Origin of the sequence: Microaerobacter geothermalis (assembly GCF_021608135.1) — a bacterium.
GTDB lineage: Bacteria > Bacillota > Bacilli > DSM-22679 > DSM-22679 > Microaerobacter > Microaerobacter geothermalis.
The window spans coordinates 1-57,671 of record NZ_JAKIHL010000011.1; the positions used below are offsets into that span (position 1 = coordinate 1).

The 57,671-nt window shown below is 41.7% G+C and carries 48 protein-coding genes and 1 other RNA gene (1 of these 49 running past the window's edge); 39 read left to right on the top strand and 10 right to left on the bottom strand.

Annotation, left to right across the window (positions count from 1 at the left end):
* Positions 1 to 342: 342 nt before the first annotated feature.
* On the bottom strand, positions 343 to 1,170 hold the full coding sequence (locus L1765_RS06385; protein ID WP_236405819.1) for a carbohydrate ABC transporter permease: 828 nt from the start codon (positions 1,168 to 1,170) through the stop codon (positions 343 to 345).
* Positions 1,170 to 2,054 carry a carbohydrate ABC transporter permease gene (locus L1765_RS06390; RefSeq protein ID WP_236405820.1) on the bottom strand — a complete coding sequence of 295 codons (885 nt, stop codon included), beginning with the start codon at positions 2,052 to 2,054 and terminating at the stop codon, positions 1,170 to 1,172. Before L1765_RS06390 ends, L1765_RS06385 begins: the two co-directional genes overlap by 1 nt.
* Before the next feature lie 239 nt (positions 2,055 to 2,293).
* Here L1765_RS06390 and L1765_RS06395 point away from each other — a divergent pair, with 239 nt between their 5' ends.
* From L1765_RS06395 to rnr, 9 genes are all read left to right on the top strand, one after another.
* Entirely contained in the window at positions 2,294 to 4,633 is a 2,340-nt protein-coding gene (locus tag L1765_RS06395; protein WP_236405821.1) for a CBM35 domain-containing protein, read from the top strand.
* A gap of 110 nt (positions 4,634 to 4,743) precedes the next feature.
* Positions 4,744 to 7,497 (top strand): glycoside hydrolase family 15 protein, encoded by a 2,754-nt coding sequence (locus L1765_RS06400; RefSeq protein ID WP_236405822.1) that lies wholly within the window; start codon positions 4,744 to 4,746, stop codon positions 7,495 to 7,497.
* A 201-nt stretch (positions 7,498 to 7,698) separates the two neighbouring features.
* Positions 7,699 to 8,880 (top strand): phosphoglycerate kinase, encoded by a 1,182-nt coding sequence (locus tag L1765_RS06405; protein WP_236405823.1) that lies wholly within the window; start codon positions 7,699 to 7,701, stop codon positions 8,878 to 8,880.
* 41 nt (positions 8,881 to 8,921) lie between these two features.
* Positions 8,922 to 9,689 (top strand): triose-phosphate isomerase, encoded by a 768-nt coding sequence (gene tpiA / locus L1765_RS06410; protein WP_236405824.1) that lies wholly within the window; start codon positions 8,922 to 8,924, stop codon positions 9,687 to 9,689.
* Positions 9,690 to 9,707: 18 nt separating this feature from the next.
* Positions 9,708 to 11,249 carry a 2,3-bisphosphoglycerate-independent phosphoglycerate mutase gene (gene gpmI / locus L1765_RS06415; RefSeq protein WP_236405825.1) on the top strand — a complete coding sequence of 514 codons (1,542 nt, stop codon included), beginning with the start codon at positions 9,708 to 9,710 and terminating at the stop codon, positions 11,247 to 11,249.
* A 48-nt stretch (positions 11,250 to 11,297) separates the two neighbouring features.
* Entirely contained in the window at positions 11,298 to 12,587 is a 1,290-nt protein-coding gene (gene eno, locus L1765_RS06420) for a phosphopyruvate hydratase (RefSeq protein WP_236405826.1), read from the top strand.
* 240 nt (positions 12,588 to 12,827) lie between these two features.
* Positions 12,828 to 13,061: a preprotein translocase subunit SecG gene (gene secG, locus L1765_RS06425; protein WP_236405827.1), complete on the top strand. Its 234-nt coding sequence runs from the start codon at positions 12,828 to 12,830 to the stop codon at positions 13,059 to 13,061.
* A 138-nt stretch (positions 13,062 to 13,199) separates the two neighbouring features.
* Positions 13,200 to 13,901, top strand: coding sequence for an alpha/beta hydrolase (locus tag L1765_RS06430; protein ID WP_236405828.1), 702 nt, complete (start codon positions 13,200 to 13,202; stop codon positions 13,899 to 13,901).
* 84 nt (positions 13,902 to 13,985) lie between these two features.
* Positions 13,986 to 16,259 carry a ribonuclease R gene (gene rnr, locus L1765_RS06435; RefSeq protein WP_236405829.1) on the top strand — a complete coding sequence of 758 codons (2,274 nt, stop codon included), beginning with the start codon at positions 13,986 to 13,988 and terminating at the stop codon, positions 16,257 to 16,259.
* Positions 16,260 to 16,371: 112 nt separating this feature from the next.
* On the opposite strand, the gene copZ is transcribed toward rnr, so the two are convergent.
* The 3 genes from copZ to L1765_RS06450 form a co-directional block, all read right to left on the bottom strand.
* A complete protein-coding gene (gene copZ, locus L1765_RS06440) occupies positions 16,372 to 16,602 on the bottom strand; it encodes a copper chaperone CopZ (RefSeq protein ID WP_236405830.1) in 231 nt (76 codons plus the stop codon).
* Positions 16,603 to 16,630: 28 nt separating this feature from the next.
* The gene (locus tag L1765_RS06445; protein ID WP_236405831.1) at positions 16,631 to 19,075 is read right to left on the bottom strand and encodes a heavy metal translocating P-type ATPase; all 2,445 of its coding nucleotides are present in this window, start codon (positions 19,073 to 19,075) and stop codon (positions 16,631 to 16,633) included.
* 252 nt (positions 19,076 to 19,327) lie between these two features.
* Entirely contained in the window at positions 19,328 to 20,437 is a 1,110-nt protein-coding gene (locus tag L1765_RS06450) for a sensor histidine kinase (RefSeq protein WP_236405832.1), read from the bottom strand.
* A 204-nt stretch (positions 20,438 to 20,641) separates the two neighbouring features.
* On the opposite strand from L1765_RS06450, the gene smpB reads away from it, so the two are divergent.
* Both smpB and ssrA read left to right on the top strand, forming a co-directional pair.
* Complete coding sequence (gene smpB / locus L1765_RS06455; protein WP_236405833.1) at positions 20,642 to 21,109, top strand: SsrA-binding protein SmpB; 468 nt, start codon at positions 20,642 to 20,644, stop codon at positions 21,107 to 21,109.
* Between the two features lie 153 nt (positions 21,110 to 21,262).
* Positions 21,263 to 21,621, top strand: a transfer-messenger RNA (tmRNA) gene (gene ssrA, locus L1765_RS06460).
* Positions 21,622 to 21,725: 104 nt separating this feature from the next.
* Here the strand turns inward: ssrA and yfkAB are convergent.
* Complete coding sequence (yfkAB, locus tag L1765_RS06465; protein WP_236405834.1) at positions 21,726 to 22,853, bottom strand: radical SAM/CxCxxxxC motif protein YfkAB; 1,128 nt, start codon at positions 22,851 to 22,853, stop codon at positions 21,726 to 21,728.
* 241 nt (positions 22,854 to 23,094) lie between these two features.
* Between yfkAB and L1765_RS06470 the strand changes: the two genes are divergently transcribed.
* From L1765_RS06470 to L1765_RS06550, 17 genes are all read left to right on the top strand, one after another.
* Entirely contained in the window at positions 23,095 to 24,330 is a 1,236-nt protein-coding gene (locus L1765_RS06470; RefSeq protein WP_236405835.1) for an efflux RND transporter periplasmic adaptor subunit, read from the top strand.
* A gap of 1 nt (position 24,331) precedes the next feature.
* Positions 24,332 to 27,475 carry an efflux RND transporter permease subunit gene (locus L1765_RS06475; protein ID WP_236405836.1) on the top strand — a complete coding sequence of 1,048 codons (3,144 nt, stop codon included), beginning with the start codon at positions 24,332 to 24,334 and terminating at the stop codon, positions 27,473 to 27,475.
* Complete coding sequence (locus tag L1765_RS06480; RefSeq protein WP_236405837.1) at positions 27,475 to 28,050, top strand: TetR/AcrR family transcriptional regulator; 576 nt, start codon at positions 27,475 to 27,477, stop codon at positions 28,048 to 28,050. The genes L1765_RS06475 and L1765_RS06480 overlap by 1 nt, the downstream gene beginning before the upstream one ends.
* A 253-nt stretch (positions 28,051 to 28,303) precedes the next feature.
* Positions 28,304 to 28,969: a uracil-DNA glycosylase gene (locus tag L1765_RS06485; protein ID WP_236405838.1), complete on the top strand. Its 666-nt coding sequence runs from the start codon at positions 28,304 to 28,306 to the stop codon at positions 28,967 to 28,969.
* Positions 28,970 to 29,030: 61 nt separating this feature from the next.
* On the top strand, positions 29,031 to 29,381 hold the full coding sequence (locus L1765_RS06490; RefSeq protein ID WP_236405839.1) for a c-type cytochrome: 351 nt from the start codon (positions 29,031 to 29,033) through the stop codon (positions 29,379 to 29,381).
* Positions 29,382 to 29,523: 142 nt separating this feature from the next.
* Positions 29,524 to 31,044, top strand: a complete 1,521-nt coding sequence (locus L1765_RS06495; protein ID WP_236405840.1) for a carboxypeptidase M32 — start codon at positions 29,524 to 29,526, stop codon at positions 31,042 to 31,044.
* A gap of 44 nt (positions 31,045 to 31,088) precedes the next feature.
* Positions 31,089 to 32,033 (top strand): DMT family transporter, encoded by a 945-nt coding sequence (locus L1765_RS06500; protein ID WP_236405841.1) that lies wholly within the window; start codon positions 31,089 to 31,091, stop codon positions 32,031 to 32,033.
* 285 nt (positions 32,034 to 32,318) lie between these two features.
* On the top strand, positions 32,319 to 33,329 hold the full coding sequence (coxB, locus tag L1765_RS06505; protein ID WP_236405842.1) for a cytochrome c oxidase subunit II: 1,011 nt from the start codon (positions 32,319 to 32,321) through the stop codon (positions 33,327 to 33,329).
* A 41-nt stretch (positions 33,330 to 33,370) separates the two neighbouring features.
* Positions 33,371 to 35,221 (top strand): cytochrome c oxidase subunit I, encoded by a 1,851-nt coding sequence (ctaD, locus tag L1765_RS06510; protein ID WP_236405843.1) that lies wholly within the window; start codon positions 33,371 to 33,373, stop codon positions 35,219 to 35,221.
* Complete coding sequence (locus L1765_RS06515) at positions 35,218 to 35,838, top strand: cytochrome (ubi)quinol oxidase subunit III (RefSeq protein WP_236405844.1); 621 nt, start codon at positions 35,218 to 35,220, stop codon at positions 35,836 to 35,838. The genes ctaD and L1765_RS06515 overlap by 4 nt, the downstream gene beginning before the upstream one ends.
* A gap of 3 nt (positions 35,839 to 35,841) precedes the next feature.
* The gene (locus tag L1765_RS06520) at positions 35,842 to 36,132 is read left to right on the top strand and encodes a cytochrome C oxidase subunit IV family protein (protein ID WP_236405845.1); all 291 of its coding nucleotides are present in this window, start codon (positions 35,842 to 35,844) and stop codon (positions 36,130 to 36,132) included.
* Entirely contained in the window at positions 36,123 to 36,947 is an 825-nt protein-coding gene (locus L1765_RS06525) for a cytochrome c oxidase assembly protein (RefSeq protein WP_236405846.1), read from the top strand. The genes L1765_RS06520 and L1765_RS06525 overlap by 10 nt, the downstream gene beginning before the upstream one ends.
* 30 nt (positions 36,948 to 36,977) lie before the next feature.
* The gene (locus L1765_RS06530; RefSeq protein WP_268928760.1) at positions 36,978 to 37,436 is read left to right on the top strand and encodes a DUF420 domain-containing protein; all 459 of its coding nucleotides are present in this window, start codon (positions 36,978 to 36,980) and stop codon (positions 37,434 to 37,436) included.
* 55 nt (positions 37,437 to 37,491) lie between these two features.
* Positions 37,492 to 38,421 (top strand): COX15/CtaA family protein, encoded by a 930-nt coding sequence (locus L1765_RS06535; RefSeq protein ID WP_236405847.1) that lies wholly within the window; start codon positions 37,492 to 37,494, stop codon positions 38,419 to 38,421.
* 26 nt (positions 38,422 to 38,447) lie between these two features.
* Positions 38,448 to 39,386 (top strand): heme o synthase, encoded by a 939-nt coding sequence (cyoE, locus tag L1765_RS06540; protein ID WP_236405848.1) that lies wholly within the window; start codon positions 38,448 to 38,450, stop codon positions 39,384 to 39,386.
* 166 nt (positions 39,387 to 39,552) lie between these two features.
* Positions 39,553 to 40,086, top strand: a complete 534-nt coding sequence (locus tag L1765_RS06545; RefSeq protein WP_236405849.1) for a peroxiredoxin — start codon at positions 39,553 to 39,555, stop codon at positions 40,084 to 40,086.
* A gap of 17 nt (positions 40,087 to 40,103) precedes the next feature.
* The gene (locus L1765_RS06550; RefSeq protein WP_236405850.1) at positions 40,104 to 40,550 is read left to right on the top strand and encodes a TlpA family protein disulfide reductase; all 447 of its coding nucleotides are present in this window, start codon (positions 40,104 to 40,106) and stop codon (positions 40,548 to 40,550) included.
* 101 nt (positions 40,551 to 40,651) lie between these two features.
* On the opposite strand, the gene proC is transcribed toward L1765_RS06550, so the two are convergent.
* Positions 40,652 to 41,521 (bottom strand): pyrroline-5-carboxylate reductase, encoded by an 870-nt coding sequence (proC, locus tag L1765_RS06555; protein WP_236405851.1) that lies wholly within the window; start codon positions 41,519 to 41,521, stop codon positions 40,652 to 40,654.
* A 494-nt stretch (positions 41,522 to 42,015) separates the two neighbouring features.
* Between proC and L1765_RS06560 the strand changes: the two genes are divergently transcribed.
* From L1765_RS06560 to L1765_RS06585, 6 genes are all read left to right on the top strand, one after another.
* Positions 42,016 to 42,402, top strand: a complete 387-nt coding sequence (locus L1765_RS06560) for a MerR family transcriptional regulator (protein WP_236405852.1) — start codon at positions 42,016 to 42,018, stop codon at positions 42,400 to 42,402.
* 39 nt (positions 42,403 to 42,441) lie between these two features.
* Positions 42,442 to 43,266: an MBL fold metallo-hydrolase gene (locus tag L1765_RS06565; protein ID WP_236405853.1), complete on the top strand. Its 825-nt coding sequence runs from the start codon at positions 42,442 to 42,444 to the stop codon at positions 43,264 to 43,266.
* 151 nt (positions 43,267 to 43,417) lie between these two features.
* A complete protein-coding gene (locus tag L1765_RS06570) occupies positions 43,418 to 44,653 on the top strand; it encodes an acyl-CoA dehydrogenase family protein (protein ID WP_236405854.1) in 1,236 nt (411 codons plus the stop codon).
* Between the two features lie 229 nt (positions 44,654 to 44,882).
* Positions 44,883 to 47,273: a 3-hydroxyacyl-CoA dehydrogenase/enoyl-CoA hydratase family protein gene (locus L1765_RS06575; RefSeq protein ID WP_236405855.1), complete on the top strand. Its 2,391-nt coding sequence runs from the start codon at positions 44,883 to 44,885 to the stop codon at positions 47,271 to 47,273.
* A 15-nt stretch (positions 47,274 to 47,288) separates the two neighbouring features.
* On the top strand, positions 47,289 to 48,470 hold the full coding sequence (locus L1765_RS06580) for an acetyl-CoA C-acetyltransferase (protein WP_236405856.1): 1,182 nt from the start codon (positions 47,289 to 47,291) through the stop codon (positions 48,468 to 48,470).
* A gap of 16 nt (positions 48,471 to 48,486) precedes the next feature.
* A complete protein-coding gene (locus L1765_RS06585) occupies positions 48,487 to 50,274 on the top strand; it encodes an acyl-CoA dehydrogenase family protein (RefSeq protein WP_236405857.1) in 1,788 nt (595 codons plus the stop codon).
* Positions 50,275 to 50,453: 179 nt separating this feature from the next.
* Here L1765_RS06585 and L1765_RS06590 read toward each other — a convergent pair whose 3' ends face one another.
* A complete protein-coding gene (locus L1765_RS06590) occupies positions 50,454 to 51,161 on the bottom strand; it encodes a class I SAM-dependent methyltransferase (RefSeq protein ID WP_236405858.1) in 708 nt (235 codons plus the stop codon).
* 349 nt (positions 51,162 to 51,510) lie between these two features.
* On the opposite strand from L1765_RS06590, the gene thiM reads away from it, so the two are divergent.
* Positions 51,511 to 52,311 carry a hydroxyethylthiazole kinase gene (gene thiM, locus L1765_RS06595; protein ID WP_236405859.1) on the top strand — a complete coding sequence of 267 codons (801 nt, stop codon included), beginning with the start codon at positions 51,511 to 51,513 and terminating at the stop codon, positions 52,309 to 52,311.
* Positions 52,312 to 52,327: 16 nt separating this feature from the next.
* Here the strand turns inward: thiM and L1765_RS06600 are convergent, their stop codons facing one another.
* Both L1765_RS06600 and L1765_RS06605 read right to left on the bottom strand, forming a co-directional pair.
* Positions 52,328 to 52,903, bottom strand: coding sequence for a class I SAM-dependent methyltransferase (locus tag L1765_RS06600; RefSeq protein WP_236405860.1), 576 nt, complete (start codon positions 52,901 to 52,903; stop codon positions 52,328 to 52,330).
* An 85-nt stretch (positions 52,904 to 52,988) separates the two neighbouring features.
* Positions 52,989 to 53,939, bottom strand: a complete 951-nt coding sequence (locus tag L1765_RS06605; RefSeq protein WP_236405861.1) for a TIGR01212 family radical SAM protein — start codon at positions 53,937 to 53,939, stop codon at positions 52,989 to 52,991.
* A 152-nt stretch (positions 53,940 to 54,091) separates the two neighbouring features.
* On the opposite strand from L1765_RS06605, the gene L1765_RS06610 reads away from it, so the two are divergent.
* From L1765_RS06610 to L1765_RS06625, 4 genes are all read left to right on the top strand, one after another.
* A complete protein-coding gene (locus L1765_RS06610; RefSeq protein WP_236405862.1) occupies positions 54,092 to 55,414 on the top strand; it encodes a chloride channel protein in 1,323 nt (440 codons plus the stop codon).
* A gap of 122 nt (positions 55,415 to 55,536) precedes the next feature.
* On the top strand, positions 55,537 to 56,616 hold the full coding sequence (locus L1765_RS06615; protein ID WP_407942214.1) for an ABC transporter substrate-binding protein: 1,080 nt from the start codon (positions 55,537 to 55,539) through the stop codon (positions 56,614 to 56,616).
* Between the two features lie 45 nt (positions 56,617 to 56,661).
* Positions 56,662 to 57,600: an ABC transporter permease gene (locus L1765_RS06620; protein ID WP_236405864.1), complete on the top strand. Its 939-nt coding sequence runs from the start codon at positions 56,662 to 56,664 to the stop codon at positions 57,598 to 57,600.
* On the top strand, positions 57,566 to 57,671 hold the beginning of the coding sequence (locus L1765_RS06625; protein WP_236405865.1) for an ABC transporter ATP-binding protein. It continues 689 nt past the right edge of the window; only the first 106 of its 795 coding nucleotides appear in the window; the start codon lies at positions 57,566 to 57,568; its stop codon lies beyond the right edge, outside the window. The genes L1765_RS06620 and L1765_RS06625 overlap by 35 nt, the downstream gene beginning before the upstream one ends.

A 57,671-nucleotide genomic window follows, 5' to 3' on the forward strand; every position in this document is an offset into this window, starting at 1 on the left:
GATCAGAGACAAACAGTAATTTGATATTCGTGCTCGCAGCAACAGGAATTTGTGCTCAATGATCGATGCTGTCCGTTTAGTTCGCGGGGTCTGATATTGCTACCACCATAAAGATTTACGACTTACCATTCCCCTGTTCAATTTCCATTATGAGAAGATGACGATGATATAGTAACTAGGTAACTACTGGATGGAATTATTTTCATGAGAATTTGTGACCCTTCGGGTCATGTAAGTTTAGTTCCGTCTATATATTCCGATTATATAAAGCAGACAGAATCTCTAACACGCAAGATATTGTTTAAAGAAGTGGAAAATATTGATTCTTCTCTATCAATACCATTATTTAATTGACCCTTCTATGATCCCCTTAATAATATGCCGTTGCAGAAAGAAGAAGAAGATAAGAAGGGGTATAATCCCTAATATTAAGGCTGCTAAAGCCAAGTCCCATTGCTTCGTATATTGGCCAAAAAAGAAAAAAGTGGCTAATGGAATTGTTCTTAAGTTCTGATCTTGGAGAACTAATAAGGGTAATAGAAAATCATTCCAAATCCATAAACTGTTTAATATGATAATCGTCACAGTGATCGGTTTTAATAAAGGGAAAACGATTCGCCAGAATACACCGAAGGAAGAACATCCATCTACAATTGCCGCCTCTTCTATTTCCCGCGGTACAGATTTAATAAAACCGTGATAGAGAAAAATAGAAAACCCAGCTCCAAATCCAAGATACATGATTACAATTCCCGGGATACTATTTAACAACCCCAACTGACTGGTAACCCGAACCAATGGAATCATAATTGACTGAAAAGGGATAACCATTGCCGAAATAAATAAGATAAAGATAATTTTGCTTATCTTATTTGGTGATCTTACTAGACGATACGCAGCCATGGAACAAAAAACGACAATTGCAAGATTGCTAAACACGGTAATTAATAGAGAGTTTAAAAATACCTTTGGGTATTGAAGGCGTCTCCAGGCTTCTACATAGTTATTCCATTGGAATTCTTTAGGCCATGCGGCAGTATTTAAGAGGATCTCTGAAAAACTTTTTAAAGAATTAATAATGATAAAATAAAATGGAATCAAAAAGATTAATCCTAATAGGATAGTTACAATCTCAAGAATAAGAACTCGCTTCGTATATCTTTGTTCCATTAAGCTTCAACCTCCTTCTTTTTTGTATAGAGAACTTGTAAAGTTGTGATTGTAGCAACAACAACAAAGAATAAGAATGCTTTAGCAGCCCCTAATCCATATCGATTGTTCACAAATGCTTCCGTATAGATATTGATTGCCAAGGATTCTGTAGATTTAAATGGTCCTCCGCCTGTTAATGAGAAATTAAGATCAAATATTTTAAATGCCCAAGAAATTGTTAAAAATAAACAAATGGTAATCGCTGGCCTGATTAAAGGCAAGATTATATATTTTAATAAATCCCAACCATTTGCTCCATCAATACGTGCTGCTTCTATCACTTCATCAGGAATATTTAATATTGCCGCAATATAAATAACCATCACATATCCGGCACCCTGCCATACACTTACAATAACAATTCCCCAGAAGGCAGTCGTTGCATCACCCAACCAAGGTAATTGAAACAATGAAAAACCGGTCAATTCTCCTATTGCCGCAAATCCTTTAACAAAAATAAATTGCCATATAAATCCTAATAGGAGGCCGGCAATTAGATTGGGTATAAAAAAAACCGTTCGCAATATATTTTTTGCTTTAAGCTTTTGTGTTAACAGTAAGGCTAAAAGAAATCCAAGCGAGTTCGTAAAAAATACAGAGGCCAATGTAAATTTGATTGTAAATAAAAACGAATCTCTCACTTGCAAATCATTTTTAAAGATTTGAATAAAATTATTTAATCCGTTCCATTCAATTGTACCTGAAACCCCATTCCAGCTCGTCAACGAATAGTACATCCCTAAAACAAACGGAATTAAAACAATCATGCTGAATACAAAAAAAACCGGACCGACAAAAGAAGTATAGATTAGAGCCTGAGTAAATTTTCTTTTGCTAAACATAAATTTCACCTCCTTCCTTATTTTAAAAATTAAAAATTTAAAGAAACACAGATTAAATTGTTCACAAGGGTGGAAAATATTGAACGGTGGAAAATATTGAACGCAAATAATTCCACCCATGTGTTCAATATTATCCATGGTTAATTGAACATTGCGAAAATTATAATGAATTAAACTATGATGAAAACGATCACACTACTGATTTTCTTTTTTTAATTCATTAATTGGGAGGAGATGCAATGTCCATCTGGAAAGCAAAGAAAATCGCGGGTCGAGTAGGGAATGTTTTGTTAGCTTTATCGTTGCTGGCATTAGTAGGAACTGAAACCGTTTTAGCAAGAGATAGTACACCTATACGAAACGGATCCGGTCCAATGTATTGGATTGGCTATGAGTATCCGTTTACTACAGATAGTCCATTAACAGAATCACGTTGGCAAGCAAACATCGATTGGATAGCTGATAACTTCAAATCTTATGGGTACGATATGGTTAGCACGGACGGTTGGATTGAAGATTCTACGAAAACCAATCAAAATGGATATATTCTTAGTTACAATGATTCTTGGACAAATGATTGGCAATATTGGGTAAACTATGTCGAACAAAAAGGTTTGAAAATGGGAGTGTATTATAATCCGCTATGGGTAACTCAAGCCGCTGTGAATGATCCGGCCAAAGTTGTCATAGGAACCAGCACCCCTATTAGTAGTATAGTTACTTCCGGAGACTTCTTTAACGGGAATCCAGATCCGGAAAAGCAGCTTTATTGGGTAGATGTGACAAAGACTGGAGCTAAAGAATATATACAAGGATATGTGAATTATTTTAAAAATATGGGAGTAAAATTTTTACGTATCGATTTCTTGTCTTGGTATGAGTCAGGAACAGCAGCAGGCGCTCCTTCCGGAGCAATCGCTCATGGCTCATCGAACTATGAAACAGCATTAAGTTGGATAGAAGAAGCTGCCGGGACTGACATGACGATTAGTCTTGTAATGCCAAATCTCTATAATCATGCAAATGTAGAGAAAAAATATGGCGATATGATTCGGATTGCTGATGATGTTGCTACAGGTGGATGGGAGCAGCTTAGTCAAGGTAGTTTTGGGGACTTGAGACAAACTTGGCAGGATCATTGGTCTCAATGGGCTAATCCATTCCAAGGGTTTACCGGATTTTCAGACATATCTGGCAGAGGGTCTATGATCCTAGACGGAGATTTTTTGCGAATGAATACATTTACAGGTCCTTATGCAGATTATGAAAGAAAATCTGCTGTATCTTTATATACGATGGCGGGTTCTCCTATTGCTATTGCGGATCAATATGACACCATAGGGAATAACTCGAAATATTATCAAAACAAGGAATTAATTGCATTAAATCAAGATGGATTTGTAGGAAAGCCAATTTACTATAACGGAAATGCATATGAGCCTACAACATCAGGTTCACCTGATACAGGGAGCCGCGATACCGAAAGATGGATAGGGCAGACCTCTGATGGAAATTGGGTAGCCGCATTATTTAACCGATCGGATAACACAAAAGTTCAGTCGATAGATTTTGCTTCCATACTGGGACTTACTAATGGTGCGTCTGTAAGAGACTTATGGTCAAGTACAGATCTTGGATTTAAAACCAACCAAACCGTAACACTTAACCCTCATGATGTGAGTGTTGTAAAAATTATACCGAACAATCCTGACCCAACGATAAACCGATATGAAGCAGAAGTAGCAACTTTCCGAGATGGAGCTAACTTCAACAATAATCATCTAGGGTATTCAGGGGAAGGATTTATTGACAAACTGGAATCAGGGTCCGAGGGTTCAAATGTTGTATTTGCAGTAAAGGCGACTAGTACAGGAAACTATAATTTAAATCTTAGATACGCAAATGCAATGGGTTATACCAGCACTGCTACTTATACTGTTAATGATGAAGTAAACAATATACTTGGAACCGGAAAAATTTCATTGCCAAATCTAAACAATTGGGACACATGGGGAAATGCAAATCTAACCATTCCGCTCTCACAGGGAATAAATCTAATTACCATATCTCGTAATTCAGATGATTTAGGTGCATTTAATTTAGATTATATTGAATTGGATAACCGTACCCCTCAACCGGTCAATCGTGTTGTAAATCCTGGATTTGAAACTGGGGATATTACTGGTTGGATTGAATGGCACCCGACAGGTCAAGTTGCTTCATATGGGGTTGACTCTTACGATGTTCACAGTGGAAACTATAAATTGTATTTCTGGAATACTTCGCCTTATGAACAAAGCGTTCACCAAATATTTAATGACCTTCCAAATGGTAGTTACAATGTAAGTGCATGGGTAAAATTGCAAGCATACTCTGGCGTGGACCCTACTTATTCAAGAATGGAATTAAGCAACTATGGTGGAAGTCAGATTAATGTTAACTTCTCACCAAGTGCAAATTGGCAACAAATTAACACGACGGTAAATATTACAAACGGACAGCTTGATTTAGGCTTCTACCTTAATGCAGACGGGAATACTTCTCTGCAAATTGATGATGTTATCATTTCAAAACAATAAAGAAGAATTAGTTCAGATGGAGTTTTTAACAATCAATTAAAATTAAAGCTTTGGAAAAAAGGGACATATTCTTGATTCATGTCCCTTTTTCCACAAAAGGAGGATAAATGATGTTTCGGAGAAGAATTTTATCCAGTTTTCTCGTCGTCATCATGGTAATGTCTACTTTGTTGTTTTGGGCACCTAACTCCCTTGCCACGTCTCATACTCTGCCAACCGATCAATCCGTGACTAGCTTATACATGTCCAACTGGAAGGATGCCGTCAATATTTGGATGGCAAGCGAGTTGGCGCAAACAGACACCGGAAACTATGGGCCGCGAATCGGAGAAATGAGAATTGATAATGACTATGCCACCAATCAAATTAACGATTACTCCTCTTTTTTTCGCGATGAGTCAAACATGGTAAAATATACTCAACCAAATAACTTTGCCTCGGAAGCTTATTATGATGAACAGGGAATTCTTCAAACAAGATATTTAGCTTACAGCGGCAGCAGCCTTCCTATTGTTGTAGAAAAAGATTTTGCCATGGTGCCAAACGAAGATTTTTTAATCGCTACTTATACTTTTACTAACAATGGAACCAGTGCGATTAACTTCAATGTGCTTGAGCAGATCCATGTAAACAATAAGTCAATAGGTGGAACGAACAATGTCCAACATGGATGGTACGATAATACTAGAAATACTTTATTTGTAGATATGAGTAGTTCCGGTCAATATTACCTGGCATTAGGCGCATTTCAAACAGTCGATGGATATCAAGTGGCCGACGATACGAAATCCGACATTACCCAAAACGATGTTGCTCCTTGGTATACTTTTGATAATAATGGAACGGTCAAAAACAATGGTGAAGTCTACGCTGTTGATATAAGTATAGCTTTTCAGGACTTAGTAAATATTCCGGGAAATAGTTCTGTTTCTGTTTCCTTTGTGGCAACTGTTCAGGATACGTTATCAAATGCACAAAGTTCAGTAGATCGAGCTTTGGCTCAAACACCACAATATTGGTTTACGCAAACAGCGAATTCCTACACCAATTGGCTAAGCGGGGGGAAGAATGTAAATTTTGCGGATCAGGGAATCAATACAGCATACAAAAGGGCATTGGTTACCATCAAAAACTCCATCAATCCTACTTATGGTGCTACACCTGCCACGACCAATCCCATAGCATATGGCTATAAGGTATGGGCCAGAGACTCTGCGGTTACTGCAATGATATTGGACCAAGCCGGCTTCCACGATGAAGCGAAAAAATATTGGTATTGGTTGCAGGATCGTCAAGAATCGGATGGGACTTTTAAAACAACCTTTGATTTCTGGACCAATGCCTACGTCCCTTTTGTTGAACCGGAGCATGATTCTATTGGTATTTTCTTAGTTGGAGCCTATCAGCATTACAAAATGACCGGAGATACTGCTTTTCTAAACAACATATGGGATAAATATCGAAAGTCAGCTGATTTCGTATGGTCCAATCTTGGCTCTGATCCTTACGGATTCGGTGAGGAGGATGCGAGTATCTGGGAAGAACAAATAGAATATAATGCGTTTACTCAAGGATTGTATGTGGCCGGATTAGATGCTGCACAGTACATGGCAAGAGCCAAGAATTTATTTAGCTTGGCAGATGATTATAACGGTGCAGCAAGTAAAATAAGATCCAACATTCAAAAGGAGGATACTTGGAATCCGTCAGGGCTTTGGAATGTAAACAGCGGCTATTACAATCGAGCTGTTAATTTGGATGGTACGCCGAGAACTTTAGTAGATGGTTCATCTAATGCTCTGATCGTTTATGGAGTGGTAGATGCTGATTCCTCCAGGGCAAACAGTCACGTAAACAAAATTAAAACTAACCTGCAGCAAGACAATTACGGCATTGCTCGATATGACGGGGACACGTTCTATTATACAGCTCCGTTTAGCCCGGCCGGTAATGAGGCGTTAAGCGATGAACCTACCTGGCCGCAAATGAGTGCATACGTTGCTCTTCATCATATATACAGAGGGGAATATGGAACTGCCTTACAATACCTGAAATGGATGGTTTCTCGAATGGCAGCAGGGTATATGGCGCAAGGGGAAGCCGTATCACGCATTACTTTAAAACCTCTGCCAAGCACCATGGTTGAGCCGGTTACAGCCGCGTGGTTTGTTGTTACAGCTTTAGCGTATGAGGGTAGGGCTGATCTGCGTATTATTCCGCCTCAATTTAATTCAGGGGCTTATAAAACGATAAATGTGACGACCAATGTAGCGAGTGATTTGCCACAGTGGAGTAATGTACCATATTATCATGACAAGATAGGAGATACTGCATCAGGTTCCGGTGATACCGATATTGCTAAAATTTATGTTTCAAATGACACGAATAACTTGTATGTCAGGATAAAAAATCAAAGTGGTCAACTGTCCGGATTTAACACACCTCCTCGTTTTGCAATGCTGGTATATGCGGATGATTTCAAAGGCGGTACTGCAAAATCCAGTAGCAACGGAATGTATGGTGGTTCCCTTGACCGACCCATGCAGTACATGGTGGGGCGCTGGAGTGATTCCGACACCTTTGCGAAGTTCTATGTAAGTGGCGGGAATTGGACATTTGATCAGTTTGTTTCCGGTGTAATCAAACCCCAATGGGATCCGAATTCCGGGAATATTGAAATGGCCATTCCGCTTTCCGAATTCTCAAGCACCGGATCGGTTAGTACCGGTGATTTCAGCAACTTGAATATTGTACTTGTTCGACAAGATCCAAATAGCTTGAATTGGTCCGAAGACGATGTAATCGCTCTGCATTATCGTGTCATGACATCGGGAGAACAATGGTACTATGGCAATGTTGAATAATGATCAGCCCTAACAGCCTGGAATGGAGTGAAGCATTCAGGGATACACTATAGAAAGGGCCGGGACAAATTATGGCTCATATTGCCAAATGAGGGATAAAAAAAGTAAAATAGAGAAGAAATCGTTAGACGGGTTGCAGAGGAGAATGAGATTCTCCTCTTTTGCTATGTCGTTGCCGGAAATGAAAGGAGGATACCCTCAATGAATAAAAAGTCAGTAAAAGATGTGGATGTAAAGGGAAAAAGAGTCTTTTGTCGGGTGGATTTTAATGTTCCCCTACAGGATGGCGCCATTACAGATGATACCCGAATTCGGGCAGCTATTCCAACTATCCAGTACCTTCGGGAACAGGGAGCCAAGATTATTCTGGCCAGCCACTTGGGACGTCCTAAAGGAAAAGTGGTAGAGGCGATGAGATTAACTCCCGTAGGACAGAGATTAAGTGAACTGTTGGGTGTTCCGATCGGCATTGCTTCTGAAGCCGTTGGACCTGAAGTGGAGAATCGGGTATCCGAACTCCAGGAAGGGGATATTCTGCTCCTTGAAAATGTCCGCTTTTATCCCGGTGAAGAAAAAAATGATCCGGAATTGGCCAAGTCATTTGCCAAGTTGGCCGATCTCTATGTGAATGATGCTTTTGGAACAGCCCATCGCGCCCATGCTTCAACGGCAGGAGTGGCCGAGTATCTCCCGGGAGTGGCAGGATTGTTAATGGAAAAGGAACTGGAAGCATTAGGAAAAGCTCTATCTAATCCGGATCATCCATTTACCGCCATTATTGGTGGAGCCAAGGTAAAGGATAAAATTGGAGTGATAGAAAATCTGTTGAACAAGGTTGATCACCTGTTGATCGGCGGGGGCTTAGCCAATACCTTTATTTTGGCGAACGGTTTTCCGGTTGGCAACTCGCTGGTGGAAGAAGAGAAGGTAGAATTGGCCCAATCCCTGTTGAAGAAAGCGAAAGAAAAGGGTGTGGAATTCCTTATTCCCGTGGATGTTGTCGTTGCCGATCGGTTCGCCCCAGATGCCACCACCCAGGTGGTAAATGTGGAGGAAATCCCGGAAGGATGGCAGGTATTGGACATTGGTCCTAATACCATTGATCTGTATCGAAAAGTCATTTTGGAATCAAAATTAGTGATGTGGAACGGCCCCATGGGAGTCTTTGAAATGGAGCTTTTTGCCCAAGGAACCTTTAATGTGGCCAGGGCCATGGCAGATGCCGAGGGGATGACCATTATCGGCGGTGGAGATTCGGTAGCGGCGGTTGAAGAGGGGGGCTATGCCGAATACATTAACCATATTTCCACAGGGGGTGGGGCTTCCCTTGAATTTATGGAAGGAAAGGAACTGCCCGGCGTTTCCGTATTGCAGGATAGGTAGCCCTATCTATCGTACAAACATGATCTCGGAGGTGTGATGAATTGAGAAAACCGATTATTGCTGCCAACTGGAAAATGTATAAGACACACGATGAAGCGAAGGCCTTTCTTCAGGAAATTGACGGGTTGGTTGCGGCCGACGGAGAAATAGACACGGTGCTTTGTGCTCCCTTTACTGCTTTGTGCACCTTATCAGAAATGGCAAAAGAACGGCCGGTATCCCTTGGAGCTCAAAATATGCATTGGGAAGATGAAGGAGCATTTACCGGTGAAATCAGCGGTCAAATGCTCTCTGCCCTGGGAATCCAATATGTCATTCTTGGCCATTCCGAGAGAAGACAAATGTTTGGTGAAATGGATGACATGGTGAATAAAAAGGTACTGGCTGCCTTCCGACATGGTCTTACCCCCATCGTCTGTGTGGGAGAAACTATTAAGCAGCGGGAACAAGGTGAAACCCAGAAAATCCTTAAGAAGCAAACGGAGCGGGCCATTGAAGGTTTATCCTCCGATCAGGTAAAGCAAATGGTCATTGCCTATGAACCGGTATGGGCCATCGGCACCGGAAAAACCTCCTCCCCTGAAGATGCCAATGACGATATTGGATTTATCCGGAGAGTGGTGGCTGACCAATATGACCAGGTGGTAGCCAATGAAGTAAGAATTCAATATGGCGGAAGTGTGAAACCGGAAAATATTGCCTCCTTCATGGCGCAGCCGGAAATTGACGGGGCATTGGTTGGAGGAGCTAGTCTAAAGCCGGAGTCATTTCTTCAGCTGTTGGAAAAAGCAATACAATATACCAAGTAACAATTGGAGGGGAAGAAGATGAAACAAATCAAACCAGTGGCCCTGATCATCATGGACGGATTTGGCTTAAGGGAAGAACGGGATGGAAACGCCGTACTTCAGGCCAATAAACCCAATTATGACCGGCTTTGGAATACGTATCCCCATACGACATTGGGGGCAAGCGGCTTATCTGTTGGACTGCCGGAAGGGCAAATGGGGAACTCTGAGGTGGGCCACCTGAATATTGGAGCAGGCCGTGTGGTCTATCAGGATTTGACACGGGTGAGTAAAGCGATCTCCTCCGGCGAATTTTTTCAGAATGAAACGTTTCTTGGAGCAATCAAACACGTAAAAGAGAGGAACAGCAAGCTGCATCTGTATGGCCTTCTTTCAGACGGAGGGGTACACAGCCATATCGATCATTTGTTTGCTTTATTGGAATTGGCCAAGCGAAACCATATTGAAAAAGTTTATGTCCATGCTTTTCTTGATGGCCGGGACGTAGCACCAGATAGTGCAGTCCAATACATAGAGCAAACCCTGCAGAAAATGAATGAACTGGGAGTAGGCAAGCTGGCCACAGTGCAAGGACGATACTATGCCATGGATCGGGACCGCAGATGGGAAAGGACGGAGAAGGCTTATAAAGCCATGGTATACGGAGATGGTCCCAAATATCAGGATCCTGTTAAGGCAGTGAAAGAATCCTATGAAAAAAGCATCTTTGATGAGTTTGTGATGCCGACGGTGATCGTGGATGATCATCAGAACCCCGTTGGACTGGTTGAATCCGGTGATGGGGTGATCTTTTATAACTTCAGGCCGGACCGGGCCATTCAACTTTCCCAGGCCTTTACGAATAAGGATTTTCGGGGATTTGACCGGGGGCCGAAAGCGCCGAATGATCTCTATTTTGTCTGTCTCACCCATTTTAGCGAGTCGGTGGATGGATATGTTGCGTACAAGCCGACCAACCTGGACAATACTCTTGGCGAGGTATTAAGCCAGCAGGGATTAAAACAGCTGCGTATTGCCGAAACGGAAAAGTATCCCCATGTGACCTTCTTCTTCAGCGGAGGCAGGGAACAGGAATTTGAAGGGGAAACAAGGATATTGATCGATTCTCCCAAAGTGGCTACCTATGATTTAAAACCGGAAATGAGCATCTATGAAGTAACGGATGCGGTGATAAAAGAAATTGAACAGGAACGGCATGACGTGATTATCTTAAATTTTGCCAATCCTGACATGGTAGGCCATTCTGGAAAAATGGAACCGACCATTCAAGCAGTGGAAGCTGTGGATAAGTGTTTGGGTAGAGTGGTAGATGTTGTTCTTTCCAAGAACGGAGTGGCACTGATTACAGCAGACCATGGAAATGCAGAATGGATGAAGGATGAACAGGGAAATCCGATTACTTCCCACAGCACAAATCCCGTTCCGTTTATCCTTACGAAGGAGAATGTTCAATTAAGGGAAGGCGGAGTATTAGCCGATCTGTCTCCCACCATTCTTCATTTGCTGCAGGTGGATCAGCCTGAAGAAATGACGGGAAAGTCATTAATCATTAAGGAATAAATAACTGTAAAATATACGTAAACTTTTAAGTGAAGGAGAGAGATGAAAATGACGATAATTTCAGAAGTATACGCAAGAGAGGTATTGGATTCTCGGGGGAATCCCACTGTGGAAGTAGAAGTGTCTTTAGAGTCTGGTGCCGTAGGAAGGGCCATTGTTCCTTCAGGTGCCTCCACTGGTGCTTACGAGGCAGTGGAATTGCGCGATGGAGACAATAAGAGATATTTAGGGAAAGGGGTCTTAAAGGCCGTTGAAAATGTGAATGAAGTGATTGCACCCAATATTATCGGATTTGATGCAACCGATCAAGTGGGAATTGATGAACTTCTGATTGAGTTAGATGGAACTCCAAATAAAGAAAAATTGGGGGCCAATGCCATATTGGGAGTCTCCATGGCCGTGGCCAGAGCGGCTGCTGAGGCCTTAGGAATTCCTTTATATACATACTTGGGAGGATTTAATGCAAAAATTCTTCCTGTTCCTATGATGAATATTTTAAATGGCGGAAAACATGCTGACAATAATGTGGATATCCAAGAATTTATGGTCATGCCTGTAGGGGCGGAAAGATTTTCCGATGCTTTGCGAATGGGAGCAGAAATTTTTCACAATTTAAAAGCGGTGCTGAAGGAAAAGGGCTTAAATACGGCTGTAGGGGATGAAGGAGGATTTGCACCCAATCTTTCTTCCAATGAAGAGGCGATTCAAACGATCCTGGAAGCAATCAAACGCGCCGGATATGAACCAGGTCAAGACGTTTATTTGGCGCTTGATGTGGCAGCTACCGAATTGTATAAGGAGGGAAAGTATCATCTGGAAGGAGAAGGAGTAACCAGAACCACAGAAGAGATGATTCAATTCTATCAGGAGCTGGTTGATAAATATCCAATCATTTCCATTGAAGATGGATTGTCTGAAGATGATTGGGAAGGCTGGAATAAACTAACCAAGGCCATTGGCCATAAAGTGCAGCTGGTTGGCGACGATCTGTTCGTTACCAATACCCAGCGATTATCCCAAGGTATTGATCAGGGTACCGCCAACTCCATCTTAATTAAAGTGAACCAGATCGGAACCCTGACTGAAACCTTTGACGCCATTGAAATGGCGAAACGGGCCGGCTATACCGCTGTGATTTCCCACCGTTCTGGAGAAACGGAAGATACGACCATTGCCGACATTGTGGTTGCTGTTAATGCCGGTCAAATCAAAACAGGTGCTCCTTCAAGGACTGATCGTGTAGCCAAATATAATCAACTCCTGCGTATTGAGGATGAATTGTCTTATATCGGAAGATATGCCGGAAAAAACGCATTTTATAATCTTTCAAATCAATAGTTTTTTCTTGAGGAAACCCCGCCTGTAGGAATGGAGCTTCGTAAATTCTTTGCTCCGTCCAGAAAAAATTTGGGTTTCCTTTCTTGACTTGTCTTTGGAGAGACTTGAATTCATTGTTCATCTATGGTACATTACTTGTGGTATCTTCGGAGTGTTTCGAGGACTCCCATTTCTAAAGGTGGGAGTCAGAGTACCGTGGAACGAAATTTCTTTATATTTCTGTCTCAGGAGGTGGAAGGGTTGGAAATCTTTTTAAAAATTGTACTGATCATTGTCTCTTTAGGATTGATCGCGGTTGTTCTGTTGCAATCGGGACGCAGCGCAGGGCTATCCGGAACCATTGCAGGTGGGGCAGAGCAACTAATGGGTAAGCAAAAAGCACGGGGAATTGATGCATTACTGTCAAAGCTGACCACCATCCTGGCTGTTGCGTTTATGCTCTTTGCCATTGCTGTAGCTTTTGTGGTTGGTTAAAATTTTCATATCTCATAAAACATTCAGCAAGTGAAAGGACTTGCTGTTTTTGTTTTTTGTTCATTTTTTTTTCTTCTGATCATTTGTTAAAATAAAAGGGATTCATTAAAATTTAAGGCCCAAGAAGGAGTGGAGAAAATGGTTGGTTGTGTACTCATTCATGGATTTACCGGTAGCCCCTTTGAGTTAGAGCCTCTCTCCGCATTTCTTGAAAAAAAAGGAATTGCAATCTCTGTTCCTGTATTGGCCGGTCATGAAGGTTCAAAAGAATCGATGAGAGATGTCACATGGCAGGATTGGATTCGCTCGGCTGAAAAGGCGGTTAAAGAAATGACTGCTAAATGTGACACAGTTTATCTTATTGGCTTCTCCATGGGGGGGTTAATTGCTGCCCATTTATCAACCAAATATCCAGTGAAGAAGTTAGTGATGATGAGTGCTTGCGTTTTTTATGTGAATCCGCAACAGCTTTTTAAAGATGTTGCAGAGGTCATTAAGCAACATTTCAAGGAAGGGGGAAATCCGGAACATTTTAAAAGATACATTGATAAGGTGTCTAAGACCCCTCTTCGATCTGTCGTTCATTTTCGTCGCCTGGTAAAAATATTAAAACAGGATCTGCCGAAAGTAACGGTTCCTACCTTAATCCTTCAGGGAGAATGCGATGACCTGGTTGAACCCAGAAGTGCCCAATATATATATGATACCATTCAATCGGAGATAAAAGAAATCTATTTCCTCCCTCAGTCCAGACATATCATCTGCCATGATTGTGAGAAGGAAGAAGTGATTAGAAGAGTTGATCAGTTTTTATTTCCGTTTACGAGAGTTGATCAGTGACTATACTAGGGATAACGGGTTGAACCTAAATACTGGTGGACGTGATGAATCGTTCGTTCCACATTATAGTTCGGAGGAAAAGTGATGAATGGAGAAAAGATTTTAGAGTATATGAAGGGCAAGGCATATCGTCCCATGACGATACAAGAACTGGAAGAGGTATTTGAGATAAAGCAGGCATCGGACTTAAAGGAATTTGTAAAACTGTTAAATCTTCTGGAACAGAATGGAGAGATCGTTCGGACAAGAACGAATCGATATGGTGTTCCCGAAAGGATGAATTTATTAAAGGGACAATTACAAGGCCACAGCAAGGGCTTCGGTTTCGTAATACCTGATGAACCGGGTTTGGACGATGTGTATATTCATGCCAACGACATGAATGGAGCAATGCACGGAGATTTGGTCCTTTGCCGAATTAACAGAAGGGTGGCAGAACGAAGACAGGAAGGGGAAATCATACGGGTCCTGAAGAGAAATAATGAATTAGTGGTTGGAACGTTTCAAGATAACAAACACTATGGATTCGTCATACCCGATGAAAAAAGGTTGAATCGGGATATTTTTATTCCAAAGGAAGCAACGGCTGGAGCAGTTGATGGTCATAAAGTAGTGGTTAGGATAACCCAGTATCCTGAAAAAAGGAAAGGGATTGAAGGGGAGATTATTGAAATTCTGGGTCATAAAAATGATCCGGGAGTAGATATTTTGTCCATTATCCGAAAATATCAGCTACCTGAAAAATTCCCGGAAGAAGTAATGGCTGAAGCGGAGTCCATTCCTGATACCATTAGAGAATCTGATTTGCAGGGGAGAAGGGATCTTCGCAATCGGCGGATGGTCACCATTGACGGGGCAGACGCAAAGGATTTGGATGATGCCGTGTCTTTGGAGAAACTGCCGAATGGAAATTACCTCTTGGGTGTACATATTGCCGATGTTAGTTATTATGTAAAGGAAGGTTCGCCCCTGGACAAGGAGGCTTTTTTAAGGGGGACAAGCGTATATTTGGTGGATAGGGTAATCCCGATGCTCCCTCATCGGTTATCCAATGGAATCTGCAGTCTCAATCCGAAAGTGGACAGGTTAACCCTTACCTGTGACATGGAATTTAATGAACATACGAAACTGGTCCGGCATGAGATCTATCCCAGCGTAATCCGAACCAATGAGAGAATGACCTATTCCGATGTTCGCAAGATTTTGATAGATAAGGATCCGTATTTGATGGACAGGTATGCCGACTTAGTAGACATGTTTCAGGAAATGGAGAACTTGGCCCTTCAATTGAGAAAAAAAAGAATGGATCGGGGAGCCATCGATTTTGATTTTAACGAAGCAAAAATTGAAGTGAATGAGGAAGGGAAACCTACCCATGTTGGCCTTAGAGAGCGATCCATTGCAGAAAAAATCATAGAAGAATTTATGCTGGTCGCAAATGAAACCGTTGCAGAACATTTCTACTGGATGAAGATCCCATTTATTTACCGAATACATGAAGAACCCGCCGCTGACAAAATTCAAAGTTTCTTGGAGTTTATCACCAATTTCGGTTATGTGGTAAGAGGAACGGCCAATCGGATTCATCCCCGCTCACTGCAGCAACTTCTCGAGGAAATAAAAGGAAAGCCGGAGGAAGTGGTAATCAGCACAGTGATGTTAAGGTCGATGAAACAGGCAAGATATGAAGCGGAAAGTTTGGGCCACTTTGGTTTATCTGCCGAGTTTTATACCCACTTTACCTCTCCTATCCGCCGGTATCCTGATCTTATCGTACACCGTTTGATTCGGGAGTGGGTGAATCAGGGAGGTTTTTCATCAGATCGGATATCTTATTGGCAAGAAAAGTTGCCGCTGATCGCCAAGCAATCCTCCGATCGGGAACGAATCGCTGTTGATGCGGAAAGAGAAACCGATGATCTAAAGAAAGCGGAATACATGGTTGAGAAAATTGGTGAGGAATTTGAAGGAATTATCAGCAGTGTTACCTCATTTGGCATGTTTGTTGAACTGCCCAATACCATTGAGGGGATGGTCCACGTCAGTTATTTAACGGATGACTATTATCATTTTAATGAGAAGCAATATGCCTTAATTGGAGAAAGATCAGGGCAAATTTACCGTATTGGAGATCAGGTGACGGTTCGAGTAGCTGATGTTAATGTGGAAGAAAGAACGATAGACTTTGAATTAGTTGGAACCAGGAAGAGGTCTGGTAAAATGGGGAAAAAACAGCCCAAAATCATTAAACCGGAAAAGAAGGCTGCAAGGGAGAAGATTGGTTTAAAAAAGCAGGCTGGTTTAAGGGAGAAAAAAACGAAGGGAAAGGGAAAAAAGGGTAAAGGAGTAAGGAAATAAGCCAAAAGAAAAAAAGGGGAATAAAGAAAGGTTTATGAAGAATGGAAAAAACCTATTTAAAAAAGAAAAGGGAGGAACGAAATGTTCTTCCCTTTTCAAATATCTGATTCATTTAGGCAACTTCGTAACCGGCTTCTTCAATAGCTGCCTTCATGGCATCGACCGTTACTTTGCCGCTGTCATAGGAGACATCTACTTTTTTAGCTCCGAGGTCAACGGTAGCAGACTTTACTCCATCTAATTCTCTTAGAGCTTTCTCTACACTGCTTTTACAGTGTCCGCATGTCATTCCCTCTACGGTTAATGTTATTTTTGTTTCATTGTTGCTACTGCAGCATCCCATGATAAACTCCTCCTTAAGATAATTGTTTTTATTTAAACCCTTTCATGGGGTTAAAGCGTTTTAATAACGTTGAGTTGGTTACAACGGATACCGAACTGAAAGCCATTGCAGCTCCGGCAATTACGGGGCTTAAGAAACCTAAGGCAGCAATGGGTATACCCAATGTATTATAAATGAGCGCCCAGAACAGGTTTTGTTTTGCTTTTCTCATAGTTTGACGGCTCAAGCGAATGGCTGCTACAATGCCTCGTAAATCTCCCCGCATGAGCGTGATATCGGCTGCCTCCATGGCAACATCGGTACCTGTGCCAATGGCAATTCCGATATCGGCAGTAGCCAGGGCAGGAGCATCATTGATTCCGTCGCCAACCATAGCTACTACGTAGCCTTCATTTTTCAACTTTTCAACATTGGAAGCTTTGTCCTCAGGAAGAACTTCGGCTAAGACATCCTCCGGCTTAAGTCCTACCTGGCGGGCAATGGCATGGGCTGTTCTGACATTATCACCGGTAATCATCATTACCCTCAGTCCCATTTTTTGCAGGGATGCGATAGCCACGGCTGAAGTGTCTTTTACGGTATCAGCAACAGCTACCAGACCGATCAATTGATGATTTATAGCAATTAGCATTGCCGTTTTTCCGTCATTCTCCAGTTTTTCCATATCCTTTTCATATTCGGCATAAGAGATATTCTTTTCTTTCATTAATTTTCTGGTTCCGACGTAGATATGGTTTCCTTCTACCGTAGCTTCAATTCCATGTCCAGGAATCGCGTGAAAGGATTCCGGATCCACCAATTGGCATCCCCTGGCTTTTGCACCTGCCACAATAGCTTCAGCCAATGGATGTTCGGAATTTTTTTCGGCAGAAGCGGTAATTCTCAGCAATTCTTCTTCGTTCCATTCGTTGGATAGAGAAATGATATCCGTCAGTTCAGGTTCTCCTTTGGTGATTGTTCCGGTTTTGTCCAGAACGATTACCTGAGTTTTGTAAGCATTTTCTAGGTGCTCTCCGCCTTTAATTAGGATTCCGTTTTCCGCCCCTTTACCTGTACCCACCATGACCGCCGTTGGGGTAGCCAAACCTAAGGCACATGGGCAGGCAATAACCAGAACGGCCGTTGCGTAAAGAAGGGAATTGGTCAAATCGCCGGTAACCAAATACCAGATCGTAAAGGTAAGGGCAGCAATCAACACAACCGCTGGTACAAAGATGGATGAAATCTTGTCTGCCATTCTTTGGATCGGAGCTTTTGATCCTTGGGCATCTTCTACAATTTTAATGATTTGAGCAAGGGCGGTATCTTTTCCTACCTTTGTTGCCCGGAATTTAAAGGTACCATGCTTGTTGATGGTAGCTCCAATCACTTCATCTCCAACTTTCTTTTCAACAGGAATGCTTTCTCCTGTGAGCATGGATTCATCCAAACTGGAAGAACCCTCCACGATGATTCCATCAACCGGAACTTTTTCTCCGGGACGAACAACAATAATGTCATCCACGATCACGTCTTCGATGGCAATATCCATTTCTTCACCATTGCGAATGACACGGGCCGTTTTTGCTTGCAGCCCCATCAATTTTTTGATGGCTTCAGAAGTACGACCCTTGGCAACCGCTTCAAGGAGCTTACCTAAAATAATCAAGGTGATGATGACGGCTCCGGTTTCATAATAAACCGCCGTTTCCCCGATGACATCTCCCCAGAATGTGGCAAGGACACTATAAATATAAGCGGCTGAGGTTCCCATGGCAATCAGTACGGACATATTGGCGGACTTGTTTTTCAAGTTATGGTAAGAATCGACATAAAACTGCCATCCGGCATAGAATTGAATGGGTGTTGCCAAGGCTAGCTGAAAATATTTGTTAAAGAATATCGCCGGAAGGTTCCACTTGAAAATCTCTGCAAACATGTAAAGAACAAGAGGCACAGAGAGGATAGCAGAAAAGATAAACAGTTTCTTTTGCTTTGCAATTTCCCGTTCTCTGGCTTCCTTTTCCGCATCGGCCGAGCCTTCTTCGTCAGCAGAGAAAGCCTCGTACCCTAATTTTTCAACGGCCTGCTTCATTTCGGCAACACTAATAACACTTTCGTTATATTCCACCATCGCCATTTCCATTCCAAAGTTAACGGTAGCTGCTGAAACGCCGTTTAGACTGTTTAGTTTCTTTTCAATCTTTTGTGCACAATTGGCACAGGTCATCCCGACCAATTTTAACTTTACCCTGGATTTCGGCACCGAATAGCCCAATTTCTCAATTTTTTCTTCAAATTGAGCAGGACCCACTTCATCGGGGTTATATATCACCGTAGCTTTTTCCACGGCAAAGTTGACGTTGGCATCTGAGACACCGGGAAGCTTCTTTAAATTTTTTTCAATCTTTAAAGCACAGTTGGCACAGGTCATCCCATGAATTTTCAGGGATATCTGTCTGGATGCATTTGCATCTAGTTTGGGTGCTCCCATAAACATGCTCCTCCTTTCAGATTACAAGAATCATTATACAATACCTATGTAGGGTATTGCAAATATTTTTTTAAAAATATGTTTTATACAAGATTTATTATAACATCATATCTCAATTATGTTAATATAATACCTGGTAATGGTATATATATATCTGTTGTAACAAGGAAAGTTGGGGAGTGTGTTAAATTGGGTATGAAAAGAAAAAGGCCGCTTATGCGGCTTTACGAGTAGTTTATGGTTTCATTGGGTTCAAATTGGAAGTGTAATCAGAAAGGACGTCCTTTGTTCGTTGGAGTGGCAGACAAGATTTCCGTTGTGCTTTTCTATGATATTTCGGCTGGTAGAAAGTCCAATGCCGAATCCATCTTTTTTTGTGGAAAAGAACGGGTCAAATATTTTTCCTATATTTTCTTCAGGGATGGTTGGTCCGTTATTTTCAAAAGAAAAAATGTAGTGGTTACGACTTTTTTTTACATGAAGATGTATTTTTCTTTTTTCTTGATCTGAAAAGGTTACCGCATCAATTCCATTGCTGAAGAGATTTAAAAAAACTTGTTTCATATTTTCTTTTTGGCAATACAGCTTTTCGTCTTCTTCCAGATCTATTTTTATGGTAAAAATAATTTTCTCATCCAGGCAGCGAGGTTCTACAAAGCGGCTGACCTCTGTTACAAGTTGGCGAATGGAATGATAATTCCATCTTTCTTCCAACAACTTCTTTTTGGAAAAACTCAGAAATTGATTGATTTGGCGGTAAAGATATGAGTATTCTTCAAGAATGACTTGAATATAACGTTGGACTGCAGTGTTTTCTTTTGTCTCTTTGCGAATCAGTTTTAGAAATCCCTCCATGGCAAAGAGGGGATTACGCAGCTCATGGGCCATGCTTGCTGCCATTTTTCCTAAAACTGAATATTGTTCTACATGAAGTTCTTTGACTCTCGCTTTATATAATGACAGAAGATTCGCTTCCTCTCTTGAGTATTCCTCTATGGAAAGATGAAATAACTGATCCAACAAGCCTTTAAGGGGTTTTTTATAGCATTGGTCTGTACCCATGAGCAGGTGTTGGTTCATCAGCTTCATGTGCGTGAAGAACATGATGAGTGGGAGATGATTTTTTAAATAAAACCTGGCTGTTTGGTTTGCCCAACTTCTCATATAAGTTGAAGATTCAGTTTCATCAGGTTCTTCCATACGACTAAGGACCATCAAAAGAATGGAGATGATCTCTTTTGTTTGATTTTTCAACTCATCCTCAAGTGAATTTGCTACGGGATATTGATTTTGCAAATCTTCAAACCAGCTGTTAATCAATTCATCTTGCCCTGTGTTTAAGGCAACTGGTAAATCTTCCATACAAAAACCCTTCCTCTATAAATTTCCTTCTCTTCTATTCTCTTCAACACAGGACATTCCTGCTTGTATATTCAAAAAAAAATAAAAAATAATTATTAAAGTTAGTTTTATGTAAAAGTTATCTGAGAGCGATTGAGAATTAATTTGACGAATTTGAATAAAATTGGTATTCTATGGTGTACATGATTTGATGGAGTGATTGGTATGGGACAAAAAGGGGAAAAAATAATCTCCCAGAATAAAAAGGCAAGGCATGATTATCATATTGAGGAGACTTATGAAGCAGGTATTGTTCTAACCGGCACCGAAATAAAGTCTGTTCGACAGGGGAAAGTGAATTTAAAGGACAGCTTTGCCAGAATTGCCAATGGTGAGGTATGGCTTCACAACATGCATATCAGTCCGTATGAACAGGGAAACCGGTTTAATGTTGATCCTACCCGGACAAGAAAGCTTCTGCTCCATCGCCGGGAGATTGCAAAGCTGATCGGAGCGACTAAAGAAAAGGGTTATTCCCTTGTCCCTTTAAGGATATATTTAAGAAATGGTTTTGCCAAGGTGGAAATTGCACTGGCCAAAGGAAAGAAACTATATGATAAGCGGGCCGATTTGAAGAAGAAAGATGCCAATCGGGAAATCGCACGGGCATTAAGGGAGAAACAAAGAGTTTAAGCTTTGGATATAGATGTCCTTCAGTAATGGAAGGGATGATTTGCGAAACCTTTTCCTTCGTAATACGTATTTTATAATGGTAGGGGCTAGGAAGCAGTTCCCTGTAGAGCAATTGATTGATTTATGTTATGCTGTATTTTGCACCATTATTTTGGGGGCGTTTTTGGATTCGACGGGGGTAGTTTGAGCATAAGTAGCGAGCCGAGGGGCTGCGAACTCGTTAAAAACGCGGACGCCAAATTTAAACGGCAAATCTAACAATTACGCTCTAGCTGCCTAATCGCAGCTAGCATCCGCCGCACTATCGCCCATGTAGTGTGAACGGGTGTCAACTTTAGTGGGATACGCCGGAGGCTTCCGCCTGGAGCCGAAGGAAGAGATCAATCAGGCTGACCTATGGAAAAGCCGGTTACGGGGCGTTTCAATAGGTGACATCAAAACTGTAACTGCGCTCGGAGAAGCTTGTGTGGCGATACCTTCGGACAGCGGTTCGACTCCGCTCGCCTCCACCATAATCATAAAAGGACGAACTGCATGAGGTTCGTCCTTTTTTTCTTATATTTAAGAAATGCCTAATTTGTCTTGTTTATTCGTTTACTTCAGGTAATATTTCTGATCAACAAGAAAGAGTTTTTGCAGACCTTTCTTGAAAATTCGTATTAGGATAGTAATCGTTTTTAACAAGAATATTTGGTCCCAGACATTTTACGCTGGGACAATGACAAATTAATTGTTTTGCAAGAGATGAACGCTTCCACTTTTCGTACAGATCAACCAGAGAATCTCTTTGAATGTTTCCAAGTGGGGGAGGATCACCGAAATCGGTTATAATCACATCACCTGAAAATATATTCACATTTAATCTAGAACGACCATCCGGATCATTCCTGACGGTTACATTAGGGCTTTCATACAATCTTTTTAGTAGCTGATGGTCCTCCTGTAAATCACTACAAGCATAAAAAGGCAACGTTCCAAATAACATCCATGTGTTTGGATTTCGTATGTCAAGCAAGTGGTGTATGGCTTCCCTTAGCTCAGATAAAGAAAGTGGGGCAAGAGAAGCAGCGAAATCACTAGAATACATCGGATGAATCTCATGCCGTTGACATTTCATATCATAAACCACTTCACGGTGAATTTTTTCTAAGTGAGGTATAGTAACTTGATTAAGCATGGTTTCTGCAGAAACAAATACTCCCCTTTCTGCGAGAGCACGACTATTTTCAAACATACGATCGTAATATTTTTTTATTTGTTCAAGCGTAGGTTTAGTCTCCATATAAAAAAATCCCACATCTGCAAACTCTGCTAAAGTACCCCAGTTATGGGAAATATGTAATACATCTATAAAAGGCAGGATCTCCTCATATTTTTCTAGGTCAAGGGTAAGATTGGAGTTAAGTTGTGTCCGAACTCCTCGTTCATGGGCATACTTTAATATTGGAAGTACATAGTTTTCAATTCCCTTTGCAGATAACATCGGTTCTCCACCTGTGATACTGAGTGCTCTTAGATTGGGGATCTCATCCAATCTTTTAAGGATGAGTTCAATAGGTAAAGCCTTCGGATCTTTTGATGTCAATATATTGCCTACAGCACAATGTTTACAACGCATATTACATATATTCGTTGTCGTAAATTCTATATTAGAAAGGACTAATTCTCCCCATTCAATTACATCCGTATAGGCTTCCCAAGGATCATTCATAGTAGTAATCGGTTGTTTTAATGATATATTCATGATGATTCATTCCCTCTTTCATAAATAAATATAGTAATAGTATTAGGCAAACAGCACTTTATTTCAATATATTTTAGCATGCAACGGTTCGCCTCCACCAATATGAATGAATAGGGTTTATAGCTATTGTGTTTATTACCCCCCATTGACGTATGGTTTGAAGTACTATATACTCTTCCGTAGTGACCGACCGGTCAGTTTTAACAGTATATATGATGAACTTAAAAGGAGAGGAACAGGGATGAATAAAAGAATGGTATCCCTTTTTATTGGGGCATTATTTATTTTGATTTTAACGGGATGTTCAGCATTGAGGGAGCAATCAACCAATGCTGAACCTTCGGAACAGGTTTACCCGGTTGAAATCGCTCCAGTAGAAAAAGGAAAAGTGAATGATGAATTGATTATTGCCGGTGATATTACGGCAATTAAAGAAGTGACCGTTGTATCGAAACTGACTGGAAAAATTGAGCGCATCTATGTGAAAAAAGGGGATTGGGTTGAAAAGGGGCAGCGTTTAGCCCAATTGGATCAATCCGATATTTTGAATAATGTAAAGCAGGCGGAAGCAGCATTGCAATCGGCCCAAGCCAACTTGGCCAATGCAAAAGCTAGTCGGGAGAGCGGCATCATACAGGCCCAACAAAATCTAAAGAATGCTCAACTGGCGTATGAAAATGCAAAGATTAATTACGAACGAATGAGGGTGCTGTATGACCAAGGGGCCATTTCAAAACAGCAGTTTGAGCAAGCCGAAACCGGATTAAAACAGGCCGAAGCCAGCCTTAACATGGCACAGGAAAGCTTAAACAGCGCCAATCGGACAGAAAACATAAAAACATTGGAAGCGGCAGTGAAACAGGCGGAAGTGGGATTACAGATTGCCCGGGATCAATTGGCCAATACGGTGATTGAGGCACCCATTACCGGCCAAGTGGTGATGATTGGTTCAGATGAAGGAGAATTTACGTCCCCACAAGCTCCCTTTATGACTATGATGCAGACAAAACCGTTAATCGTTAAAGCGAACATTTCAGAAGATCAATTGATCTATGTGAAAGAAGGACAACAGCTGGAGATTCAGGTAAAATCTGTGGGTAAAACACTCTCTGGAACGGTCAGGTTTGTAAGTCCGGTTACTAGTTCCCAATCACGCTCCTATCCGATTGAAATTGAGGTTCAGGAAGCACCAGAGGTTGTTAAACCCGGAATGATTGCAGAAATCTTATTGAACAAACTGAGTGAAAGTAAGGAGCAAATCCTTGTTCCCATTGATGCCGTCATCATGTCTGAGGGGAAATCATACGTTTTTGTCGTCAATAATGATCGGGCTGAAAAGAGAGAAGTGACGACTGGCAAAGAAAATGGCCAATTTGTTGTCATCGAGGGTGGTTTAACCGAGGGTGAACAAATTGTCATTAAAGGGCAGTATACACTGAAAGATGGTTATGCCGTTCGTGTGACGGGAGGAAAATAATATGAGTCTCATCAATACATCAGTCAAACGTCCAGTGGGAGTCATTATCATCGTCATTGCGGTAATGCTGTTGGGAGTCGTCTCACTTAGGGGATTAGCCGTAGATCTGCTGCCCAAATTGGAGCTTCCCGTTGCCGTTGTCATGACCTCTTATAACGGGGCAGGGCCTGAAGAAGTGGAAAAGCTGGTGACCAAACCTTTGGAGCGGTCACTCAGTACCATTGAAGGTTTGGATACGATTCAATCCATATCAGCACCCAACCAATCCGTCATTGTTCTTATGTTTAATTTCGGGATCGATATAGATTCTACACTTTTGGATATGCGGGATAAGGTTGATGCGGTCAGAAGCTTTATGCCTGATGATGCAGAAGATCCAGCCATGCTTAAGTTTGATCCCAATTCATTTCCGATTATGCAGTTAAGCTTATCGGGGGATGTGGATCAAGTTCGGCTGACACAGGTGGCTGAAGAAATGATTCAACCCCGTATCGAGCGAATTCCAGGGGTGGCCCAAGTGAATATTACCGGCAGTAAAACCCGGGAGATTAGGGTGGAGGTAGATCCTACCAAATTAAATGGCTACGGTCTTGCCATCGGGCAGATTGTGCAAATGATTTCCGGAGAAAATATGAGTGTTTCTGCAGGAAGTCTTACCCGAGGATCACAAGATATGTTATTGCGGGTTACCGGCGAATTTCAAAATGCCGATGAAATCAGCAATATTAATCTTCCATTATCGACAGGGCAAACGATAAAGCTATCTGAAATTGCAGATGTGAAAGATACCTTCAAAGAACAGAGGACTTATACGTTGGTAAATGGAGAGCCCGCTCTCGGCCTGGATATTTTTAAACAAACTGATGGGAATACAGTGAAGGTTGCTTCATTGGTTCAAAAGGAAATGGAGAACCTGAAAAGCGATTTGCCAGCTGGCATACAGCTGAATACGGTGATGGATACATCCTTTTTCATTAAACAATCCATCAATCGGGTTGTAACGAACATGCTTCTCGGTTCTATTTTTTCCATCCTGGTGCTTTATTTGTTCCTACGTAATATACGAAGTACGATCGTTATAGGAGTCTCCATTCCGATTGCCTTGATTTCCACCTTCACCATGATCTATTTCACTGGAGAAACGATTAATATTCTCTCCATGGGTGGTTTGGCCCTTGGAATTGGCATGATGGTGGACAGCTCTATTGTGGTATTGGAGAATATATACAGATATCGGGAGCAAGGTTATGGTTTGATTGAAGCGGCCAAAATGGGAGCCACTGAAGTTCAGGGTGCAGTGATTGCATCTGTATTAACAAACGTGATGGTGTTTGCCCCCATCGTATTTACCCAAGGGATCGCATCAGAGATTTTTCGTCCATTAGCCTTAACCGTCACCTTTTCACTATTGGCATCATTGGCTGTGTCAATCACCCTGATTCCTATGCTTTCAAGCCGATTATTGGTTGGGGTGAAGCGGGAAAAACAAAAGGGTTTCCAACGAATCAGCGAAGCTTTTGGCCGGGGATTAAGTCACTTAATCATGTATTATGAAAGACTTTTAAAATGGGCGATCATCCATAAGAAGACGGTTGTATTCGGTTTTCTGGCATTACTCGTTGCCAGTTTTGCATTAGTCCCATTGGTGGACATGGAATTTATCCCAGCATTTGATCAGGGAGAATTAATGATTTCCGTTACAATGCCAGTGGGGTATCAGTTGGAGAAAACGAAAGAAGTTATCAGTGACTTGGAAGGGTTTCTGTTAAAAATACCTGGTGTGGATTATATTTTTTCCACGGTTGGTGGAAGCGGGATGGCCAATGATCCTACAAGAAACAGTCCCAACATTGGAAACATCTATGTTCGCTTGGTGCCTTCCGGTGAAAGGGACATTACCACTTCCCAGGTGATTGAACGTATCAATGAATACGGGTTGAAAATTCCTGATGCCGATATCAATGCATCATCCTTACAAAGCAGTAATATGAGCGGTTCACCGATTTCCATTGATATTACGGGAGAAGATTTAAGAATTCTAAAATCCTTGTCCGAACAAGTGGAAACGATCGTTTCTTCTGTTCCTGGAACCACCAACGTGAGCAGCTCTTTGGGTGAGGCAAGGCCTGAATTACAGGTTGTGATTAATCGTGATATTATCACGAAATATGGATTAACATTTAATTCTGTGATGCAAACGGTCCGTACCGGATTTAACGGCCAGGTAGCGACCAGAATGAAGGTGGATGGTGAAGAAATTGATGTCAATGTTATTCTCCCAGAAGAAAATCGAAGGGATATAAACAGTATTAAAAATTTGACGATCATGACCCCAATGGGCATAAATATCCCACTGTCTGCCGTTGCCGATTTTGAGGTTGTGGATGGTCCGAGTACCATTAACAGGCAAAATCAAGAGAGAGGGGTTAGTGTAACAGGGGATATCATCAATCGTAATCTGTCCAGTGTGACAAAGGATATCCGTAAAGAATTGGATCAAATGATGCTCCCTGAAGGATACGGGATAACCATCGGCGGTCAAAACCAGGAGATGATGGAGTCCTTTAGTGATCTGTCCCTTGCACTGCTTTTGGCAATCTTTCTGGTCTATGCGGTTATGGCCGTGCAATTTGAGTCCGCGTTATATCCCTTTATAATCATGTTCAGTATGCCAGCCACATTTATAGGAGTGGTTCTGGGTTTGGTACTTACTGGGCGTCCCCTTAGCGTACCAGCGTTTATTGGAATCATTATGCTGGCGGGAATTGTGGTGAACAATGCCATTGTCTTGGTAGATTACGTAAACACCCTGAGAGGTCGAGGTTTATCTATGGAATCGGCAATTCTTCAGGCAGGACCCCAACGGCTTCGTCCCATTCTCATGACAACCCTTACCACGATTCTTGGAATGATGCCACTGGCAATTGGTATTGGTGAAGGATCTGAAGTTCAAGCACCACTTGCTACCGTGATTGTATTTGGGTTATCATTTTCCACACTGGTCACGTTGGTGCTTGTTCCGGTCATGTATATCTATCTTGATCGGTTCGGCCATTGGCTAAAAAACATTTTTATTAAAAATAATCGGGATGATGATATTCAAGATAAACATGTTCAACATTTAGAGGGGGGAGGATTCCGTTGATGAAGTGGGAAAAAAAATTGGATTTGGGGAAAAGGGAATCCATCCTGTACAGTGCCTTTAACATCTTTAGTGAAAAAGGGTTTCACATGACAAAAATTGAAGAGATCGCCCAGCACGCTGGTGTGGGGAAAGGCACAGTCTATGAGTACTTTTCAAGTAAGGAAGAACTGTTAAGGGAAATGTTAAAGGAGAGCATCCTTTTCTATGTGAATCATGTAAAAAATCAGATGGAAGCAGAAACTTCTTCCGACTTAAAGATTCGTGCCTTTCTCCAATCCCATTTGCAGCTGATTGAAAAAAATAAAAACATGGAACAAATTTTTACAAGGGATTTTGGATTTGTTAACGAAGAATTGCGCAAATGGTTGCGGGAACAAAAAAAGGAATTTCTAAGGTATATAGAAACGGTGATTGAAAATGGAATAAAAAATGGGGTTTTCCGCCCTATTGACAAGCATATTGGGGCAAGGATGGTGATGTGTGCAGCTGGCGCCATTTATGCAGTGGGCGAGCCTATCCCGAAGGAGAAAATCGATGAAATCATGGAGATCCTTCAGCAGGGATTCTTTAAGTAAAAGAAAAATATCCACATAGACGGAACTAAAGAATTTACACGTCGGCTAGTCGAGTTCGTCATAGAAGTGATATAAGTCCGCTTAGAGGCAAATGAACGGGGCTCTCAAAAACATCTGGGCATTTTGATGATGGAGTCAGTTTGAGAGCTAAAACCGTTCTTTAGCTCCTTCCCTTTGTACGAACTCGAAGGCTGTCCTTAGTAAATTCTTCAGTTCCGACCATATGAATAATTTTTTTTAGGATGTGTGAATGGTGGCTATATTAAAAAATGACTGGAAACCATTATTGGAAGAGGAATTTAAGCAACCTTACTACTTGAACCTGAGGCAGTTTCTTATTGAAGAATATCGGACAAAGACCATTTATCCCGACATGCATGACATATTTAATGCTCTTCATTTTACTTCATATGAGGGGACAAAAGTGGTGATTATCGGTCAAGATCCTTATCATGGACCTGGGCAAGCCCATGGTTTAAGCTTTTCGGTAAAGCCTGGGATTCAGCCTCCCCCTTCGCTACAAAATATTTTTATGGAATTACATGATGATTTAGGATGTGATATTCCTAATCATGGATATTTGGTCAAGTGGGCCCAACAAGGAGTATTAATGCTAAATGCCGTCTTGACGGTTAGGGCAGGATCACCTAATTCCCATAAAGGAAAAGGATGGGAAACATTCACCAATAAGGTGATTGAAACGTTAAATAAAAGAAAAACTCCGGCGGCATTTATCCTATGGGGAAAGAATGCTCAAGAAAAGATGAAGTTGATTACATCCCCTCATCACTATATCATTCAATCCCCACATCCCAGCCCTTTTTCGGCTCATCGGGGCTTTTTTGGAAGTCGCCCTTTTTCAAGAGTTAATCAATTCCTAAAAAAAATTGGAGAACAAGAAATTGACTGGCAAATATAATATGATATAATCTCCAACATAATAATAATTATTTATTGATGATTAAAAGGAGGTTGATGTGATGAGCCCGTTAAAAGGCTTTTTATCCATTGCTGCAGCCAGTATCTTATTAACGGTGATTTTGGGTGTCATTGCTTTGAATTATCAAAAAGACGGTGAGGAAAAAGCGGTAGAAAAGCCAACTGTAGAAGGAAGTATAACCACGGTATCGATTCCAAGTTACCTCCAGACATGCACCAGCTGTCATGGCAGTGATTTATCAGGTGGGATCGGTCCCAATCTTAAAACAACAACATTAAGTAAAGAGGAAATTGTTGAAGTTTTAAAGAATGGAAGAGGAGCTATGCCGGGTGGTTTAGCTGCCGGAAATGAAGAAAAAGCAGCTGAATTTATCCTTTCCATAAAAGAATAGCACTTTTTGACCCATTAGCCCCTTTTGGGCTTTTTTATTTTGACATTATTTGTTCAAGATCCATTTATTTAGTGAACCGAAAGGAATATTCCTGTAAAATGAAAGGAAGTGAACTAGATGATTTTTGAGAAAGGGGATTTATATGACTGTCAATTCATGGGAAGCAAAATTGAAAGAGTTTAAAGAATATGTAAAGAGAATCACTCATTATAATGAAGCGATTGGATTAATGTATTGGGATCTGAGAACAGGTGCCCCGAAAAAGGGAATGGCCCAGCGTTCAGAGGTCATTGGCACTTTGTCTGGAGAAGTTTTTAAGATGACCACCTCTGAACAAATGGAAGAATATATCCAATATCTCTCCCAACCGGAGGTGGAAGAGAAACTGGATGATATCAGCAGAACCATGATAAAAGAATGCAGGAAGGAATATGAAAGAAGCAAGAAGATCCCTCAGGAGAAATATCAGGAATATATCATTTTAACCTCCAATTCGGAAAATGCCTGGGAAGAGGCGAAGGAACAATCCAATTTTGATCTGTTCCGTCCTTACTTGGAAAAAGTGATTGCCTTTAATCAGGAATTCTCGGAAATATGGGGATACGAAGGAAACCGGTACAATGCTCTATTGGAATACTATGAGCCGGGAATGACTGTGGAAAAGTTGGATGTGATCTTTAGCCAATTAAAGGATAACATTGTTCCTTTGTTGAAAGAAATCATGGATTCGCCAAACAGGCCGGAAACCGGTTTTTTACAACAACCTTTTGACATTGAAAAACAAAAGAAGATGATCAGACTGGTGCTTGAAAGTATAGGATTTGATTTTTCCGGAGGAAGAATAGATCAAAGTGTTCACCCTTTTTGTACCAGCTTAAATTACGGAGATGTGCGGGTCACCACCAAGTTTTATGAAAATGATTTAACCATGGGTTTATTTTCCTCCATCCATGAAGGAGGTCATGCTTTATATGAACAAAGTATTTCCCGTGATCTGGTTGGGACGTTATTGGGAACGGGAACCTCCATGGGGATTCATGAATCCCAATCCCGATTTTGGGAGAATGTAGTTGGACGAAGTCTGCCATTTTGGAAATTCTTTTATCCCAATTTAGTCCAGTTATTCCCGACTCCGTTTAATGAAGTTAATGTAGAGGAATTTTATCGAGCTATCAATGAAGTGAAGCCTTCCATGATCCGAATTGAAGCCGATGAGCTGACGTATAACCTGCATATCATCATGAGGTATGAACTGGAAAAGGCTCTGCTAAATAATGAAATTCAAGTAAAGGATTTGCCTGTCTTGTGGAACGATAAAATGAGAGAATACCTTGGAATTGTCCCTGAAAATGACAGTGAAGGGGTCCTTCAGGATGTTCATTGGTCTGCAGGGCTGATCGGGTATTTTCCATCCTATACGTTAGGCAACATTTACGCTGCCCAGTTTCTCCAAACCATGAAAAAGGAATTGGAAAACTATGAGGACCTCATTGCTTCTGGGCAATTCAATCCATTGAAAATTTGGCTTACACAAAACATATACCGCCATGGAAAGATGCTCACCCCTTCGGAAATTCTTCTCCAAGCGACTGGTGAAGAGGCCGATGCATCTTGTTTTATAAACTATTTAAATGAAAAATTTCGTGGGATTTATCAAATATAGTATGTAAACCTTTTTATGAGTTTGATTAGGGAAGAGGAAAAAACATGTTGAAATCACCTTATGTATTGCTTGTACTTGCTACGCTGTTTTGGGGAGGCAATTTTACCGTGGGCAAGTATCTCGTTTCTTATTTTCCACCGGTAACCATGTCGGTGATTCGTTGGACGATTGCTTTTCTGGTGATGCTTCCTTTTGCCTGGAAGGAATTTTGGATTCACAGGAAAATATTCCTGGAACAGTGGAAGATCACCTTGGCCCTAGCGGCGACGGGAATAGCCGCATTTAATGCTCTGGCCTATGCTTCTATGCAGTATACAACAGCCATTAATGCTTCCTTGATGAACTCAATGACTCCGATTTTTGTCATTATTTTATCACTTTTGTTTCTCAGGGAAAGACTTTCTCTCTATCAACTAATGGGAGTTATTCTTTCGATGGTTGGAGTCCTGTGGATTATCACCAAGGGAAATTTCTATTATCTGATGACTTTGCAGTTTAATAGAGGCGATTTGTTCATGTTGGCCGCTATTTTTTCATGGTCCATCTATTCTGTTCTTACAAAGAAGTGGGGTAAGATGTTTCCGCTAAAGGGGACATTTCTGATTACCATGTTTTTGGGGATAGGGTTTCTCCTTCCTTTCCTCTGGGGGGAATGGGACAAAATTCCGAGGGAAGGGATATCTCTCAGCCAGATTTTTTCACTGGCATATATCAGCATTTTTCCTTCTATTCTCTCGTTTATTTGCTGGAATAAAGCCGTGATGATGGCGGGCCCGTCGAAAGCCTCTATTTTTTTGAATTTAATTGTTGTCTTTGCCTCTGTTTTTAGTATCATTTTTTTGGAAGAAAGAATTGGTTCCCCGCAAATCATTGGCGGAACTCTGGTGATTACCGGAGTTTATTTGTCCCAGCGAAGAGGCAAGAGGACATTAGCAACAGAAGCAAATTCATTTTCTGATAGCAAAGAAAAGAAAATAACGATGGGATAATCCTGGCGATAAGCCCTGTTTTTCTAAAAGTTGGTTTTTTGAACCAACTTTTTATTTTTTTATACACAAATAATTATTATTAGCTTATAATAATTTTAATAATATAAAATGATGGGATTTGGTTTGTATGCTTGACACAGCAGGGGATGTAAAATAGAATCGATTTAGAATCATTATCACCATAAAAACAGTATAAACAATATTATACCATGACCACAAAGTTTTTAGAGAAAGATGGGTACGCATGAAGGAAAAAGTATAAAGGAAGCGGGGTTTGAATGTCTGATGATTCAATGGCAACATGTAAAGCGTCTGATCCCATTGATCGGGGTGATGATGTTGACGCTGACAGGCTGTGGAAAGCCTTACTTATCTGCTTTGGACCCAAAAGGTCCAGTTGCAGAAATGCAATTGTCTCTAATAAAGCTTAGTTTGTACATTATGATCGGTGTGGTTCTCGTTGTAGCCATTATTTTTACTTATGTGCTGATTCGCTATCGAAAAAGACCAAATCAGGATGGAATTCCTGAACAGGTGGAAGGAAGCGCAAAGCTGGAGATTTTATGGACGGTCATTCCAATCATTCTCCTAATTATTCTTGCCGTACCCATGGTTAGTCAAACGTTTACTCTTGCTAAAGACTACTCCGGGGAAAGTGACACGGTGCGGGTAAAGGTTATTGCTCATCAATTCTGGTGGGAGTTTGAATATCCGGATTTGGGAATAAAAACTGCCCAGGAATTGTATATTCCAACGGGGAAAAAGATTCAGTTTGAAATTACCTCCGCTGATGTCATTCATGCATTTTGGGTGCCTGCCCTGGGAGGAAAAATTGATGCCAATCCAGGAATGGTAAACAAAATGTGGCTTGAAGCAGATGAACCTGGAGTATATCAGGGAAGATGTGCTGAACTGTGTGGGGCATCCCATGCCTTGATGGATTTTAGTGTAATCGCCGTTTCATCAGGTGAATTTGAGGACTGGGTAAAGGAAATGAAGACGCCGCCTACTGAAACCGTAGATGCGGATTTGGCCAAGCAGGGAGAAGAATTTTTTAATCAAAGCTGTATTACCTGCCATGCTGTAAACGGTACTGGCGGAAATTTTGGCCCTGATTTGTCTACATTTGGCGACCGACAAAAAATTGCGGGTATTCTGGAGTTTAACGAGGAGAATCTTGAGCGGTGGTTAAAGGATCCGCAAGGAGTAAAACCGGGAAATAAAATGCCTAACCTTAACTTAAACGACGAACAAATATCGGGTTTGGTCGAATATTTAGTGAATCTAAAGCGATAATTCCTTGCAACAGCATGTGTTTTGAAGAAGGAGGGTAAAATGTGTCTCATTCATTATCCATAAATAAGAGAACAGGTATATGGGATTGGTTAACCACCGTTGACCATAAAAAAATAGGAATCATGTATCTTGCAGCAGCGGGTTTGTTCTTTGTCATTGGTGGAATTGAGGCTTTTCTCATGCGCCTACAGTTAATGTATCCAAACAATGACTTGTTCGTAGGTTCGACCTTCAACCAATTGATGACCATGCATGGAACGACCATGATTTTCTTTGTGGCCATGCCGGCCATTTTTGGATTTATGAATGCTGTTGTTCCACTGCAAATTGGTGCGAGGGATGTAGCCTTTCCCTTTCTTAATTCATTGGGATTTTGGTTATTCTTTTTAGGCGGAATCCTGCTAAATGTAAGTTGGTTTGCCGGCGGTGCACCTGAAGGAGGATGGACGGCTTATGCCCCCCTTTCCTCGTCCAGTCTTTATACAGGAACGGGACTTGACTATTATGTACTCGGGTTGCAAATTTCCGGGGCCGGGTCGTTAATGGGTGGAATTAACTTCCTGGTTACCATTATCAATATGCGTGCCCCAGGCATGACTTTTATGCGTATGCCGTTGTTTACATGGACTTCCTTTGTGATTTCAGCACTGATTTTATTTGCGTTTCCTCCGTTAACCGTAGGATTGTTCTTAATGTTTTTTGATCGTTTATTTGATGCCAATTTCTTCGATCCAACTGGTGGTGGAAATGTTGTCATTTGGGAGCATTTGTTCTGGATCTTTGGTCACCCGGAAGTGTATATTTTGGTTCTGCCTGCCTTTGGAATCTTTTCTGAAGTCATACCAACATTTTCTAAAAAGAGATTATTTGGGTATCATTCTATGGTATTTGCAACCGTACTCATCGGCTTCTTAGGATTCATGGTTTGGGTTCACCATATGTTTACCGTAGGGTTGGGACCCCTTGCCAACTCTATCTTTGCTGTAGCCACCATGGCGATTGCTGTGCCTACAGGGATTAAAATCTTTAACTGGTTGTTTACTTTATGGGGTGGACAGATTCGTTTCACAACTGCAAATATTTTTGCCCTTGGTTTTATTCCTTCCTTCGTTATGGGAGGGGTAACCGGGGTAATGCTTGCCATGGCACCGGCAGATTTCCAATTCCAGGACAGTTATTTTGTGGTTGCCCATTTTCACTATGTGATTCTTGGCGGAACGGTGTTTGGTCTGTTTGCCGGACTTTATTATTGGTGGCCGAAAATTTTTGGTCGTATGCTAAACGAAACCCTTGGTAAATGGCATTTCTGGCTGTTTTTTATTGGTTTTCATATCACATTCTTCCCCCAGCATTTGCTTGGAGTGTGGGGAATGCCGCGCCGCGTGTTTACCTACCTGCCTAATCAAGGACTAGATACTGGAAATTTCATTAGTACCGTTGGAGCATTTTTTATGGGTGCTGCGGTGATAGTTTTCTTATTTAATGTCATTTGGACAACAAAACGCGGAGAACGGGCGGTGAATGATCCGTGGGATGGACGTTCATTGGAATGGTCGATTTCTTCACCAGCACCGGAGTATAATTTTGCACAAATTCCACAAATTAGGGGATTGGATGCCTACTGGGTAGAAAAGATGGCAGGAAATAAAGAGATGAAACCGTCTGAGCCCCTAGGAGAGATTCACATGCCTTCTCCATCCATTCTGCCTTTGATCATGTCTTTGGGGTTGTTTATCTCAAGTTTTGGCTTTATTTATCACAACTATTATATTGCAGGAGCTGGTCTTCTCATCACTTTTGCATGTATGTTTATTCGCTCCATAAAAGATGATCATGGATATCATATCAAGCCCGATGAAATGTCGGAGAGAGATAGGGGGATAACAGCATGATCGGAATCGGAGAACATGTAAAATCCACTTTGCCTCCTGAACCGGAAAAAGCAACGTTGGAAGGTAAAAATAAATTTCTGGCATTTTGGTTCTTTTTAGGCGGGGAAACTGTGCTTTTTGGTTCATTGTTTGCTGTTTTTCTCGCTTTGCGTAGTCAAACCCTTTCCGGACCGGGAGCCGAGGATCTGTTTAGACTACCAGTTGTTTTCCTGGCCACGATTATTCTTTTGACAAGCAGCATGACAAGCGTTCTTGCAATTATGGCCATGCATAGAAACGATCTTCGTATGATGCAGATATGGTTTTTGGTTACGGTTGTTTTGGGATTGGCTTTCTTAGGTTTAGAAGTTTATGAGTTTGCTGAATATCTGAATGAAGGTTTGGGATATACAACCAGTGCCTTTGCGTCAGCATTTTATACTCTGGTAGGCTTTCATGGTGCACACGTACTTTTTGGAGTACTTTGGATATCAACCCTTCTTCTAAAATCCAAACAAAAGGGGATTAATGTGGTTACTGCACCCAAATATTTTGTGGCAAGTCTTTATTGGCATTTTGTAGACGTGGTTTGGGTATTTATCTTTACGGTGGTGTATCTGATGGGAAAGGTGGGTTAAACCATGGATAATCAAACACAACCTTACAAAAGTTCAAAACCGCATGTGATTTCATTTATATTATCTTTGCTTGTCACCTTACTCGCGTTTTGGGCAGTTGCCAGTGAGGAAGTATCAGCAGCATTTGCAGTACCGTTTATTTTACTGCTAGCTGTTATTCAGGTTGCTTTCCAGCTTTTTTATTGGATGCATATGAGTGAAAGAGGTCATTCATATCCATTGCTTTTCTTGGGAAGTGGACTATTGGTAGTTGTCGTGACGGTCATAGCATTTGCTTATTGGGTATGGTGGTAGTTTTGCTTTGGGATAACTATAGTTTTACACAATTGTGGAGTCCCTTTCTTCTCGTATTCACGATTAGTCTCGGTATTTTATATACCGCTGTCGTTGGGCCTTATCAACATTATGTCTCCAATAGCACACCGGTTGCCAAAGGGAAAATGTTGCTGTTCTACCTGGGGTTGGTTCTATTTTATCTAAGTAAAGGAAGTCCTTTAGACCTAATCGGACATCAATATCTTTTCAGTGCCCATATGTTTCAGCAGGCCCTTTTATATTTGTTTGTACCGCCTTTACTTCTTATTGGGACTCCTTCTTGGTTGATACGTTGGGTGATTGAGAAGTTATTGATAAAAAAATTGCTTCAGTTTTTCACTCATCCATTAATTGCAATCATGTTGTTTAATGTCCTGTTCTCCTTTTACCATATACCAAAGATTTTTGATATGATGATGATCAACCCTGTCATCGGAACCATCTACCAAGTGATCTTGTTCGCGACATCTTTTTTGATGTGGTGGCCGATTATTGGTCCCTTGCCTGAAATGAATCGCTTGTCCGATCTGTTGAAGTTTGCCCAAATTGTCGGAAACGGAATTCTTTTATATCCGGCCTGCGCATTAATTATTTTGGCTGATTCGGTGTTGTATCAGTCGTATGTTGGAGTTCCGCAATTATTTGCATTCTTACCTACACTGGATGATCAGCAATTGGGCGGAGTGATCATGAAGATTATGCAGGAAATTGCATTGGGTACAGCATTGGCATATACCTTTTTCCAATGGGTGAGAAAAGAAAAGGAGAAGGAAGAACCAGAGCCGATCTCGTAATTTTAACAACAGATGATGGAAGGGATAAATATGTCACAAATCTTAGCGTTAATTGGAACCTCATTTAATGTCATCAGCGCCATTTTGGTAGCAGTAGGTTGGCGTTTTGTAAGGGCTGGTAGAACCAATTCACATCGAAAAGTGATGGTTTTCGCCTTTCTTTTTGCTACTGGATTCTTCGTCATATATGTCACTCGGACTCTGGTTATAGGGAATACCCCATTTGGCGGTCCGGATGAATTGAAAGGATATTATTTAATCTTTCTATTCTTTCATATTATTCTTGTCACGATCTCAGCCGTTTTATGGGTGATCACGTTATATTTGGCATTCAATAAAAAATTCTCACTCCATAAGCGACTGGGTCCTTGGTCCGCCATGATATGGTTTGCTTCTGTAATCACTGGCGTCATTCTCTATATTGTCTTGTATGAGGTTTATCCTAGCGGGACCACTACCAGTCTGATAAAAGCGATTCTGCCCAATTAATCAGATTGCATATTGGTATCTGATACTCAATTCATATAGATAAGGGGATTCTCAAGTGAGACATCGCGTTTCTTTTATCACAACGATATTCACTTTTATCGTGTTATTTCTAGGGAACTTAGTAGTAGCCACGGAAGCCGGTGATGCCTGCGGCTCAGACTGGCCGTATTGTAATGGAAGTTTGATTCCTGATTTCACTGATCCTTTGGTTGTCATTGAATACAGCCATCGGCTTTTTACGGGCGGTTTGGGTTTTTTAATCCTCATTAACTTTTTTGTGGCCTGGAGAAAAAAGAGACCCGGAGAAAAGTCAGTAAAAGTTCTCGCACCTTTGAGTGTGCTCCTGCTGTTTACCCAAGCGTTTACTGGGGGATTAAATGTTTTATTAAACACTCCTCCAGGATTTACCACATTGGATGTATCCATTAGTTTAGCATTGTTGGTTAGCTTAGTTTTACTTACTGTTGCTTTAAAGCGGAAGCCGGTAGAAAAAATGGAGGAAGCTGATATCGATCAGCAGAAAAAATTAAAGAGGTTATATATTCCTTCTTTATTCGCAATTAGTTTCTTATATTTTCAAATTGTTTTGGGCGCATTTTTTAAGCATAGCGGAGCCAGTGAAATCGTCATGGGAATTCAACGATCTGAAAGGCTGTTTCACTCTATTCCCCTTTCACAGTTTCTCTACTTTATCCATGGAATTGTCTCATTGGGTGTAGCTGTCGCGGTAGCATGGGTTTTCTTTCATGCCCTCCAAAAGAAAGTACTTGTACGCTCATCATTGATTCTGGTCATTCTTGTTGTGTTTGAAACTATAGTCGGATTTATGACCGTCGTAACAAAGATAGCTGTTTATTCATCATCAATACACATGATAATTGCCACCATCACATTAACCGTTGGGGCCTACATTGTCGGAAAAGCTGGTTTTGGTGAATATTTCGTTATAAAAGAAAAGAATGATCATTCTGATTCAAGTTGTTGACTGATTAAAGAAAGGAGGTCTTTCCTTTGGAACGTTCCATTTCCATTGAAAGCTCCGTTGATCATAGCGTGAGGGATACGGTCAAAGCGAAAGCATCCATTAAAGATTATATCATGATGACCAAGCCTGGGATTACTTCCTCCAACGTATTGGGGACACTGGCCGGTTTTATGTTGGCGATGGGAGGAAGTTGGTTCACTACCAGCTCCCTGTGGACGTTATTGTGGACGGTGGTTGGAATTACATTGGTTATCTCTTCTGGCACCACATTAAACAATGTATTCGATAGAGATATTGATAAATATATGGAAAGAACCCAAGACCGGGCCATTACCAATGGCCGGATTTCATCCCGTAGAGCTACGGTATTAGGAATCATCTTTGCGATTTTAGGTGAAGGAATATTAACCCTTGGAGTTAATCCATTGGCCGCTATATTGGCTTTTATCGGGCTGTTTGATTATGTAGTTCTATATACTGCATGGTCTAAACGAACTACAACTTTAAATACCGTCATTGGAGGCATTTCCGGGGCTATGCCTCTTTTGACAGGATATGTTGCTGTAACTGAATCTTTGGATATCGTTGCCTGGACACTCTTTTCCTTCATGTTCTTATGGCAGACACCCCACTTTTTGGCTTTGGCAATGAGAAGGGTGGAGGAATACCGGCGGGTCAATATTCCTATGCTACCTGTTGTCATTGGCTTTAAGGGAACAAAGAGGCAAATATTATTCTATACGGCAGCACTGGTTCCTGTTTCACTTCTGCTATATTATTATCAGGTAGTAGGGGCTCTTTATTTATGGGTAACCGGAATTCTGGGAATAATTTATCTTGCCTTGGCTGTTAAAGGGGTCTTTATAAAGGAAGAAAAAGATATTCAATGGGCGAATATCATGTTCAGATATTCAATCATTTATCTCACGGTTATTTTTTTATTATTGATGGTCAATGCCCAATAAATTGAGTAATTTTTAAAAAATAGGTAATGATACTAGAGGAATGAAAAAAATGATATAGTTAATTAAAATAATTATAATTTTATATTGACACAAAATAAAATTAACTATATTATTATGTATGGAAAGTTGATAAACCAAAACTAGGAAATTGAGGAGGTCATCACCTATGCCATTAGTAGGTCGTCCTGCACCTGATTTTGAAATGGAGAGTACCAAAAATCTTGAAACTCTTAAAGAAAAAGTAAAGCTTGCTGACTATCGTGGAAAATGGTTGGTACTTTTCTTCTATCCACTTGATTTTACATTTGTTTGCCCGACTGAAATTACTGCATTAAGCGACAGGGCAGAGGAGTTTAAGAATTTAGATGCTGAGATTCTTGGAGTAAGCACAGATAGCGTATACAGCCACCGTGCATGGATCAACACTCCAAGGGATCAAAATGGATTGGGAGATTTGAATTACCCATTAGCTAGTGACATCACAAAAGAAGTAAGTCGTCAATATGATGTGTTAATTGAAGAAAAGGGTATTGCATTGAGAGGTTTGTTCATTATTGATCCGGAAGGAATTCTTCGCTACCAAGTCGTCCATGATTTGGATGTTGGACGCAGTGTAGATGAAACGTTACGTGTTCTTGAAGCATTACAGACTGGCTCACTCTGCCCCGCTAACTGGAAACCCGGTCAAAAAACTCTGTAAGAAATGAGTGAAAAGGTATGCCAATGAGGTTGGGAACCCCTATCCCATCATTGGAAGGGGCAACAGAATGGCTTAATGGAATGACAAATACCAATGAATTACAAGGCAGTCCAGTTCTTGTCCATTTTTGGGCCGTATCCTGCCATATATGTCATGAAACCATGCCTGAGGTTGTTCAGTATAAAGAAGAGTTTGCAAAACATGGTTTACAAGTGGTAGGAATCCATATGCCTAGACAAGAAAGTGATACCGATGTAGAGAAGGTAAAGGCTGATATTGATAAATACAACATCGCACAACCTGTTGCCATAGACAACATGCACAAGATCGCTGAAGCATTTGAAAATGAATTCGTCCCTGCCTTCTTTATCTTCGATGCAAATGGACATTTAAAATATAGGGCTGCTGGAGACCGCGGATTTAAAAATGTAAAACCTAAACTGGAAGAAGTATTAGGAATATAAGATAAAGAGCACTTCACAAGATGATGATGTGAGGTGCTCTTTTTTAAGAAAAGAACGATTGATGCAAACAAATTCCCCCGAACAAAGGGGGAATGGATATGTTACAAATTACTCTGGTTGGTGATTTCAACGGATCGATTGCCCCGGGCATTAACGATAAATTGCCCCATTTCACGGGATCTCTCCGTGGCCCGGGCTACGGCAGAGTGAATGGCTTCTACAAAACGGTAGTCATCCAGCGTTTGTAAGCCTGCCATCGTGGTGCCGCCAGGGGAAGTTACTTTTTTCCGCAGTAAGGACGGCTCCTCCTTCGTGGTAATTAGCATTTGAGCAGCTCCTAAAAGGGTCTGAATTGTTAGCTCCCTTGCAACCTCCGGCTCCAGTCCTTCTCTGATTCCTGCGCCCATGAGGGCTTCAACCAAATAATACACGTACGCTGGTCCGCTTCCGGAAAGGCCGGTTACGATATCAATATCTTTTTCTTCCACTTCACAGACTGATCCAATGGCCCGAAAGATTTCTTTGGCTGTTTCTATATGATGCGGAGTAGCCCAGTTACCTTTACAAAGGGCTGTAGCGGAAAGACCAATGGTTGAAGATGTATTGGGCATTGCCCTAATGATCGGTACAGGATATGGAAAAGATTCTTCAATTACTTGAGTTGAGACTCCCGCAGCCACTGAGATTAGGAGATGACTTGGATAAATCCATTCCTTTAGTTCATCAAGGGCATGCTCCATATCCTTTGGCTTCATCGCCAAAACCACCACTTGAACCTTTTTAAGCAGTTCCTTCTTATCCTCTGTCATCTGAATTCCGTATTTATTGCGCAGTTCATCTAGTCTTACTTTGTTTTCACGATTGGTTACCCATATATTATCCTTTTTGAGCAATTGATTTCGCAATATTCCGGTAATCATCGCCTCGGCCATCGAACCGGCTCCAATGAAACCTAACTGAAGATCTAGCATATGAATAACCTCCTTTTCGTTCGTGGTGAAAAATAAAAAACCCCTTTCATCCCTAAGGACGAAAGAAGGTCTTCCGCGGTACCACCTTAATTGGCTGTCAGCCCAAAACTTGATTCACCGTATCGGGGTGTTCCGTTCAGGTCATCCCTGAAAGCTCAAGGGCGGGTTCCGATGTTGTGAAGACAAGGCCTTTCAGCCACTGGGCCTTGTTCTCTAATCATCACAGATCTATCGTACTATTCCCTCTCATCACTCATCTATGTGTAATTCTTACTTATACAACATGATTAAAAGGTTTTCTGTTAGAAGTTTTTCTTATTTAATTATTATGCACAGATTTCTATATTAATGTCAAGGGCTCCCTTTAAATTTTTTGCTGAAATGGGTTAGTTGCATGATTTATTCATTGACGTTAACGTAAAGGTTAAATAAAATATGAACAAAGCTGAAAAGTATAAAAATTTATAAAATAGAAGGGAGCCTTATTCGACAACGTGAAATTGTACACGATTTCTGATTTAGCCCAGGAGTTTGATATCAGTACAAGAACAATCAGATATTATGAGGAGGTGGGATTAATCAGACCGGGCAGGACCTTATCAGGAATTCGCCAATATACCAAAAAAGATCGTACAAGGCTAAAACTGATTTTACGGGGAAAGAGATTTGGATTCTCACTTGATGAAATCAGAGAAATGATTGAATTGTTTGATGAGGACCGTACCGGATATAAACAATTGGAGAAGACCATACAGTATGGGAGGGAGAAAATTAAGGAGATTGATCAGAAAATTGAAGAATTATTGCAGCTCAGGGAAGACCTATGTCAATTAAAGGAGCAATTTGAACAGAAGATGCATCAGCAAAAACAGATCCATTGATTAACTGAAAAATCAAGCAATTCGTTGGGAGGAGGTACGGTGCTCTCTCTAAGAAATGATGGAGATGTATCAATTTTAGAAGGACGGGTAAATATTTTCGGGGTTTCTATGAAGGTTTTTCTTTACCTGATAGATGGGCTGTTAATTGATACTGGGCCAAAAACATTGCAAAAGGAAACGATTCCCCTTTTAATTCAATCACCTATTCATCAGGTGGCAATCACCCATATTCATGAAGATCATATTGGATCAGCTGGCTGGATAGAAAAAAATTTAAGAGTGCCCATCTATGTCCACCCTGAAGCAGTTTCAAAAACCCTACAGTTTTTCAAGCTTCCCCTATATCGAAAACTGTTCTGGGGAACACCGGAACCTTTTCATGGATTTCCTTTAGATCCAGTTGTAGTAACTGAGAGGTATCAGTTTCAGGTTATTGATACCCCTGGTCATGCAGATGACCATATTGTTCTTTATGAACCAAACCATGGTTGGCTTTTCACCGGAGATCTATTTTTGGGCATAAAGAAAAAAATGGGAATAGCCTGGGAGTCAATGCCTCTTTTGATGGATTCTTTGCGCCGTGTATTATCATTAGATTTTAATACTCTCTTTTGTGCTCATACCGGAAAAGTATCAGATGGCAAGGCTGGTATCCAGAAGAAATTGGATGAGTTGGAAAAACTGGAACAAATGGTTTTAGAGTTTTATCAACAGGGATGGACAGTAAAAGAAATTACTCGTTACCTTTTTCCCAAAAGGGATCCCATTGAACTATTTTCCTTGGGAGAAATGTCTCCTATTCATATTGTCAACTCGTTTATACAAAACAAAGAGAAGAAATCTAGGGATAAAAGAAATGAATAAATGAAAATGGGAGGTATAGCCACCCATCTATTATCTCCTGCTTTTACTCCAGAGGCTTTTCACGAAATGCCACCGGAAAAATCTTAAAAACCAAATTAAAGGAAAGAGGTAATCACATAAATACAAAATAATCTTAGGAGGAGTAAAGGAAATGTACGATTTTTTATTAGATAAAAAAGCAGAAGATATTCGGGAAGAGGCAAGAAGGTTTGTTAAGGACGATGTGCCACGGCAAATGCTTCTTGATATGGATAGTGATAAAATTCAATATCCTCGTAGCTTTATAGAAAAGGCAGCTAAGAATAAGCTGCTGGGGATTCGGTTTCCAAAAGAGTATGGGGGAAGGGGGTTAAATTGGGTAGCGGAAGTGGCTGTCTTAGAGGAAATCGGAGTTTTAGGCAGTGCCTTAGGCTGTTTATACTCACTTCCCAGTATTGTTGGAGAAGCTATATCCAAATTTGGATCAGAAGAATTAAAGAGAAAGTTCCTTATTCCTACCCTGGAGGGGAGGCTAACCTGTGCCGAGGCCCTTACTGAGCCGAGGGGAGGTTCGGACTTTTTTGGAACCACGACCTATGCGAGAAAAGAAGGTTCTGAATATATTTTGAATGGCCAAAAACGCTTCGTCGTTGGAGCAGAAGGGGCTGATTATTTTCTGGTGTATGCCAGAACCAATAAAGATGCACCATCCTATAAAGGAATTAGTGCGTTTATTGTTCCTAGGGGAGAAGGTGTTCGAATTGAATACGCGTACGGCTTGATGGGATCCCGTGGAGGGGGAGCTGGCAGAGTTCACTTTAAAGATTGTCGTATACCTGAGGAATACTTGGTCGGAAAGGAAAATGAAGGCGGGGTAATTTTTTATCAAATGATGATTCCTGAAAGACTGACCAGTGCGGCAGGGGCATTGGGCATGGCCAGGGCAGCCATTGAGGTGGCTTCTGATTATTCAACAAAGCGAAAAGCCTTTGGTCAGAAGATAAAGGAGTTTCAAGGAGTTAACTTTAAGGTGGCGGATAGTATTACCCAATTGGATGCAGCCCGGGGGATCGTATATCTGGCAGCTAAAGCCGTTGATAGTGATATGGATTCAGGTAAAAAAAGAAGGTTGGTATCTGAAGCCAAGAAATTTGCTACAGATACTGCTTGGAATGTAGTTAACCATGCCATGCAAATCATGGGAGGGATTGGCTATACCAATGTATATCCGGTAGAAAGGCTTTTAAGGGATATCCGTCTGACGATGATTTGGACGGGGACTAATGAAATTATGAATCTAATCATTCAGCACGAATGGTATAAGGAATTGGCTTCCAAAAAGGATGGGCGAAACTTGGAGTGGGATGCAGCAGAAGCAGATAAGGAAACGGAAAAGATTTATGAATGAATAAACAGGGATAGTGCCTCCAAGTATCAAAATATTCGTTAGAAAATTTAAAATTAAAAATTGATTCCCACAAAAAAATAAGATATAGTAATAGATAGAATATTATGAATGAGTATTCATTCAAATACAAAAAAGCATTTAGGGGAAGACATTAGGATCATACAAATGTTAATCACACATCTTAAACATAACCATTAATGAATGAGGAGATAAGGAGGTTTATGAGAGTATGGCAAGATCTATTCGAAAAGCAGCTGTTATTGGCGCCGGAGTGATGGGTTCAGGGATTGCTGCGCATCTAGCCAATGTGGGAATTCCCGTCCATTTATTGGACATTGTTCCCCAAAGCCTAACAGAAGAAGAGGAGAAAAAGGGGCTTACCCTTCAGCATCCTGCAGTCAGAAATCGTTTTTCCATTAAAGGTATAGAAACAGCCTTAAAATCAAAACCGGCATCCTTTTATAACAAGGAGGATGCTGATCTGATCACCGTTGGAAATCTGGAGGATGATCTGAACACTTTGCGTGATGCAGATTGGATCATCGAAGTGGTTGTGGAAAACCTGGAAGTAAAAAAATCCCTGTTTGAGCGGATTGAACCCTATCGAAAAGAGGGAGCTATTGTAAGCACCAATACATCAGGGATTTCCGTGAACAAAATGATAGAAGGACGCTCATTGGATTTTCGCCAGCATTTTGTCGGGACACACTTTTTTAATCCGCCTCGTTATCTGAAACTTCTCGAGATCATTCCCAATCAGGATACCCTTCCTGAAGTGGTGGATTTTATCAGCCGTTTTGCTGAAAAGACTTTAGGTAAAGGAGTCGTCATTGCCAAGGATACAGTGAATTTTATTGCCAACAGGATTGGAACCTATGGACTTCAGGTAACGATTCACGAAATGATGAATTTCGGCCTATCTATTGATGAAGTGGACAGCCTAACCGGTCCTGTTATTGGCCGGCCCAAAAGTGCCACCTTTCGTACTCTGGATGTGGTAGGACTAGATACCTATGTACATGTAGCAAACAATGTAAGGGCAAATGTAACGGAGGAATATGAGAAGGAAGCTTTTATTATTCCAGAATTTATTCAGGAAATGGTGACTCGAAAGTGGCTGGGACAAAAAACAAAACAGGGATTTTACCTAAAGCAAGGAAATGAGATCCTTACCCTTGATTACACCACACTGGAATACGGTCCCAAAAAGAAAATGAAGGCTCCTTCCCTTGAGGCGGCAAAGGCAGCTAAAGGGTTACCAGCCAAATTAAAAGCCTTGGTTTATGCCGATGATAAGGCTGGCAAATTCACCTGGAATATTTTGAAAAAGGTTTTCCTTTATTCTGCAGAGAAGCTTGGGGAGATTGCCGATGATATCGTGAGTATTGATCGGGCGATGAAATGGGGATTTAATTGGGAGATGGGTCCCTTTGAAATGTGGGATTCCATTGGGTTGGAGAAATCGGTGAAACGGATGGAAGAAGAAGGGGAAATTGTACCTAAATGGGTAAAAGACCTACTCGTTCAAGGGAAAACATCCTTTTATCAACAAGAAAATGGCGTTTATTCCTTCTATGTCACAAACGGGGAGTACCGTCTGTTGGAAGAGGCTCCCGAAAAAATTTCCCTTAAAGCATTAAAGGAACAAAAGAAAGTGATTAAATCTAATTCAGGGGCAAGTCTGATTGACCTGGGAGATGGTGTGGCCTGTCTTGAGTTTCATTCACCCAATAATGCCATTGGTGCAGATATCATTCAGATGATCAATTATTCAGTAGATGAAGTGGCTCGAAACTATGAAGGGATGGTTATCGGTAATCAAAGCAAGAATTTCTGCGTTGGGGCTAATTTAATGCTTCTTTTGATGGAAGCCCAGGATGAGAATTGGTTTGAAATTGAAATGATCGTCAAACAATTTCAAGATGCAACCATGAAGCTGAAATACAGTGAAAAACCAGTGGTAGCCGCCCCCTACGGCATGACTTTAGGTGGTGGCGCAGAGGTGGTACTTCCCACAGCGAAGGTTCAAGCCTCTGCCGAAACCTATATTGGCTTGGTCGAAGTAGGTGTCGGTTTGATTCCCGGAGGCGGTGGGAATAAGGAGCTTCTTTTAAGGCATTTGGAAGGAATCCCGGAAGGAGCCAATGTAGACTTGCAACCTCTGATCAATCAAACCTTTGAGAAGATTGCCATGGCAAAGGTATCCACCAGCGGAAAAGAAGGAAAAACCTTGGGTTTCTTCCGCAAAATGGATCAAATCAGTTATAACCAGGATTTTCTCATTTATGATGCAAAGCAAGCTGTATTATCTCTTGCCAAGAATGGGTATCAACCTCCGAAGCCGAAAAAAATTCGGGTGGTTGGGGAATCAGGATATGCCGTCATGAAATTGGGAGCTTACTCACTCAAGGTGGGAGGACAGATTAGTGACCATGACATGAAAATTGCGGAAAAATTGGCCTTTGTTCTTGCCGGAGGAAGGGTGCCTGCTGGTTCATTAGTTACAGAACAATATTTGCTGGATATTGAACGAGAAGCATTTTTAAGCCTATCGGGTGAACCCAAAACCCAAGAACGGATGCTTTATATGCTGCAAAAAGGAAAACCGTTAAGGAATTAGATGGAGGTGGAGAGAATGAAGGAAGCTGTCATTGTATCCGGAGTACGCACAGCGGTGGGAAAAGCAGGAAAGGGAACGTTGAAGGATGTCCGTCCTGATGATCTGGGGGGCCTGGTCATCAAAGAATTGGTTGCCCGCACACCTGGCTTGAATCCGGAAGAAATAGATGATGTTATTATCGGCTGTGCTTTTCCCGAGGCAGAACAGGGGATGAACCTAGGCCGAATTGTAGCCTTAAGGGCAGGATTGCCCAACTCAGTACCGGGAATCGTGATTAATCGCTTTTGTTCATCCGGGTTGCAATCCATCGCTTATGCTGCGGAAAAAATCATGGTTGGATATGCGGATGTGGTAATTGCCGGAGGAGTAGAAAGCATGAGCATGATTCCCATGGGAGGGCAAAAGCCCTCTCCAAATCCCTATCTTATGGATCACTATCCCGAAACCTATATGAGCATGGGTCATACCGCTGAACAGGTGGCCCAAAGGTTTGGAATCAGCAGGGAGGATCAGGATCAATTTGCCCTACAGAGTCATCAACGGGCTGCTGCTGCGATAAAAGAAGGGAAATTTAAAGATGAAATCGTACCCGTCACCGTAGAAAAGAAGATCATTGGTTCAAACGGAAAGGTCCAAGTGGAAAACGTGATCTTTGATACCGATGAAGGGGTCAGGGCTGATACATCCTTAGAAGTCCTGGCTCAACTAAGGCCTGTCTTTCATCCAAAAGGAAGTGTGACTGCAGGAAATGCATCCCAGACCAGCGACGGAGCCGCTGCGGTGATGGTGATGTCACGTGAAAAGGCAGATGCGTTAGGTCTTCAGCCTATGGCCATTTTCCGCTCCTTTGCCGTTGGTGGAGTAGATCCTGACATTATGGGCGTTGGACCTGTTGTTGCGATCCCGAAGGCATTGAAATTGGCAGGAATCAATCAGGATGATATTGATTTATTTGAGTTAAATGAAGCCTTTGCTTCCCAATCGATTCATGTCATTCGCACTTTGGGATTGGATCCGGAAAAGGTGAACGTAAACGGCGGAGCCATTGCGTTAGGACATCCCTTGGGATGTACCGGAAGTAAGCTAACCGTTTCATTGCTGCATGAGTTAAAGCGTCGGGGAGGTCGCTATGGTGTCGTCACCATGTGCATTGGCGGAGGAATGGGAGCCGCCGGCGTATTTGAAATGATTTCTTAAATAGGAGGACTGAAAAATGGGAGATGTGACGAAAAAACAGGAATTAATCAAAGGAGCAAGTTTTTTATTGGAAGATGTTGATCCAAACAAGGTGTTTACCCCTGAGGATTTTACCGAAGAACAAGAATTAATTGCCAAGACAACGGAAGAGTTCGTAGTGAACGAAGTGGTTCCCCTTCTGGAGGAGATAGAGCATCATCAGTTTGAGCATTCCATCAACCTGTTAAAGCAAGCAGGTGAATTGGGATTGCTGGGCGGAGATGTCCCGGAAAATTACGGAGGACTTGGCCTGGACAAAATTAGCACCACTCTAATTACCGAAAAATTTTCCCGTTCCCGTTCCTTTGCGCTAACCTTTGGAGCCCATGTGGGAATTGGAACCCTACCTATCGTTTTCTTTGGAAATGAACAACAGCGCCAAAAATATTTGCCTTCTCTGGCAACCGGAGAAAAAATTGCTGCCTATGCACTAACTGAACCGGGATCTGGTTCAGATGCCCTTGGTGCCAAGACTACAGCAAAATTAAGTGAAGATGGGAAATATTATATTCTAAATGGGGAAAAACAGTGGATTACAAATGCTGGATTTGCCGATGTTTTTGTGGTGTATGCCAAGGTAGACGGCGAGCACTTCACCGCATTTATTGTAGAGAGGGAATATCCTGGAGTTTCCTTTGGACCGGAAGAGAAGAAAATGGGGATAAAAGGATCTTCCACCAGAACGGTTATTTTCGAAGATGCCCAGGTGCCTGTAGAGAACGTCCTTGGTGAAATCGGAAAGGGACATATCATAGCTTTCAATATTTTAAATATTGGTCGGTATAAACTGGCAGCAGGCTGTGTGGGCTCCTCCAAACGGGCCCTTGAGTTGGCGGTGAATTATGCCAAGGAAAGGAAACAGTTTAAACAGCCTTTGGTCAACTTCACCTTGATTCAGCAGAAGCTGGCTGACATGACGGTGAAGACCTATGTGACGGAAAGTATGGTTTACCGTACAGGCGGGTTAATTGAAGATATGATGAACAGCTTGGGTGACCAGGCAGCGGATGGGCAGTCCGTGGCTAAGGGAATTGCAGAATATGCCATTGAATGCTCCATCAATAAAGTATTTGCCTCTGAGTCCTTTGATGCCGTTGTAGATGAAGGGCTGCAAATCCATGGCGGATATGGATTCATGCAGGAATATGAAATAGAAAACATGTACCGGGATTCCCGAATCAACCGGATTTTTGAGGGAACCAATGAAATCAATCGCCTTCTTATTCCTGGAACATTGGTCCGAAAGGCGATGAAGGGTGAACTTCCCTTCCTTCAGGCAGCCCAGGCATTACAGGGTGAAATCATGGGCATCATGCCCTTTATGGGAGACGATGCTCTCTTGGCTGAGGAAAAGCACATGGTTAACATGAGTAAAAAGGTATTTCTGATGGTGGCTGGTTTGGCAGTTCAGAAGTATCAGCAGAAACTGGAAAGGGAGCAGGAGATTCTCTCCAATCTGGCGGACCTTGTCATCGAAATTTACGCCATGGAAAGTGCCCTGTTAAGGACCCTGAAGGCGGTGGATGCCGTTGGGGAAAGTGCTGCGGAAAATAAAGTAGACATCACCCGTCTATATATCCATGAAGCCTTTGCCCGGATTGATGCTTTGGCCAAAGAATGCCTGGCTGTGATGGAAGATGGGGATATGCTTCGCACACAATTATCCATTTTGAAAAAACTAACCCGGAGCACCCCAATCAACAGCATTGCTTTAAAACGGAAAGTGGCTTCCAGAGTCATCGAAGCTGGGAAATATGTCTCTTAATATCTAGTTAAATACCTAAGCAAATATCTCGTTTTCGATAGATGGTTGACATCTCTCCCTCCACTCCTCCCCCGCCGCCCGGCGGGGTATTTTTTACGGTGCCTGTCACTTTCCGAAATATGTCGAAAGGGTCAGCCCCTATTTATTCCTTTTGTTTACAATATTCAGTTAGGTGGAAATTACCATGAGGAAGTATTTTTCCCCACAAACAGCCACATAAAGGATAGAGCTTGACACAATTCTCTAGATAACCGTTCGGTCATATCGGCAGTGACTCCCTGCTTGTATACCCCTTCCTGATGGATAATGGAAAATCCGATTTCACCCAGTAGTTTTTCACATTCCCATGGCATCATCGTATTGCAGATCACTTCTTTTCCGTATAACCGTTGATAGCTGTGCTGCCGGGGAGCGGCGGTTGGGCCTAACACCCCTAAGCATACAATTCCTTCCGGCTGTAATACTCTTTTCAGTTCCTTTAATGCATGAAGGGGAGAAGAGGTCCACTCCAATGCGTTGACGGAGAGAACAGCACCGAAGGATTGATCAGGAAAGGGAAGCTGAGTCAAATCCCCTTGTTGGAAGGATAACACAAGATCAGAGGTTATCCGCTCTTTTGCTTTCTCTTTTGCTTTACTCACCATTTCCCCGGCAATATCTACTCCAATTACCTCATAGCCTAATGAAGCTAACTTCCAGCTCCCATATCCATCACCGCATCCGGCATCTAGAACCTTGCTCTGATTCTGGGAAAAGAACTTTGAGAATAAAGGAATAATCGTTTTTCTACTTCCTTCTTCCCACATCATTTGGCTGTTTTGGGCCCAGTTATCAGACATGGCGTTCCACTGCCTTTGGGTTTCCTCGTGCCATTGAAAATTTGACATGCGATCATCTCCTTAGTGACCTATGTATTGATAAGTGTTCATTACTCTCCATCTTCAATCGATTACTGTTCTTTGTTTGACGGGGCACTTGTATATTTCTACAATATAGAAGTAGAACTAAAGATTTACACGTCTGCAAGTGGAGTTCGGCAAAGGAAACTTACTTCAGGTGTGTACTCCTCCATCTGAAGTTTAGTTAGACTTGTTCAGGGGCTTATCGCCACTGATCTCCCACCTATTACTGAAATCGTCGATTTCGTCGATTTCTTCAAGTCTCACAAACTTCTAGACTATAGAAGTGGGAGTCTTAGTGGCGGTTAGTCATCGGGCGAAGAAAGGGGAAAAACAAATGGTCTTTGAGGTAGGACAATTATTGGAAAAAATCCGAAAAGAAAATCCCCTCATCCATCATATCACAAATATCGTTGTAGCCAATTTCACGGCAAATGGAACCATTGCTGTTGGTGCTTCTCCAGTAATGGCATATGCTGTAGATGAAGTGGAAGAGATGGTATCTAAATCCCGTGCCTTGGTTCTAAATCTGGGAACTTTAAATCCTGCTGTGGTTGATTCTATGATTAAAGCAGGAAAAAAGGCAAATGCATTAGGAGTCCCTGTGATACTGGACCCGGTAGGAGTGGGGGCTACTTCCTATAGAAAAAAAGTGGCGGAACAAATTCTGCAGGAGATCCAAGTATCTATTCTTCGTGGGAATGGAGCCGAATTAGCAACTATAGTAGGGGAAGAATGGATCAGTAAAGGAGTTGATGCCAAGGAACAGGGCGGAAACTTAAAGGAAATAACTGAAAAAGCGGCAAAAAGGTTTCATTTGGTTGCAGCGGGAACGGGGAAAATCGATTATGTCAGTGACGGATACAGAACAGCAGCGATTGCCAATGGAGATCCCCTTTTAACGAAAGTAACGGGAACAGGTTGCTTGGCTACCTCTATTATCGGTGCTTTTGCCGCAGTCTCCGAAGATGTTTTTATTGGAACTTCCTCTGCCCTTGCCTATTATGGGTCAGCCGCCCAACTGGCAGCTATGGAAGCAAAGGGACCGGGATCATTTCAGGAAGCTTTATTGGATACCATGTACAATCTAACCTCAGAGCAGGCTGACCAAATGGCAAGGATAACTATAGTAAAGTAAAAGATGGCTGTTAAAATCATTGATGTTTCTCCACCGCCAAAAGGGTAGGCGGGTTATTTTTTTGGTTAAGGAACTGGTACCACATGACGTGATATTCCTTCTGCTCCAATGAGGAAGCCCATTGGAGGACAGAGTCAGACTCTGTTTTTCCACCTTCATGTCCCGGATATAGGATAACAGAGACGAGTCCCCTCGGCACCAGAAGTTGAAGGGATTGTTTCAAGGCTTCAAGGGTGGTTTCGGGTTGAGTAATAATGGTTTTATCCCCTTTGGGGAGGTATCCCAAGTTAAACATCACTGCCTGAATCTTTCCGTGATGGATATCAGGGATCGAATCGATCATTTTCTGATGTCCCCGATGAAAAAGGGTAACTTGATCCAGACATTGGGCTGAAACCAATCTTTCCTTCGTATTACGGATTGCCTCTTCCTGGATATCAAAACCGTAAACCCGGCCTGTTTTGCCAACCAACTGGGCCAGAAAAAGGGTATCGAGACCATTTCCTACAGTCGCATCAATTACCATATCTCCTGGATTGACCCGTTCAGTCACCAGTGTTTTTGCAAAGCCTAAGATTGAAGGCAGCGGCATATCAAATTTCCTTTCTTAAAAATTTCAATTCTACTTTCGTTTATAGTTTGTTGAGTCTAGATTCTTTTAGATGATCGGTGATCTATTAACTAGAAAATTTCCCCTGCCATGTGTTTCTTCTTTTCATTTCTGCATCAATCTCATTTAATACTTCCCATTTTTTGAGACTCCACATGGGGCCAATCAATAGATCCCGCGGACCGTCTCCGGTCAGACGATGGATGATCATTTCCGAGGGCATCATTTCTAAGCTGTCAACAACCAAACGGATATAAGTTTCTTTATCCAAAAATTGAACCAGACCGGCTTCATATTGCTTCACCATTGGAGTTTTTTTCAGCAAATGGAGCAAATGAATTTTTAGACCTTGAATATCCAATTGGGATACAGATTTCGCCGTCTCCAGCATCATTTCTTCTGTTTCACCGGGAAGACCGTAGATGATATGGGTACAAACCCGGATATTGTGTTTTCTTAGCTTATTCAGACCATCGAGAAAACACTGATAGTCATGTCCGCGGTTGATCCATTCCCCAGTCTTGTCATGTATGGTTTGAAGACCCAACTCTACCCATAGATAAGTTTTTTCATTAATTTCGGCCAATAAATCGACCACATCATCAGGTAAGCAGTCGGGACGGGTGGCAATGGAGAGGCCAACTACTCCCTCCTGATGAAGAATCATCTCATACATGTGTCTTAATTCATCCGTTGGAGCGTAGGTGTTGCTGTAGGCCTGAAAGTATCCAATATACTTGGCATCGGGCCACTTCTGATGCTGACGTGCCTTCACCTCGTTAAATTGTGTAATCAGATCATCCCTTCGCCATCCGGCAAAATCTCCTGATCCTCTGGCACTGCAGAAGGTGCATCCGCCAATGGCAACTGTCCCGTCCCGGTTGGGACAGGTAAATCCGCCATCCAGCATGACTTTAAACACTTTTTCTCCAAATGTTTTTCTTAGGTGATGATTCCATGTATGATAACGTTTATCTCCCCATAGCTGGGGAGTTTTGTCATTTGTAAAAGTTTCCATTTTAAATCCCTTTCTTTTGTTTTAGAACCGGAACTAATGAAACTATTTTACTAAAAAAACGAAAAAAAATCCTTGAAATTTATATCCAATATTTGAGATCAACCGTGATATATTTGTATTAAGCGCGTATCATATTTTGGGAGATGGAAAAGATGTCTAGCAAACATATGAAACATGTTCTTACTTGGCTAAGATTATCACATCAGTCTGTGGCGATCTTGCTGGCCGCAATGATAGGCATTTTTTCAGCTTTTGGGGCAGGTTTGATCCGCATTGGTGTCCCCTGGGCGAGGGAGAACTTCATTCAATCTACCAGCTCCTTTATGAAAACAGAACTTATTCTTTTTCTATTTCCTCTCTTTGGAGCTCTGGCCACTTATATTTTTCGAAAAATGATAGATAAAGAATTAAGAGATGGTCAAGGGATTGCAGAGGTTATGGTATCTGTCCAGGAAGGAAGAGGACGTATTCCTTCAAAAGATCTCTTCATAAATACAATGGGAAGCATGATCAGTCTGATCGCAGGATTGCCTGTAGGAAGCGTAGGACCTACGATTTTTTTAACTGCAGGATTGGGTTCCCTATTTTCTACATTCACCCATGTTTCACCGATGAAGGCGAGAACCTATCTATCCTGCGGTGCGGCAGCCGGGATTTCTGCCCTGTTTAATGCACCCATTGGCGGAATGATTTTTGCTCTGGAAATGATTTTGGGTGAATACCGCTCCGGATATTTTAGTTTAATTATCGTATCATCATTTTCGGCCTCTTTAACCAGTCGATGGCTATTTGGCAATGTACCTGTATTTACCGTCCCTCCATATACCATGTATTCCATGTGGGAAATATTGTTTTACGCTTTGTTAGGGATATTGGGAGCTTTCCTGGGACTTTTTCACAGCCATGTTTTTCATAACTTTCAAAAGTATTGGCGGTTTACCCACCTCCCTCAAAAGTTAATCTTATTTGTCTCCGCTCTATTTGTCAGTTTTTTCGGATTGCTTACACCCTTAATATACGGAGGCGGTTTTCCTGCTATTGAAAAGGCGTTGATGGGCCAGCTTTCCTTAACATTAATGCTGTCATTATTATTTTTGCAACTGATAGGAAACAGCATGGTGTTATCCGCAGGTTTTTTTGGAGGGATTTTTGCCCCTATTCTATTCACTGGAGCCATGTTGGGAGGAAGTTTTGGCATGATGATGCAGTTATTCTTCCCAACAATCGTTTCTCAACCGGGTGCCTATGCACTAGTTGGAATGGGAGCGGCCCTTGCTGCCACTGGCAGGGCTCCTATGACTGCTATCGTGCTGTTATTTGAAATGACAAATGATTATCGAATGATCCTGCCTTTGATGATTACCACAGTGATCAGCTTTTCATTAAGGGATGTTTTTGATGAATACAGTATTTTTACGATGAAATTGCGCCATCACTCAAAATATAAGTGGGTAGCTGTCAGAAAATATCACTGAATCTATTTTCAAAAACATTATTGTCAAGAGATACATCAGCTGGTATCATGGGGATAACAACTTTAGCGATTATACGTTTTAAAGCTTACGTGCTTTAAAACATAAAAGTAAAAAAGGGGGAAATTTCGTTGAAACATTTGCAGAAATCTAGGTTATTCTTATTTTTATTTCTTCTGATAATCGGCCTGTTGGCCGGATGCGGAAGCTCAGAAAGGGTCTCCAGTACAGAGAAGCCCGCTGCAACTTCGACTGAGACCAATACTCAGCAGGAAGGAAATTCTACCCAAGCTTCTTCTGAAACAGAGAAGAAAGTGTTTACCATTGGAATTACCCAAATCGTAGAACATCCTGCATTGGATGCGGCTAAGGAAGGATTTATCAAGGCTCTTGCCGATAATGGTTATGTTGATGGAGAAAAAGTGAAGTTTGATCAGCAAAATGCTCAAGGAAGCCGGGATACCGCGACTTCTATTGCTCAAAAATTCGTTGCTGATAAGGTGGATATGATTTTTGCCATCGCTACACCCACGGCCCAGGCAGCTGCCCAAGCCACTGCTGATATTCCGATCTTGATCACAGCCGTAACTGACCCGGTAGCTGCGGGATTGGTGAAGTCAAATGAAAGACCTGAAACCAATGTCACCGGAACGACAGATATGAATCCGGTAAAGGAACAACTTTCCTTAGTGACCAAGGTGAAGCCAGATGCAAAAAAAGTTGGGATTCTGTATAATTCGGGGGAGACCAACTCTGAAGTGCAGATTAAATTGGCAGAATCCGTCGCGCCTGAATTGGGGTTGGAATTGGTATTAAAGGGGATTACGAATAGTTCTGAAGTTCAGCAAGCAGCCCAATCTTTGGTGGGAAAAGTGGATGCCATCTATGTCCCCACAGATAATACCGTTGTTTCTGCGTTAGAATCTGTGCTGGGCGTAGCAGAACAGGCCAAAATTCCGGTTGTGGCAGGTGAAGGTGATTCCGTTCGCAGGGGAGCTGTCATCACCTATGGATTAGATTACTACAAACTGGGTTATCAGACTGGTGAAATGGCAATTAAGGTGTTGAATGGTACCGATCCTTCTACTATGCCTATTGAAACACAGAAAGACATGCAGTTAATCGTTAACAAAAAAGCTGCAGCCAACATGGGTGTGGAATTGTCTGAAGAGTTATTGAAAGAAGCGGATGAAGTCATCGAATAAAACCTCTGAATCATAAGATTTTTATTTGAAAAGGGAGTGCTCACAGTGCAAATCATGTTAATGGGATCATTAGAACTTGGACTAATCTTTGCAATTATGGCACTAGGAGTTTACCTCACCTTTCGAATCCTAAATTTCCCTGATTTAACTGTTGATGGGAGCTTTACCCTTGGGGGAGCCATGGCTGCCATGATGATTACCCAGGGGTATTCCCCATTACTGGGCACTCTTTCGGCTGCCCTTGCTGGTGCCGTTGCCGGTTGGTTTACAGGCATGTTGCACACCAAAGGGAAAATTAATGATTTGTTAGCTGGGATTTTAACTATGATTGCCCTTTATTCTATTAACTTAAGGGTGATGGGAAAACCCAATATCCCATTGTTAAGGGAGGAGACTCTTTTTACGCAAATCGAGGGACTGTTTCTTTCAAAAACAGTCGTGATTCCTCTATTCCTCGTTTTTATTGTTTTTGTTATCAAGTTATTGGTGGATTGGTTTTTGAAGACAGATATTGGAACCGCTCTCAGGGCAACCGGGGATAATCAGCGAATGATTCGCAGTTTCGGCGTTCACACCGATTTTACCATTATCATTGGTCTTTCCCTGTCCAACGCCCTTGTCGGATTTTCAGGGGCTTTGATGGCTCAGTATCAGGGATATGCCGATGCTGGAATGGGAATCGGGATGATCGTCGTTGGTTTGGCCTCTGTGATCATCGGTGAAGTAGTATTCGGAAGACCAAACATTTGGAGAACCACGTTGGCGGTTGTCGGCGGGGGAATACTGTATCGTTTTGTCGTTGGGCTGTCTTTATATATCGGATTGGAGCCTTCAGATATGAAACTAATTACTTCGATACTGGTTATTCTTGCCTTAACGATGCCGCGTTTTGCCTCTGTTCTGCAAAAAAAAAATAACTCCTTGGTGAAAGCAGAAGGGAGGGGGACCCATGTTACAAATTCAACAAGTAACGAAAGTGTTTAACCCTGGAACTGTCAATGAAAAAATTGCATTAAACCACATTAATCTTCATTTATCACCCGGTGATTTTGTTT

Bases quoted from the DNA above. Each gene is read 5' to 3' on its own strand.
- L1765_RS06385 (WP_236405819.1), bottom strand. From the start codon at position 1,170: ATGGAACAAAGATATACGAAGCGAGTTCTTATTCTTGAGATTGTAACT.
- L1765_RS06390 (WP_236405820.1), bottom strand. From the start codon at position 2,054: ATGTTTAGCAAAAGAAAATTTACTCAGGCTCTAATCTATACTTCTTTT.
- L1765_RS06395 (WP_236405821.1), top strand. From the start codon at position 2,294: ATGTCCATCTGGAAAGCAAAGAAAATCGCGGGTCGAGTAGGGAATGTT.
- L1765_RS06400 (WP_236405822.1), top strand. From the start codon at position 4,744: ATGTTTCGGAGAAGAATTTTATCCAGTTTTCTCGTCGTCATCATGGTA.
- L1765_RS06405 (WP_236405823.1), top strand. From the start codon at position 7,699: ATGAATAAAAAGTCAGTAAAAGATGTGGATGTAAAGGGAAAAAGAGTC.
- gpmI (WP_236405825.1), top strand. From the start codon at position 9,708: ATGAAACAAATCAAACCAGTGGCCCTGATCATCATGGACGGATTTGGC.
- eno (WP_236405826.1), top strand. From the start codon at position 11,298: ATGACGATAATTTCAGAAGTATACGCAAGAGAGGTATTGGATTCTCGG.
- L1765_RS06430 (WP_236405828.1), top strand. From the start codon at position 13,200: ATGGTTGGTTGTGTACTCATTCATGGATTTACCGGTAGCCCCTTTGAG.
- rnr (WP_236405829.1), top strand. From the start codon at position 13,986: ATGAATGGAGAAAAGATTTTAGAGTATATGAAGGGCAAGGCATATCGT.
- copZ (WP_236405830.1), bottom strand. From the start codon at position 16,602: ATGGGATGCTGCAGTAGCAACAATGAAACAAAAATAACATTAACCGTA.
- L1765_RS06445 (WP_236405831.1), bottom strand. From the start codon at position 19,075: ATGGGAGCACCCAAACTAGATGCAAATGCATCCAGACAGATATCCCTG.
- L1765_RS06450 (WP_236405832.1), bottom strand. From the start codon at position 20,437: ATGGAAGATTTACCAGTTGCCTTAAACACAGGGCAAGATGAATTGATT.
- smpB (WP_236405833.1), top strand. From the start codon at position 20,642: ATGGGACAAAAAGGGGAAAAAATAATCTCCCAGAATAAAAAGGCAAGG.
- yfkAB (WP_236405834.1), bottom strand. From the start codon at position 22,853: ATGAATATATCATTAAAACAACCGATTACTACTATGAATGATCCTTGG.
- L1765_RS06470 (WP_236405835.1), top strand. From the start codon at position 23,095: ATGAATAAAAGAATGGTATCCCTTTTTATTGGGGCATTATTTATTTTG.
- L1765_RS06475 (WP_236405836.1), top strand. From the start codon at position 24,332: ATGAGTCTCATCAATACATCAGTCAAACGTCCAGTGGGAGTCATTATC.
- L1765_RS06480 (WP_236405837.1), top strand. From the start codon at position 27,475: ATGAAGTGGGAAAAAAAATTGGATTTGGGGAAAAGGGAATCCATCCTG.
- L1765_RS06490 (WP_236405839.1), top strand. From the start codon at position 29,031: ATGAGCCCGTTAAAAGGCTTTTTATCCATTGCTGCAGCCAGTATCTTA.
- L1765_RS06495 (WP_236405840.1), top strand. From the start codon at position 29,524: ATGACTGTCAATTCATGGGAAGCAAAATTGAAAGAGTTTAAAGAATAT.
- L1765_RS06500 (WP_236405841.1), top strand. From the start codon at position 31,089: ATGTTGAAATCACCTTATGTATTGCTTGTACTTGCTACGCTGTTTTGG.
- coxB (WP_236405842.1), top strand. From the start codon at position 32,319: ATGATTCAATGGCAACATGTAAAGCGTCTGATCCCATTGATCGGGGTG.
- L1765_RS06515 (WP_236405844.1), top strand. From the start codon at position 35,218: ATGATCGGAATCGGAGAACATGTAAAATCCACTTTGCCTCCTGAACCG.
- L1765_RS06520 (WP_236405845.1), top strand. From the start codon at position 35,842: ATGGATAATCAAACACAACCTTACAAAAGTTCAAAACCGCATGTGATT.
- L1765_RS06525 (WP_236405846.1), top strand. From the start codon at position 36,123: ATGGTGGTAGTTTTGCTTTGGGATAACTATAGTTTTACACAATTGTGG.
- L1765_RS06530 (WP_268928760.1), top strand. From the start codon at position 36,978: ATGTCACAAATCTTAGCGTTAATTGGAACCTCATTTAATGTCATCAGC.
- L1765_RS06545 (WP_236405849.1), top strand. From the start codon at position 39,553: ATGCCATTAGTAGGTCGTCCTGCACCTGATTTTGAAATGGAGAGTACC.
- L1765_RS06550 (WP_236405850.1), top strand. From the start codon at position 40,104: ATGCCAATGAGGTTGGGAACCCCTATCCCATCATTGGAAGGGGCAACA.
- proC (WP_236405851.1), bottom strand. From the start codon at position 41,521: ATGCTAGATCTTCAGTTAGGTTTCATTGGAGCCGGTTCGATGGCCGAG.
- L1765_RS06570 (WP_236405854.1), top strand. From the start codon at position 43,418: ATGTACGATTTTTTATTAGATAAAAAAGCAGAAGATATTCGGGAAGAG.
- L1765_RS06575 (WP_236405855.1), top strand. From the start codon at position 44,883: ATGGCAAGATCTATTCGAAAAGCAGCTGTTATTGGCGCCGGAGTGATG.
- L1765_RS06580 (WP_236405856.1), top strand. From the start codon at position 47,289: ATGAAGGAAGCTGTCATTGTATCCGGAGTACGCACAGCGGTGGGAAAA.
- L1765_RS06585 (WP_236405857.1), top strand. From the start codon at position 48,487: ATGGGAGATGTGACGAAAAAACAGGAATTAATCAAAGGAGCAAGTTTT.
- L1765_RS06590 (WP_236405858.1), bottom strand. From the start codon at position 51,161: ATGTCAAATTTTCAATGGCACGAGGAAACCCAAAGGCAGTGGAACGCC.
- thiM (WP_236405859.1), top strand. From the start codon at position 51,511: ATGGTCTTTGAGGTAGGACAATTATTGGAAAAAATCCGAAAAGAAAAT.
- L1765_RS06600 (WP_236405860.1), bottom strand. From the start codon at position 52,903: ATGCCGCTGCCTTCAATCTTAGGCTTTGCAAAAACACTGGTGACTGAA.
- L1765_RS06605 (WP_236405861.1), bottom strand. From the start codon at position 53,939: ATGGAAACTTTTACAAATGACAAAACTCCCCAGCTATGGGGAGATAAA.
- L1765_RS06610 (WP_236405862.1), top strand. From the start codon at position 54,092: ATGTCTAGCAAACATATGAAACATGTTCTTACTTGGCTAAGATTATCA.